The 57,671-nt window shown below is 35.3% G+C and carries 52 protein-coding genes (1 of these 52 running past the window's edge); 9 read left to right on the top strand and 43 right to left on the bottom strand.

Translation table 11 applies throughout. From position 1 onward, the window contains the following. The 8 genes in view from K6343_04950 to buk are tightly spaced (at most 15 nt apart) and all read right to left on the bottom strand, a layout consistent with a single transcriptional unit that may run on beyond the window. Nucleotides 1–169 carry the start of an SDR family oxidoreductase gene (locus K6343_04950; protein ID MEF3245314.1) on the bottom strand. The gene continues 566 nt to the left of window position 1, outside the view, so the window shows 169 of its 735 coding nt (coding positions 1–169); it begins with the start codon at nt 167–169; its stop codon lies beyond the left edge, outside the window. A gap of 1 nt (nt 170) precedes the next feature. Continuing rightward, nucleotides 171–521 (bottom strand): cupin domain-containing protein, encoded by a 351-nt coding sequence (locus K6343_04945; protein MEF3245313.1) that lies wholly within the window; start codon nt 519–521, stop codon nt 171–173. A 1-nt stretch (nt 522) separates the two neighbouring features. Then, nucleotides 523–1,074 carry a 2-oxoacid:acceptor oxidoreductase family protein gene (locus K6343_04940; GenBank protein MEF3245312.1) on the bottom strand — a complete coding sequence of 184 codons (552 nt, stop codon included), beginning with the start codon at nt 1,072–1,074 and terminating at the stop codon, nt 523–525. 1 nt (nt 1,075) lies between these two features. Then, nucleotides 1,076–1,822: a 2-oxoglutarate oxidoreductase gene (locus tag K6343_04935; GenBank protein MEF3245311.1), complete on the bottom strand. Its 747-nt coding sequence runs from the start codon at nt 1,820–1,822 to the stop codon at nt 1,076–1,078. Beyond that, nucleotides 1,822–2,883, bottom strand: coding sequence for a 3-methyl-2-oxobutanoate dehydrogenase subunit VorB (locus K6343_04930; GenBank protein MEF3245310.1), 1,062 nt, complete (start codon nt 2,881–2,883; stop codon nt 1,822–1,824). The genes K6343_04935 and K6343_04930 overlap by 1 nt, the downstream gene beginning before the upstream one ends. 9 nt (nt 2,884–2,892) lie before the next feature. Then, nucleotides 2,893–3,123, bottom strand: coding sequence for a 4Fe-4S binding protein (locus K6343_04925; protein ID MEF3245309.1), 231 nt, complete (start codon nt 3,121–3,123; stop codon nt 2,893–2,895). Between the two features lie 15 nt (nt 3,124–3,138). After that, nucleotides 3,139–3,825, bottom strand: coding sequence for a hypothetical protein (locus tag K6343_04920; protein ID MEF3245308.1), 687 nt, complete (start codon nt 3,823–3,825; stop codon nt 3,139–3,141). Continuing rightward, the gene (buk, locus tag K6343_04915; protein ID MEF3245307.1) at nt 3,812–4,882 is read right to left on the bottom strand and encodes a butyrate kinase; all 1,071 of its coding nucleotides are present in this window, start codon (nt 4,880–4,882) and stop codon (nt 3,812–3,814) included. The genes K6343_04920 and buk overlap by 14 nt, the downstream gene beginning before the upstream one ends. 219 nt (nt 4,883–5,101) lie before the next feature. On the opposite strand from buk, the gene K6343_04910 reads away from it, so the two are divergent. Together K6343_04910 and K6343_04905 are read left to right on the top strand one after the other, a co-directional pair. Continuing rightward, nucleotides 5,102–5,557 (top strand): GatB/YqeY domain-containing protein, encoded by a 456-nt coding sequence (locus tag K6343_04910; GenBank protein ID MEF3245306.1) that lies wholly within the window; start codon nt 5,102–5,104, stop codon nt 5,555–5,557. Between the two features lie 538 nt (nt 5,558–6,095). After that, nucleotides 6,096–6,779 carry a DUF554 domain-containing protein gene (locus K6343_04905; GenBank protein MEF3245305.1) on the top strand — a complete coding sequence of 228 codons (684 nt, stop codon included), beginning with the start codon at nt 6,096–6,098 and terminating at the stop codon, nt 6,777–6,779. A 247-nt stretch (nt 6,780–7,026) separates the two neighbouring features. Here the strand turns inward: K6343_04905 and gpmA are convergent, their stop codons facing one another. The 10 genes from gpmA to K6343_04855 all read right to left on the bottom strand — a co-directional run bounded on the left by gpmA (nt 7,027) and on the right by K6343_04855 (nt 27,291). Then, entirely contained in the window at nt 7,027–7,779 is a 753-nt protein-coding gene (gene gpmA / locus K6343_04900) for a 2,3-diphosphoglycerate-dependent phosphoglycerate mutase (protein ID MEF3245304.1), read from the bottom strand. Beyond that, nucleotides 7,772–9,655 carry a tRNA uridine-5-carboxymethylaminomethyl(34) synthesis enzyme MnmG gene (mnmG, locus tag K6343_04895; protein MEF3245303.1) on the bottom strand — a complete coding sequence of 628 codons (1,884 nt, stop codon included), beginning with the start codon at nt 9,653–9,655 and terminating at the stop codon, nt 7,772–7,774. Before mnmG ends, gpmA begins: the two co-directional genes overlap by 8 nt. Before the next feature lie 29 nt (nt 9,656–9,684). Further along, on the bottom strand, nt 9,685–10,143 hold the full coding sequence (locus K6343_04890) for a SoxR reducing system RseC family protein (GenBank protein MEF3245302.1): 459 nt from the start codon (nt 10,141–10,143) through the stop codon (nt 9,685–9,687). After that, nucleotides 10,121–10,516, bottom strand: a complete 396-nt coding sequence (locus K6343_04885; protein MEF3245301.1) for a molybdenum cofactor biosynthesis protein MoaE — start codon at nt 10,514–10,516, stop codon at nt 10,121–10,123. Before K6343_04885 ends, K6343_04890 begins: the two co-directional genes overlap by 23 nt. Next, entirely contained in the window at nt 10,517–10,750 is a 234-nt protein-coding gene (locus tag K6343_04880) for a MoaD/ThiS family protein (GenBank protein ID MEF3245300.1), read from the bottom strand. It abuts the gene before it with no gap. Nucleotides 10,751–11,474: 724 nt separating this feature from the next. Further along, nucleotides 11,475–24,080, bottom strand: coding sequence for a DUF11 domain-containing protein (locus K6343_04875; protein MEF3245299.1), 12,606 nt, complete (start codon nt 24,078–24,080; stop codon nt 11,475–11,477). Between the two features lie 382 nt (nt 24,081–24,462). Continuing rightward, entirely contained in the window at nt 24,463–25,146 is a 684-nt protein-coding gene (locus tag K6343_04870) for an amino acid ABC transporter permease (protein MEF3245298.1), read from the bottom strand. Next, a complete protein-coding gene (locus K6343_04865; protein ID MEF3245297.1) occupies nt 25,143–25,883 on the bottom strand; it encodes an amino acid ABC transporter ATP-binding protein in 741 nt (246 codons plus the stop codon). The genes K6343_04870 and K6343_04865 overlap by 4 nt, the downstream gene beginning before the upstream one ends. Further along, nucleotides 25,880–26,539 (bottom strand): amino acid ABC transporter permease, encoded by a 660-nt coding sequence (locus tag K6343_04860; GenBank protein MEF3245296.1) that lies wholly within the window; start codon nt 26,537–26,539, stop codon nt 25,880–25,882. Before K6343_04860 ends, K6343_04865 begins: the two co-directional genes overlap by 4 nt. Next, nucleotides 26,539–27,291 carry a basic amino acid ABC transporter substrate-binding protein gene (locus tag K6343_04855; GenBank protein MEF3245295.1) on the bottom strand — a complete coding sequence of 251 codons (753 nt, stop codon included), beginning with the start codon at nt 27,289–27,291 and terminating at the stop codon, nt 26,539–26,541. The genes K6343_04860 and K6343_04855 overlap by 1 nt, the downstream gene beginning before the upstream one ends. Nucleotides 27,292–27,566: 275 nt before the next feature. On the opposite strand from K6343_04855, the gene K6343_04850 reads away from it, so the two are divergent. After that, nucleotides 27,567–28,469: a polysaccharide deacetylase family protein gene (locus K6343_04850; GenBank protein MEF3245294.1), complete on the top strand. Its 903-nt coding sequence runs from the start codon at nt 27,567–27,569 to the stop codon at nt 28,467–28,469. On the opposite strand, the gene K6343_04845 is transcribed toward K6343_04850, so the two are convergent. Both K6343_04845 and K6343_04840 read right to left on the bottom strand, forming a co-directional pair. After that, nucleotides 28,466–28,876, bottom strand: coding sequence for a hypothetical protein (locus K6343_04845; protein MEF3245293.1), 411 nt, complete (start codon nt 28,874–28,876; stop codon nt 28,466–28,468). The genes K6343_04850 and K6343_04845 overlap by 4 nt on opposite strands. A 53-nt stretch (nt 28,877–28,929) precedes the next feature. Then, entirely contained in the window at nt 28,930–29,883 is a 954-nt protein-coding gene (locus K6343_04840) for a diacylglycerol kinase family lipid kinase (protein MEF3245292.1), read from the bottom strand. 44 nt (nt 29,884–29,927) lie between these two features. On the opposite strand from K6343_04840, the gene K6343_04835 reads away from it, so the two are divergent. Both K6343_04835 and K6343_04830 read left to right on the top strand, forming a co-directional pair. Then, a complete protein-coding gene (locus K6343_04835; protein MEF3245291.1) occupies nt 29,928–30,596 on the top strand; it encodes a hypothetical protein in 669 nt (222 codons plus the stop codon). 280 nt (nt 30,597–30,876) lie between these two features. Beyond that, nucleotides 30,877–33,702, top strand: coding sequence for a fibronectin type III domain-containing protein (locus K6343_04830; protein ID MEF3245290.1), 2,826 nt, complete (start codon nt 30,877–30,879; stop codon nt 33,700–33,702). Nucleotides 33,703–33,892: 190 nt separating this feature from the next. On the opposite strand, the gene K6343_04825 is transcribed toward K6343_04830, so the two are convergent. From K6343_04825 to K6343_04730, 20 genes are all read right to left on the bottom strand, one after another. After that, on the bottom strand, nt 33,893–34,846 hold the full coding sequence (locus K6343_04825) for an ABC transporter permease (GenBank protein MEF3245289.1): 954 nt from the start codon (nt 34,844–34,846) through the stop codon (nt 33,893–33,895). Further along, nucleotides 34,843–35,970, bottom strand: a complete 1,128-nt coding sequence (locus K6343_04820; GenBank protein ID MEF3245288.1) for an ABC transporter permease — start codon at nt 35,968–35,970, stop codon at nt 34,843–34,845. The genes K6343_04825 and K6343_04820 overlap by 4 nt, the downstream gene beginning before the upstream one ends. After that, on the bottom strand, nt 35,970–37,487 hold the full coding sequence (locus K6343_04815) for an ABC transporter ATP-binding protein (GenBank protein MEF3245287.1): 1,518 nt from the start codon (nt 37,485–37,487) through the stop codon (nt 35,970–35,972). The genes K6343_04820 and K6343_04815 overlap by 1 nt, the downstream gene beginning before the upstream one ends. Nucleotides 37,488–37,545: 58 nt before the next feature. Further along, nucleotides 37,546–38,700, bottom strand: coding sequence for a BMP family ABC transporter substrate-binding protein (locus K6343_04810; protein ID MEF3245286.1), 1,155 nt, complete (start codon nt 38,698–38,700; stop codon nt 37,546–37,548). 60 nt (nt 38,701–38,760) lie between these two features. Further along, a complete protein-coding gene (locus K6343_04805) occupies nt 38,761–39,291 on the bottom strand; it encodes an ATP/GTP-binding protein (protein ID MEF3245285.1) in 531 nt (176 codons plus the stop codon). Continuing rightward, nucleotides 39,291–39,923, bottom strand: coding sequence for a DUF4388 domain-containing protein (locus K6343_04800; protein ID MEF3245284.1), 633 nt, complete (start codon nt 39,921–39,923; stop codon nt 39,291–39,293). Before K6343_04800 ends, K6343_04805 begins: the two co-directional genes overlap by 1 nt. Before the next feature lie 2 nt (nt 39,924–39,925). Next, complete coding sequence (locus K6343_04795; protein ID MEF3245283.1) at nt 39,926–40,951, bottom strand: 6-phosphofructokinase; 1,026 nt, start codon at nt 40,949–40,951, stop codon at nt 39,926–39,928. Nucleotides 40,952–40,960: 9 nt separating this feature from the next. Beyond that, nucleotides 40,961–42,289, bottom strand: a complete 1,329-nt coding sequence (locus K6343_04790; GenBank protein ID MEF3245282.1) for a TldD/PmbA family protein — start codon at nt 42,287–42,289, stop codon at nt 40,961–40,963. Further along, nucleotides 42,282–43,724, bottom strand: coding sequence for a TldD/PmbA family protein (locus K6343_04785; protein MEF3245281.1), 1,443 nt, complete (start codon nt 43,722–43,724; stop codon nt 42,282–42,284). Before K6343_04785 ends, K6343_04790 begins: the two co-directional genes overlap by 8 nt. Further along, entirely contained in the window at nt 43,717–44,073 is a 357-nt protein-coding gene (locus tag K6343_04780) for an aspartate 1-decarboxylase (protein MEF3245280.1), read from the bottom strand. Before K6343_04780 ends, K6343_04785 begins: the two co-directional genes overlap by 8 nt. Then, on the bottom strand, nt 44,070–44,918 hold the full coding sequence (panC, locus tag K6343_04775) for a pantoate--beta-alanine ligase (protein MEF3245279.1): 849 nt from the start codon (nt 44,916–44,918) through the stop codon (nt 44,070–44,072). The genes K6343_04780 and panC overlap by 4 nt, the downstream gene beginning before the upstream one ends. A 3-nt stretch (nt 44,919–44,921) precedes the next feature. Then, nucleotides 44,922–45,728 (bottom strand): 3-methyl-2-oxobutanoate hydroxymethyltransferase, encoded by an 807-nt coding sequence (gene panB, locus K6343_04770; protein MEF3245278.1) that lies wholly within the window; start codon nt 45,726–45,728, stop codon nt 44,922–44,924. Continuing rightward, nucleotides 45,713–46,543 carry a DUF2520 domain-containing protein gene (locus K6343_04765; protein ID MEF3245277.1) on the bottom strand — a complete coding sequence of 277 codons (831 nt, stop codon included), beginning with the start codon at nt 46,541–46,543 and terminating at the stop codon, nt 45,713–45,715. Before K6343_04765 ends, panB begins: the two co-directional genes overlap by 16 nt. Then, the gene (mnmE, locus tag K6343_04760; protein ID MEF3245276.1) at nt 46,540–47,886 is read right to left on the bottom strand and encodes a tRNA uridine-5-carboxymethylaminomethyl(34) synthesis GTPase MnmE; all 1,347 of its coding nucleotides are present in this window, start codon (nt 47,884–47,886) and stop codon (nt 46,540–46,542) included. The genes K6343_04765 and mnmE overlap by 4 nt, the downstream gene beginning before the upstream one ends. Then, nucleotides 47,883–48,329, bottom strand: coding sequence for a hypothetical protein (locus tag K6343_04755; protein MEF3245275.1), 447 nt, complete (start codon nt 48,327–48,329; stop codon nt 47,883–47,885). Before K6343_04755 ends, mnmE begins: the two co-directional genes overlap by 4 nt. Nucleotides 48,330–48,331: 2 nt before the next feature. Continuing rightward, nucleotides 48,332–49,468: a membrane protein insertase YidC gene (gene yidC, locus K6343_04750; protein MEF3245274.1), complete on the bottom strand. Its 1,137-nt coding sequence runs from the start codon at nt 49,466–49,468 to the stop codon at nt 48,332–48,334. 9 nt (nt 49,469–49,477) lie between these two features. Further along, a complete protein-coding gene (yidD, locus tag K6343_04745) occupies nt 49,478–49,687 on the bottom strand; it encodes a membrane protein insertion efficiency factor YidD (protein ID MEF3245273.1) in 210 nt (69 codons plus the stop codon). Beyond that, a complete protein-coding gene (rnpA, locus tag K6343_04740) occupies nt 49,684–50,031 on the bottom strand; it encodes a ribonuclease P protein component (protein ID MEF3245272.1) in 348 nt (115 codons plus the stop codon). The genes yidD and rnpA overlap by 4 nt, the downstream gene beginning before the upstream one ends. Next, on the bottom strand, nt 50,031–50,168 hold the full coding sequence (gene rpmH, locus K6343_04735; GenBank protein ID MEF3245271.1) for a 50S ribosomal protein L34: 138 nt from the start codon (nt 50,166–50,168) through the stop codon (nt 50,031–50,033). The genes rnpA and rpmH overlap by 1 nt, the downstream gene beginning before the upstream one ends. A gap of 117 nt (nt 50,169–50,285) precedes the next feature. Beyond that, a complete protein-coding gene (locus tag K6343_04730) occupies nt 50,286–50,957 on the bottom strand; it encodes a M48 family metallopeptidase (protein MEF3245270.1) in 672 nt (223 codons plus the stop codon). Nucleotides 50,958–51,501: 544 nt separating this feature from the next. On the opposite strand from K6343_04730, the gene K6343_04725 reads away from it, so the two are divergent. Then, nucleotides 51,502–51,966, top strand: coding sequence for a small multi-drug export protein (locus K6343_04725; GenBank protein MEF3245269.1), 465 nt, complete (start codon nt 51,502–51,504; stop codon nt 51,964–51,966). Here K6343_04725 and K6343_04720 read toward each other — a convergent pair. Beyond that, nucleotides 51,963–53,429 carry an MBL fold metallo-hydrolase gene (locus K6343_04720; GenBank protein ID MEF3245268.1) on the bottom strand — a complete coding sequence of 489 codons (1,467 nt, stop codon included), beginning with the start codon at nt 53,427–53,429 and terminating at the stop codon, nt 51,963–51,965. The genes K6343_04725 and K6343_04720 overlap by 4 nt on opposite strands. A 93-nt stretch (nt 53,430–53,522) precedes the next feature. Here K6343_04720 and K6343_04715 point away from each other — a divergent pair, with 93 nt between their 5' ends. From K6343_04715 to K6343_04705, 3 genes are read left to right on the top strand one after another with little or no spacing between them, the layout of a single operon-like run. Further along, the gene (locus tag K6343_04715; GenBank protein ID MEF3245267.1) at nt 53,523–54,479 is read left to right on the top strand and encodes an extracellular solute-binding protein; all 957 of its coding nucleotides are present in this window, start codon (nt 53,523–53,525) and stop codon (nt 54,477–54,479) included. Nucleotides 54,480–54,482: 3 nt separating this feature from the next. Continuing rightward, nucleotides 54,483–55,256: an ABC transporter permease gene (locus K6343_04710; protein MEF3245266.1), complete on the top strand. Its 774-nt coding sequence runs from the start codon at nt 54,483–54,485 to the stop codon at nt 55,254–55,256. A gap of 2 nt (nt 55,257–55,258) precedes the next feature. Next, nucleotides 55,259–56,320 carry an ABC transporter ATP-binding protein gene (locus tag K6343_04705; protein ID MEF3245265.1) on the top strand — a complete coding sequence of 354 codons (1,062 nt, stop codon included), beginning with the start codon at nt 55,259–55,261 and terminating at the stop codon, nt 56,318–56,320. Between the two features lie 4 nt (nt 56,321–56,324). On the opposite strand, the gene K6343_04700 is transcribed toward K6343_04705, so the two are convergent. Together K6343_04700 and K6343_04695 are read right to left on the bottom strand one after the other, a co-directional pair. Continuing rightward, nucleotides 56,325–56,531, bottom strand: coding sequence for a DUF2905 domain-containing protein (locus K6343_04700; protein MEF3245264.1), 207 nt, complete (start codon nt 56,529–56,531; stop codon nt 56,325–56,327). A gap of 41 nt (nt 56,532–56,572) precedes the next feature. Further along, a complete protein-coding gene (locus K6343_04695) occupies nt 56,573–57,469 on the bottom strand; it encodes a phosphate butyryltransferase (GenBank protein ID MEF3245263.1) in 897 nt (298 codons plus the stop codon). Nucleotides 57,470–57,671: the final 202 nt, after the last annotated feature.

Raw genomic sequence — 57,671 nt, 5'->3', positions numbered from 1 at the left:
CTTGGAAAAATTCGATATTAGGACATAAAGAAAGAGTTTCATCTATATGCGCCTTTGTCTTTCCCGTTATGATAACACTTGCTTTAAGAGTGTTAAGATAAATAGCAGTGGCCCTTCCTATTCCGGAAGAGCCACCAATGATAAGAATAGATTTCCCCAAAAAATCCATCTTATCCTTTTAAGTAAGGAATAAGGCAGAGCATTAATACTTTTTCATCCCCAATGTTTTTATAGGAATGAGGTAAGTTGGGTCTAATAAAAACCGCAGAACCTTTTTCAACTACGCGTTCTTCTGAGCCTTCGGTAATAAGCACCTTCCCTTGGAGAATAAAAATTTCATGCTCCCATTCGTGTTGATGTTCAGGAATTACAGCACCTTTTTCAAGTTCAAAATACCTCATTGCAAAACGCTCTGCACCATCCTCCTTCTTGATAAGCCACCGAATCGTCACGCCAGGGATATAGGCACCATTAAATTCAACTGGTTGAGGGTTTATTTCCTCAGGTTTAATCGTTTTCATACTATACCCCCAAAAACTCTTTTGCTATCTTACTACCTTCTTCAACTGCCTTAATGTTAATCTCAAGGAGTTCTTTTTTTCTTCCGGTAAGATATTTTTCTAATGCCTTTTTAATCGATTCTAATGAGACTGGTTTTTCTACCTCAACATACGCACCTAAAAGAATCATATTAACAACCTTTTCTGAGCCAAGTTTTCTTGCAATATCATGTGCATCGATTTGAAGCACTCTTATATCCGTTCTTGTAACTTCTTTTGGGATGAGTGTCTTATTCAAAATCATTATTCCATCTTCTTTCATAAGAGGTTCATATTTATCTAAGGAAGGAAGATTGAGAACAATTGCTGCTTCTGGCCTATCAATGATAGGAGATGCAATCTCTTCATCGGATACAATAACATGACAATTTGCAGTTCCACCACGCATCTCAGGTCCATAGGAAGGAAGAAAAGTTACAAATTTCCCATCTTCTTTACCTGCCTCTGCAAGGATTTCTCCTGCAAGCATTACGCCTTGACCACCAAAGCCAGATATAACAACACCTTTTTGCATGTTATTCTACCCCCTTTACCACTCTAAATTCACCAATTGGAAATACGGGCAAGACTTCTCTTCTTACCCTCTCCAATGCTTCAACAGGAGTCATTTTCCAGTTTGTTGGGCAAGTTGAAACAAGTTCAACAAGAGAATACCCAAGTCCTAATATTTGCGCCTTAAATGCCTTTCTTATAAAGTTTTTTGCCTGGTTAATATGTTGTGGAGAATCAAGAGAAGCTCTTGCAATATACGCAGGGCCATCAAGAGTGGCAAGCATTTCTGAGACATGAATAGGGAAACCATTAACCTCCGGTTTTCTTCCATAAGGTGATGTTGTTGTAACCTGTCCTACAAGTGTTGTAGGTGCCATCTGCCCACCAGTCATTCCAAAATTGCCGTTGTTTATAAATATGGTCGTGATAAGTTCGCCTCTTGCTGCAGCATGAACGGTTTCTGTCATTCCTATGGAAGCAAGGTCTCCGTCTCCTTGGTAGGTAAGAACAAAACTCTCAGGGTGTGCTCTTTTAATTCCAGTTGCCATAGCACAGGCTCTACCATGTGCTGCAACAGTTGCATCTGTATCAATAAAATCGTATCCAAAAACAGAACATCCAACTGGCCAAACAATTACCGCTTTCTTCACTAAATCAAGTTCTTCAAGTAACTCTGCAACTATTCTATGGGCAACCCCATGCGGACATCCCGGACAGTACGTGGTTTGCTTCTTAGCAAATGAATCGGGTGCTTTATAGATTAATTTCATTAGCAACCTCCCATATGTAATTTAAAAGCCTTATAGATTTCTTCTGCGGTTGGGACAATTCCACCAAATCTCCCATAAAACTGCACTGGCTTTTTACCGTTTACGCCAAGTTTTACATCCTCAAGCATTTGTCCTTCGTTCATTTCAACATCCAAGAAGAATTTAGCCTTATCTGCAAAATCTTCGAACACTTTATAGGGGAAGGGCCAAACAGTTATAGGTCTTATTAAACCTGCTTTTATACCTTTTTCTCTTAACATGTTAACGGTTGTTTTCATAATTCTTGCAACAGTCCCAAAGCCAGTTAAAACATACTCTGCATCATCCATCTTGTAAAGTTCGTATCTTACTTCATTTTCCTGTATCTTTTTGTATTTCTCTTGTAAGTCGAGATTCATTTTTTCAAGTCCTTCAGGAGAAAGATCAAAAGAAGAAACAAGATTTCTTGGTCGATCTCCTTTTCCAACGATTGCCCAATCTGGAGTCTTGAGCTTACTTACGTCGACCCAATCTTTAAACTCTACAGGTTCCATCATCTGCCCTAAGAGTCCATCGGATAACATAACAACCATAATTCTATACTTCTCGGCAAGTTCAAAAGCATCGTACATAAGGTCGCACTCTTCTTGCAATGTATGTGGCGCAAGGACGATAGAGTGGTAATCACCGTGGCCTCCGCCTTTTGTTGCCTGGAAATAGTCTGCCTGCGCTGGTGCAATATTACCCAAGCCAGGACCACCACGCATTACATTTACAATTACACACGGAACATTGGAATTACCAATGTAGCTAAAACCTTCCTGCATAAGGCTGATACCAGGACTTGAAGAAGTTGTAATAACTCTTGTGCCAGTTGAAGCCGCTCCATACACCATATTAATTGCTGCTACTTCACTTTCTGCTTGGACATATGTGCGTCCCACTTCTGGCATTCTTCTTGAAAAATATTCAGGAGATTCATTTTGAGGTGTGATAGGATACCCAAAAAAGATCTGAGCACCTGCCCTAATTGCGGCTTCGGCTAAAGCCTCTGCGCCTTTCATTAACAATCTTTCACCCATATTTACCTCCTATTTTACTTCAACTTTCTCGGGTCTTCTTACCTCTAAAATCGCCTTATCGGGACATATAAGATAACAAAATCCGCAGGAGATACAGTTTTCGTTGTCAAAAAGTTCAACAGGATGATACCCTTTAAGGTTAATTTTGTTAGAGATCCTAAGGACATGTTTGGGACAGACACTAACGCACATTTCACAGCTTTTACATTTTTCTTCATCGATGATTACTTTTGGTTCCATTAAATAACCTCCTTATTATATAGGTATTGGACTTACAAAAAGTTTGAGTGGAAAGACTTCCACTTCTAAAGAGTCCATTAAAGACACTCTTTTCTCATCAACACAGGCAAAAAGGATTGGAATACCAATTTCTTCTGAAACACTTTTGAGGATATTAAAACCATCTTTTATAATTTCTTCTGTTGTTTCCCATCGCAAATTCGTATTGAGAATAAGATGTGTAATATGCAATTTTGATGCACTTTCAATGGTTGCAATTTCTCCTAAAATCTGCTCTTTTGTTTCGCTGAATGGTCTTTTTGTATTCACAGCAAAAAGCATATTGTAAGAGTCTTCAAAAAAATTTCTGAATTGTGCAATACTACCTGCACCATATGCATCCCCGCCAACATCGATAATGTGGTAATAATCCCTATCCATAAGTTGAGAAACAATATTTTGTGGGAAAACAGGCACATCAAGTGCACGGGTAAGTGGGGGAGGCAAAACCAAATCAAGGTCAAACTCTTTAAGTTTATTTTCAACATCTCTAATTCTTACATAAGGTTTTACAACATCAAGGTCAAACAGTTTTGACTTTATATTTGCTTCTTTTAATTTTATTGCAAGGTTAATTGAGATCTCAGTTTTACCAGAGCCTATTCTACCTGTGATAATTTGTGTGTTTTTGTCTAATAGTTTTCTTACATCAAATTCTTTCATAAGTTTTTTCTTTTTCTTCTCCTCTTAAAACTCTCAAGGCACCTTCAAGAAGTGCGGTCATTTCATCTTCGCCAGGGTATATAAGCACTTGTGAAATAAAAGAAACACGCTCTTTAATCCAATTTACAAGCATTTCTGAGTTTGCAAGCCCGCCTGTTAATACGATTGCATCGACTTTACCTTCAAGCACGGTTGCCATTTCTCCTATTGTTTTTGCTACTTGATATGCCATTGCTTCGTAGACAAGTTTTGCATAACTATCACCATCGTTAATCCTCTTTTCAACTTCAAGTGCGCTATTGGTACCAAGATGTGATACAAGACCACCTTTTCCTGCAAGAAGCTTTTTCATTTCTTCATATGTGTATTTACCACTAAGACAAAGATCTACAAGGCTTACGGTAGGTAGTCCTCCAGCTCTTTCTGGAGCAAAAGGACCATCACCATTAAGGGCATTATTTACATCAACAGTTCTACCCTTTTTATGTGCTGCGATAGAAATACCCCCACCTAAATGCACTACTACAAGGTTTACATCTTGGTAAGTCTTACCTAAATCTTTTGCAGCTCTTCTTGCAACAGCCTTTTGATTTAAGGCGTGCCATATAGATTTTCTTTCAATTCCTTTTAAGCCCGAGTATTTTGCTAAAGGTTCCATTTCATCGACAACAACAGGATCAACAATGTAAGCAGGTTTATCTACTTTTTTCGCAAGGTTAAAGGCAATAATTGCACCAAGGTTTGAAGCATGCTCACCGTAACGAGCTTCCAAAAGGTCTTGCAGCATACCTTCGTTTACTCTATACGTGCCAGATGCAATCGGATGCAATAAGCCTCCTCTTCCGACAAATGCATTAAAATCTTCAAGTTTAAAATTTAGTTTATTTAGTTCTTCTTCGATGATCCTTACCCTAAAATCATACTGCGAGATAATTGACTTAAAATTCTTAAGCTCATCTGAGGAATGCCTAATTGTTTTTGACAAGAGTTCCTTCTCGTCTTCAAAAATTGCAATTTTGGTTGAAGTTGATCCCGGATTAATTACAAGGATTTTCATTATGCCCTCCAAAAAATATAAGGCGCTTGATAGCGCCTTTATTAGAATAATTTTTTCCAATTACTATAATAATAAACATTACGGAAATAAATACACTCCATAGACAACTAAAAATGCTATTTTTAGAAAAAATACAATTTACCATTACAATAAATTATACAATATGTATTGATTTTTGCAAACAAAAAATTAAATATAAAATATTTTAAGGAGGCGTAAATGGAACTATTAGAAAAATTAGAAAAAGATTACATTTTAGCATTAAAAGAAAAAGACCGATTAAAGGCAGATGTATTAAATATGTTAAAATCGCAAATAAAATACAAAGAGATTGAACTTAAAGCACTAAGTAAAAATTTAACAGAAGTTGATTTACTTGAAATTATTAGAAAGGAGATTAAAAAAAGAGAGGAAGCTATTGAAATGTATAAACAGGCTTCAAGAGAAGATCTTTTAAAGAAAGAAATAGAAGAACTTGAAATATTGAAAAGTTATTTTCCTAAAGCACCAAGTGAAGAGGAATTAAAAGAAGAAGTAAAAAGAATCATTAAAGACCTTAACGCAAAAGGAAAAAGTGATTTTGGAAAAGTAATGAAGGCTTGCATTGAACATTTTAAAGGTGCTGTTGACAATAAAGTTCTTAAAGAAGTAATAGAAAAAGAATTATCGCAATAACCTACTTGGTAGCTCCCTCAAGGCTCCCCGTTCCTTTTTGTGATCCTGGGTATTTTTTTCTTTGTCATCCTGAGCACGTTCGCTTCGCTCAGTGTAAACTTAAGCGAAGGATCCTATATTTGATGGGGTGAAAATGGTCCCCTTAAGGCTCCCCCCAAGTAATGAAAAACCATAAACGGAGGAGATTCTTCACTTCTTACGCCCTCAGAATGACAACATAGGATGAACGAAGATATTTTTCCTTGGCAAAAGACACCTCGTCAGAATGACCGAAGGGGAGCTTCGCACTTGCTTACGCAAGGAGAATATTGCAGAATGAAACCATAGAGACACCTCGTTACAATGACCACCAACAGTCATCCTGAGAGGTAGCAAATGACCTCACATTTGAGGAGTTAAGCCTCGTAAGAACAACACAAAGAGGACACCCTCAAGTCTTCCAGAAACACAAAAAAAGAGTAAACGGTAACCCCTCGGGTATAAGATTTTGTTTACCCATAGCTTTTCGTATAATTATCAAAAAAAGGGAAGGTGCACCATGATTGGAACCATTGTAAATGTTTTCACTGTATTAGTTGGAAGTGCTCTTGGACTAATAATTGGAAATCGATTACCCTCAAAAGTTAGAGATATTATTATCCAATCTATTGGGCTTTTTACTCTTCTTATAGGAATAACAATGATTATAAAAACAACAAAATTCATTGAAGTTTTCATCTCACTAATTTTTGGAAGTATTACTGGTGAATTATTACGCCTTTATGAGAGACTAAATAAGTCTGTTGAAAAAATAAAACAGAAAATCTCACCTAACTCTCCCCGTTTTGTTGAAGGTTTTATAACTGCTACACTTGTTTTTTGTGTTGGCGCAATGACTGTTGTTGGTTCAATCCAGGAAGGGCTTACTCACGATGCCACTCTTCTAATCACAAAATCCGTAATGGATGGAATAACCTCACTTACACTTGCCTCAGGCCTTGGAATCGGTGTAATGTTTTCAGCTATTTCTGTTTTTTTAATACAGGGAAGTCTTACCTTGTTAGGTTCACAACTACAATTCTTAATGGCTGATATATATATAAACAACCTAACAGGCCTTGGGGGAGTGCTTATTGTAGGTATCGGTTTAGAACTTTTAAATATCCAAAAGATAAAATTGATAAATATGCTTCCATCTCTTTTGTATTTACCTGTAGTTGTATTTATTTCAAATTTAATTTGATATCAACAACTTATCCACAACCTTTCAACAGGTTTTGCACATTTTAACAAGGTTGTGTTTTTCTCTGTGGAAAATAAAAGCATTTATTTAAAATGTCTTTAAAGGAATACTTTCAAGTAATAATTTATGACGTTAATGTTTAACTTATCCACACCACCCTGTGGATACTGTGGATAACTTAATCTACTATAAAAAGAAAAAAGGCCCTCAACCACCGTGAGGGCTGTAAAATCTTTTACCTTTTTCTCTATTTAGGGTCTTCTTTTATTTGATTTTTAACTTTTTCAACTGCTTTCTTTAATGTTGCTTCATCTGCAAGATAGTATCTACTAACTGCCTTTAGGTTGTCGTCAAGTTCATAAACAAGAGGAATCCCCGTTGGTATGTTTAGGCTTGTGATATCTTTGTCTGAAATGTTATCTAAATATTTAACAAGTGCCCTAAGAGAATTTCCGTGCGCTGAAATAATTACCCTTTTCCCTTCTCTTATCATAGGAGCAATTGTTGAGTGGTAATAAGGCAATACTCTTTCCAACGTATCTTTAAGAGATTCAGTAAGAGGAATTTCTTCATCTTTTAGGTCTTTGTATTTTGGGTCAAAACGTGGATATCTTGGGTCATTCTTATCAAGTGGTGGAGGGGGAACATCATAAGACCTTCGCCATAAAAGGACTTGCTCTTCACCAAACTTATTTGTAGTTTCAGCCTTATTTAATCCTTGTAAGGCACCGTAATGTCTTTCGTTGAGTCTATAGTGTTTATACTCAGGAATCCACATTAAATCAAGATCTTCAAGCACTATCCAAAGAGTTTTGATTGCTCTTTTTAATAAAGATGTAAAAGCAACATCAAACACGTAACCTTTCTCTTTTAACAATTTTGCTGCAAAATGTGCCTCTTCAACACCCTGTTCTGTTAAATCAACATCCGTCCAGCCCGTAAATTTATTTTCTTTATTCCATTCGCTTTCTCCGTGTCTTAATAAAACTAACTTATACATTTTCACTTCCCTTCCTTTCTTTAAGATACATAATCAGCATTTGAATATCAGATGGGCGAACCCCTGTAATTCTCATAGCAAGTCCAACAGATTGCGGCCTAATTTCCGAAAACCTTACCCTTGCCTCTTTTGACAGTGATGGAACAATGTTATAATCTATATCCTTTGGAATCTCAAAATTTTCGAATCTCAAAAACTCTTTTGCTTTATTCATCTCTCTTTGTATATAGCCAGCGTATTTTGCTTCAATTTCTACTTCCATTAGTATTTCATCGTCAAAATCTGAGAATCTTGAATCAAATTTCTTTAGAGTTTCTTTTGTAAAATCTTGTCTTTTAAGCATATCAAAAAGAGTAAGTGGTTCGTGAAGTTCTTTCACTGATAATTCTTTAAACTTTTCTACGTTTTCCTTTGTGGGGTATATTGTAATAGTTGTAAGGATTTTTTTAAGTTCATCAATTTTAGCCTCTTTTTCTTCAAGCATTCTATACTTCCATTCTTCAACAACACCAAGTTTATACCCAATTCTTGTAAGCCTCAAATCGGCGTTGTCCTGTCTTAAAAGTTGCCTGTATTCACAGTGGGAAGGTGTAATTCTATAAGGTTCAAATAACTCTTTTGTAAGAAGGTCGTCTGTCATTACCCCAAGATATGCCTGGTTGCGCTTAAGAATAAAAGGTTCCTTTCCTTGGACCTTTAAGGCAGCATTTATTCCTGCTAAAAGCCCTTGACCTGCTGCTTCATCATAACCTGTGGTGCCATTGGGTTGTCCTGCAATAAATAGTCCCTCAATGATTTTTGTTTCATAGGTAAGATTTAGTTGTGTTGGTATTATATAATCGTAATCAATTACATAGGCTGGGCGTATTATTTCGACGTTTTCAAGTCCTGAAATTGTTCTTAATACTTCAAGTTGCATATCATATGGCATAGACATATACATACCTTGCATGTACATTTCGTTTGTGTTAAATCCTTCTGGCTCAAGGAAGAACTGATGCCTTGTTTTATCTGGAAACCATCTAACCTTCTCTTCCATTGAAGGACAAGTCCTTGGCCCTGTTTTTACCATAAGACCTGCAACAGACGGAGAAAGGTGCATGTATTTTCGTGTAACTTCAATTGTCTTTTCATTCGTAAAACCTAAATAAGACGGGATTTGGTTCTCGTATATTTTTGGTTTATTCCAAAAAGAAAAGTGCAACGGCACAAAATCTCCTTTTTCTTCTTCAAATTTAGTTAAATCAATCGATCGTTTATCCACTCTTGGGGTTGTTCCAGTATTAAATCTTGACATCTTAAAACCAAGAGATTGAAGTTGCATAGAGAGTTTATTAGCTGGTGGTTTTGGATAACGCCCTGCTTCCATTGACCAAGATGAAATGTAAATACGTCCTTTTAAATAGGTGCCAGTTGTAAGAATAACTGCATCCGAGAAAAACTTAGAACCATCTGCAACCTCGACTCCTTTAACTTTACCGTTTTCAATAATCAGTTGCTCCACTATACCTTGCCTTAAGTGTAAATTGGGTTGGTTTTCAAGTAATTCTTTCATCCTTCTTGAATAAGCCCATTTATCTACCTGTGCTCTCAAACTCCAAACAGCTGGACCACGTGCTGTATTAAGCATCTTGATTTGAGTAAGAGTTTCGTCGGTAACCATCGCCATAGCACCGCCAAGTGCATCAATTTCTCTTACTACTTGGGCTTTTCCTGGGCCACCTATGGCTGGATTACAAGGCATCCAACCAATACTATCGTTATCAATCGTAATTAAAAGGGTTTTAACGCCCATTCTTGCAGAGGCAAGAGAAGCTTCTACTCCTGCATGTCCTCCGCCAACAACAATAACTCCATAGAATCTTTCTTCCATCATGAAATTAATTATACTACAAAATGTAAGATTTACTTATGAGGTATTTCTTCTAAAAAAGTCCTTGAGATTATTCGCGTAGTATTTGATTTTGGTTTTTCTTTTGCATCAAGAAATTTTACTACCACAATACCAATCGCAAGAAAAATCATTGTTGTAAAGAATGTTGTAAAATCTTTTAAGTTAAGAATTTTTATTTGGTATCGGTTTTCAAGAATGCTTCCGATAATCGTCCCTACGATTATGAAAATAAGAGGTATTCCGTAAACTATGAAAAATCCTCGGTTAATGTCTTCAGTTCTAAATTCGAATTCAACATAATCACCCACTTTAGCTCCAATAGTGTTATTTACAAAAATGGTCTGACCCTCTTTTAAAGAATTATTTGAACAACTTTCTTTTAGCGCACAAGATTTACATTCTGACTCTTTTGGGGCAACAACCTCAATGTAATCACCCTTTATGGCTTTAACTGTTCCTGTCCCTTTCATATTTAATCTCCTTCCAAATTGGCACAACTTCTTTTACCTTTTTAATAATCCATTCACAAGTTTCAAATCCTTCTTTTCTATGTCTTGAAGAAACTCCCACAAAAAGAGAAAACTCTTTAAGGGGAATGTCTAAAAGTCTATGCACTATTGCTACATCAATTATGCCTTCTTTTTTTAAAGCTTCTTTCTCTATCTTCTTAAGTTCGCTTAGAGCCATTTCTTCGTATGCAGTATAAGTGATTGATACAACTTCTCCATCTTCTTTACCTTTTCTAGGCTCTCCAAAAAAGACAACAATACTACCTGCCTCTTCTTTCTTAAGAGATTCAATAATTCTTTCTGAATCAATTCTTCCTTTTGTAAGTTCAACCATTTAGCCTCCTTCAACGGGTGGTATAATTGCTACTTCTTCATTGTTATTTACATGGTAGTTTCTATTCTTATACTCTAAATTTACAGCAAAAGCACAATTTTTTATGGTATTTTTAATCTGCGGAAACATTTTTACAAGGACTTCTTCTAAATCGTTTATGGTACCGTCAAAATCTAATTCAATAGCATCTTTATTTAGTATTATTCTTACTTCACCAAAGAGTAGCACCTTCATACTTATATATTATAACTAAAAAAGTAATAAATGTAATGTTCTATAAATTAAGCTATCATAAAATTTACTATAGCGCACCTTAAAGAATAAAAGATCACTAAAAGGATGAGAAAGCCCAATAAGTTGAAGGTTAAACCCATTTAATGCTTCATATCTCAGTGCCATCCTGTTTTCTTTTTCTTTGTCTTCCTGAGCTCTTTTTTTATCATCCTGCACTCCTTTCCTTGACTAAGTCAAGTGGAGCGATAGCGACGAAGGATCTCAAATCTGAGTTGGTAAATAACACCCCCTCAAGGCTCCTGCATCCTGTGTCATCCTGAGCACGTTCGCTTCGCTCAGTGTAAACTTAAGCGAAGTATCCTATATTTGATGGGGTGAAAAGGGTCCCCTTAAGGCTCCCTCAAGTAATGAAAAACCATAAACGGAGGAGATTCTTCACTTCTTATGCCCTCAGAATGACAACATAGGATGAAGGAAGAGATTTTTCTTTGGCAAAAGACACCTCATCAGAATGACCGAAGGGGAGCTTCGCACTTGCTTATGCAAGGAAAAGAGTGCAGAATTTTCCCATATTTTTTATAGAATAACTAAATCAAAGGGATTGTCATTTCATAATATGCCATTCAAAACTGTAAACATTTTGCACTTCTAGAAGATGCAATTAAAAATAAAAATTTAAGCGGACAGATTTTATCTTCTGCCCGCTTTACGAAATCTTAAATGCCTATGGCGTTTCTTTATTTATGATCTTTACGAAGACATTTCTTTCTTTTGGCTCAAGTTGGTCTTTCATACCATCTGCTGGAACAATTGCAAAAACTTCGCTTCCTAATTTTGGAATTAAAATTTTTGAGTTAAGCGTTGCTATGTAAACTGGTAGTGTTTTTGATTTAACAGATATAAATACATCTGCCTTAGAAGCGTTAACCATGAGATGCGGTTGGAAAGCTTCAAGCATAATGTAGTATGCCCAATGAGTTGGTGATAGATCCTTAAATTTAAGGATATTTTCATTTCCGCTAATTTTATTCTTTAACAAAGGTATATCTTCTCTAAAGAGAGCTCTTTCAAACATTGCTGCAAATTCTGCTCTTGTAACATATCCATTTGGTTTAAACGTTTTATCTGGATAACCTGTAATTAGCCCTGCTTTTACGGCTGCATTTACGTATTTATTAAACCAATCGGAGTGTTTAACATCAGAGAATAACGGCTCTGAATCATCTAAATTCAACTTTCTAAGTCTTGCTAAAATTGTTGCAACCTCTGCCCTTGTTGCAAAATCATCTGGCCTAAACTTGCCAATTGTATCTCCCTCCATTAATCCTTCTTGATAAACTCTTCTTGTGAAGTTATATGCCCAGTGAGTTATAGGAATGTCGTTAAATGGAAGTATGTCGTCACTTAATATCGTTGCATTGATACCAAGTGCCCTCAGAAGCATTGCAGCAATCTCAGCTCGAGTTACGTTTCGTTCGGGCCTTATGGTATTATCTGGATAACCAATCATGAAGTTTTGATGATAAATCGTTATACCCTCTGTACAGTCTTTTACTTCAACAGTTTTTGTAAGTTTAGCAACTTTTTTGTTTGCATCTTTTACTTCTATTGATACTGTGTATGAAGAAACATTATTGTAAGTATGGATCAAAGAGATAAAATTTCCACTTTCTTTACCAGTTTCTTTTGGTGTCCCATCGCCAAAATCGACTGAGTATTCGTAAGGTGCAACTCCATTTGTAAACGTTAACACAAACTTAGAGAAAGAACTTGCACAAATAGTTTCTGGCTCGTTAAATGAAATGTCAATCGAGTAAGATGGAGTTGGTGGGGTAGGTGGAGTAGGTGGATTCACAATACACGGCGGGCAAGGAGCTATAACAGTATTATAGACAGTGTTAGTTGCAACTTGTTCTGGGGTCTGGTCTGACTTTATATATGATGTATTTGTAATAAGCGTCATACCATTTACTGTGCGTCTTACCATAACCTTGAATGATACCGAGCCTGTTTCCTGTGGTTGAACTACAGGAATCACCCAAGTAATTGTTCTATTGCTTGGATTGTATGTGCCACCATTGTAGATAATAAGTGTTGTTTCGTCTAAGTTTGAATCAAGGACGTCAGTAATTACAACATTAGTTGCAGGTGCATTACCATTATTCCCATAGTAGTTTGTATAGGTAAGCCAGACTCCAGGATAAACACTTCCTTTAGGGTTAACTTCTTTTCTATACAGCAATGGATCCCAAAAACCAGGTGCTTTTACTTCAAAGGAAGCTTCGGCAGAAACTGGCTGAGGCGATTCATTACACTTTACATTCACAGTGTTTGTTACCTTGAGGGGTGGTGTTGTAAGAGGAACATTCTTTTTAACTTTTACAACAACAGTAATGCTACCACTTTCTCCTCCGTTGAGTGTTGGAATTATCCATATGTTGTTTCCAGAAGTTGGACTTGGATTTGCATAGTAAAAATCAACTTCGCTTGGATATGCTTCTTCAATTACTACATTGGTTGCAGGTGAATTACCAGTATTACTGTAATTTATAGAATAGATGACGATTTCACCTGGTGCTTGTTCTATTGGGTAGGCAGTCTTTGTAATTTTAAGAATTGGAACTCCGCTAATAGTAGTATCAATGGTAGCTAACACTCGCTGAGTTTCTTTAGAGTCTGTGTAAGCACTATTTGTAATTATAGTTCCTGAAGGGAGTGAATTTGCCGTTTTAACTACTAATTCTACTACAACAGTTGCACCTACAGGTAATACATCTGGATTTGGTGTCCAGGTAACAGTGCCGTTCCCACCAACAGGAGGGGCAGTAATTGAACCTGTTAGTCCACTTACAAATCTTGCAGAAACAAATGTTGTATTAATTGGAATTTCATCACTTATAACAAACTGCGTTGCATTCATATTACCAGTATTTGTGACTGTAATTGTGTAAGTGATACTATCTCCTGCCTGAACTGGGTCAGGGGAATCAGTTTTTGTAATTGTAAGTGCAGGTGCAGAACCTATAGTTGTGTTTTCAGTATCACTTATTGGAGTTGTTATCTCATTTGACTGGATCTTTGCAGTGTTAGATATTACTGTGCCATCAGGAAGAGGTGAATTAGTCTTCACAACAAGTTCAACCACAACAGATGCTAAAGCGTTTAATGTTCCGGATAAATTCCATTGAACTGTTCCCGTATTACCAACACCAGGGTCAGTAATCGAACCAGCGCCACCACTTACAAAACTTGCAGAAACAAATGTTGTGTTCTGAGGAATTTCATCTGTAATTACGACGCTGTGGGCATTCATATTGCCGCTGTTTGTTACAGTGATGTGATAAGTAATATTATCTCCTGCTTGCACTGGATCGTTTAAATCAACCTTATCAATACTCAAGGTTGGGGATGATTGTATGGTTGTATCTTCAGTTTCATCTTTACCTACCGAATCTTCTACACAAGAGACATGTGCTGTATTATGAATTACAGTCCCGTTATCAAGAGGTGAATTAACTTTTACAATAAGCTCTACTGCAAATTCCTCATTTGGTGCAAGTGCTCCTGTAAGCGTCCATGTAATTGTCCCTGTGTTTCCTACACCTGGGTTATTAATCGAACCTGATTTTGTGATGAACCTTGCCGAAACAAATGTCGTATTTGGTGGTGTAGTATCGGTTATTGCGACATTTGTTGCGTTTGCATTACCAGTGTTACCAACAGTTATTGTGTAAATAATATTTTCTCCTGCTTGAACAGGGTCTTGTGTATCTATCTTATAAATTGTTAAAGTAGGAGCAGAGCCTACCGTTGTTTGTGCGGTTGACTGCAAGGGATTCGTCTGGTCTGAATCAATTGTTACTGTATTATTAATAACAGTTCCGTTTGGTGTAGGGGCTTTAACTCTTACCGTTACAGTAATTGCATGGTGGACAGCATCACTCTCTATAGTGCCAATTGTCCACTGGTTATTTGTTCCGTTATCAGGGTTTGGCGTTGAAGAAACAAATTCAACGTTAGGATCATAACTTTCTGTAATTACTACACCCGTTGCGTTCATATTGCCATCGTTCCAATATTCAATCGTGTAGGTAATGGTATCTCCAGCATTAACTGAAGAAGGAGCAGTTTTTGTGATATGAAGATTAGGTGCAGAACCTATAGTTGTGTTTTCAGTATCACTTATTGGAGTTGTTATCTCATTTGACTGGATCTTTGCAGTGTTAGATATTACTGTGCCATCAGGAAGAGGTGAATTGATAACAACTTTAAAAGTTACTTCCTGATTCACAACATTTACAGCTAAAATTCCTATATTCCATCTTATATCTGTAACATTTGGATCTGTTCCATCTCCGCCTGCAGTAGGTGTATAACTCCAAGTTGCGCCGTTATCATTTGAGTATTCAACGGTCACTCCCGCAGGTTGTGTTGCACTACCAACAACAAAGCGCGTATTAGAAGGAATATGGTCTGTAATTACAGTATTGGTTGCAGTAAGATTGCCTGTATTTCCATATTTAATTGAATAAGTCAAGGTGTCTTTTGCCTGTGGAGGGCTATTAACTGATTGTGCAGTTTTATCTATCACAAGGTTAGGTGCACTCTTAACTAAAGTAGTTTCCAAGTCAGAAACTGGGTTGGTCTCGCTACTTTTTATTGTTGCAGTATTTACAAGCAAGAGGCCATTATTAGTATCTAAAGGCACTTTTACAGTTATTGTAATAGTTCCAGATGATCCTGCAGGTAGAGTGCTTATCGTCCATCTCAAAGGTGGACCTTGGTTAAAATTTACTCCGTTAGGATGGGTCTCTGAAATAAATGTAACAACCGAAGGCAGTGTATCTTCAATTACAACATTTGTTGCATCTTGTCCACCTGTATTTTGATATACTATCGTATAACTAAATTCATCACCTGCTTGCACTGGGTCCAAACTATCAGATTTAGAGATCGTAAGATTTGTTGGAGCACCAACTGTTGTATCTTCGGTAGTGCTTGCGCTTACCTGATCAGAATTAGCACTTACTTGGTTTATTAAAACTGCTCCATTTTGAACATCACTATTTACATGAACAACAACTGTAATATTTGCCGATGATCCTGCTGGTAGATTTACGACATTCCATGTTAAAGTATTACCCACAAGACTTCCAGAAGGAGTTGAAGATACATAAGTAACACCGCTTGGAAGCGTATCAACAATTACTAAATTTGTAAGGTTCATCGTTCCTGTATTTGCATAACTTATCGTATAAACCAAGTCCCTATCCTGTTTTATGGGATCTTCAGAATCACTTTTGGCAATTGTAAGATTAGGTAGAGAAGAAACAATTGTATCGTTAGAGGCATTTATTGGGCCTTGCTCAGAAGAATCAATTGTTGCGGTATTATTAATGTGTGTGTTGTCGTTAATCGGAGATTTAACTTGAACAACAAGTTCTAAGATAACTGAATCACCTGCGTTTATTTGTCCTGATACACTATAGGTTATAAGTCCAGATTCTCCTACGTTAGGAGTATTAACCGAACCTGTGCCTGTGATAAATCTTGCAGATACAAAGGTAGTATTGACAGGAGTATTGTCAGTTACAACAACACCATTTGCAGGAGCAGAACCGTTATTTAAAATCGTAATTGTATAAGTTAAATTTTGCCCTGCTTTTACAGGATTAGGATTACTCTCTTTTGAAACTACAAGATTTGGTGATAAAACTTCAGTTTGCGAGGTTGCTACATCAAAATTATACGGATTACCTTGAGTATCACTTCCTGAACCTGTTACAGAATTTTTAAGTAAGGTGTTATCAGGAATATTTTTGTTAACTTTAACAGTAATTGTGCCAACCCAACTACCTCCTCCAGCTTGTATGGAGACACTGCTCCACTTAACAGTCGCAGGTGATCCTGGGGTATAAGTGCCGCCCGAACTGGATACAAAAGTTACACCATCAGGTAGAGTATCAATAATTGTTGCATTTATGAGATCTTCGTTGCCATTATTTGTTGCAGTAATTGTATAGGTAATCTCACCGTTAACATTTTGAGTGTTTACATTACTTACCTTTGTTATTGTGACATCGGGTTTTAGGACATTAACATAGAATTCACTAATAGGTGAACCAATTAAGTTTCCTCCACTATCCTCTCCTTGTGAAACTGCTCTGTTAGTATTTGCTCCATAAGAAGCACTACTTGTAGGATGAGAAGAGAATTTTACAAAAAGCGTGTCAAGAGCTGAACCTGTTGCACCACCATTATCGTCGCTACCTTTTATAAGTAAGTTCAGATCAAAATGTAGTGTATCATCACTAATTACAGGATTTGAAGAAGGTGTCCAGCTAGTTGGTGTTGAACCATTTGTCAAAGCATACGAAGTTGAATTGTTTTCATAAATCCAACCATTTGGCAGATAATCAAAGACATCCACATTAAATGCATCAACTGGGTTCTTATTGATAACTTTTATGGTAAATTCAACACTTTCATTTATTCTTGCCTTTGATTTATTTGCAAATTTTTCAATTGCAAGTTTGGGAGAGCAAACACATACTTCACAACTATCAGATACAGAAGGAATAGATGTACCCTCACCGTCTTTTGCATTAACTAAAACAGTATTTACGTTTGAACATCCCACAGCAGAATTCGTTGGATTTGCTTTTAATCTTATCCATAAGGTATCATTAGAGACTCCCGAAGAAGTTCCTTGGTCATCAGTTGAATTTATCGTTTCATTTAAATCAAAGGTTAAAGTATTACCTGTTATTGTAGGTGTAGTTGGATTCCAACTTGTAGGGGTTGATCCGTTATTCAAAACGTATTCTGAAGTATTTGAAACGTAATTCCAGTTAGAAGGGAGCGTATCTACAACATCAACGCTATATGCCGAAGCATACGAATCTAGATTTTCAACTTTTATTGTAAACGTAACTTCACTTCCGACAGAAACAGTTGAAAGATCTGCTACCTTTGTTACCCTCAAAACAGGCTTGTATACAACTACGGATGCTTTCGCTTGGTTGGTAGAATCTGGTGCTGTTGCGGCGTATAAAGCTCCATCACCATCATTACCCTGTGCAGTTGAAGTGTTAACAGCTTGTCCCAAGTTTGCACTGGAAGTAACTACTGCTTCAAAAGTAATAGTTAAAGACTCACCTGCTTTAATTTCTGCATTAAGATCCCATAGGTAAGGATTTGCTCCTATCGGATCGTTTGTTGATGAATGACTGCCTGACCAACTTACCCAGGTTGCATAAGTTGAACCTGGTTTGTAAGAAAAACCTGTGGGAAGAGTATCTGTAACATCGACATTGTATACACTTGCAAAAGAAGAAGTATTTGTAACAGTAATTTTATACTTTACCGTCTCTCCTATTTCTACTCTGGTAGTATTTGATGTATTAGAGCCTATTTGAGTTACAACTTTTGTTATTACAAGTTGGGGTTTATAAACTAACACCCACTCAGTTGCATCGGATAAATCAAACGAACTTCTTTCAACTGGCTGATTTCCATCAGCATCAAGAGTGCAAGATATATCAGCACTATTTAGGTTGTATTCGCCCGACGGAGAACCAAGTGCAGAAGATGTTATTCTTGCAACAAATTCAAGGTAAAGTGTATCAAGGTTACCACCTGTTGAACCACCGTTATCATCCGTCGCTTGAAGAGGCTGTTGAATATGCCACTGCACTCCATTAAAGTTAGGTGGTGGATCAGGGGGTGTTTGGTATGGTGATGTATTTGGTGCTGGCGCATTTGTCCAACTTGAAGGAAGAGATCCATTTGTTAAAGCATAACGGGAAGTCCCACTTTGAATTTCCCATCCTGTTGGTAGAGCATCGTAAACGTCAACGTTATAAACAGGTAAATTTCCTAAATTTCTTACCTTTATTCTAAATCTCACAAGATCAGCAATCTGTGCTTTATAAGGTCGTGGCGGGTATTGGTATCCACTAATTTCTACAAGATCTTTTTCTACTTTTATAGGAGTTGCCGTAATATGTGTTTGAGCTAAATTTGATAGAAGTGGTGTTGTATAACAACAACTATCAGTAAATTTAGCCTGATTACTTATGTATCCAGAAGAGCCTGAAACTACCACCCTGAATGAGAGTGTTGTATCTGCACCTGCAGGAACTCCATGCTCTGTATGTTTTAACGGATCTGTTGTTACACCACTAGGAAGAGGACTATAAAGTGTTCCAATCGGAACAGCAGGACCTTTAATGATAATATCGTTAGCTGAAACCGTTCCATCATTATCTACATCATCATAAACAGATACAGCGTTAGTTGCTGTGTCTATGTAGTGCCGTAAAGGATCACTTGTCATTCCAGAAGGTGGTGCCACAAATGGTGTGCCTACAGGTTCTTTTGGTCCAGCAAGTAAAATATCTCCAGAAGATACATCTCCCGAATTATCCACATCATCGTATACAGCATTATTTGCCGTATGTCTTAAATAATCTCCATCATTTTTATAGGCAGTCCCAACTGGAGAGCAGTTACTACTAAGACAAATAGCATTGTTATCAACCTTACTACTATATCCTGTTATCCCTGTTATATCATCATACGCAATACCAACAGAACTACTAAACCATGTAATTGTGTTAGTTACTGAGTCATAGGTATGCTCCATCCAAGAATAGGCTATGCCTAATCCTGGCGGAGGACCGTCAGTTATGCTTCCTGAAACAAGGGCGGTGTAAGGTGGTAATTGATCAGTAATACTAAATACATCAGAACTTCCATTTCCTGTATTTCTCAGATGAATTTCATAAAGTAACGTATCGCCAGGTGATGCACTGGATTTATCAACACTCTTTGTAATTTCGATGTTGGGAGATAATTTATTAGAAACTTTAACCCATGCATGTTCTGGTGTATATTGCCAATAGTCAGTGTTCCACCAAGGATCATATGGAAAGAAGAATTGAGTCCCAGAAGAGCCGTTACAATCATATCCTGAAAGTCTCTGCCTGTTTATAATTGGATTCATAACGGCACTGCAGTTCCCAAAATCAAGTTTAAAACGCACCCTTATAGACTGCCCAGGAGAAATATTTATAAGACCAAGAGTAGCATTATTCGTTGAGTTCCACTCAAGTTGCGTAAAATTGCCATTCCAACCGTAATGAGAGCTATTGAATGTTACTGTTGAAATAGTTGGATCACTTCCCGCAGTCCAAGCTCCTGCTCCTGGTAGCATAAATTCTGTTGAACCACTTACATAAGTTGCACCTTGTGGTATTACATCATAAATTGCTAATGGCGCATAAATTGTTGTCCCTCCTTCATATGTTGCACCATTATCAAATTCGATTTCAAATACAACATCCTTAGCACAAGTAGGAATGTAATCAGGAATATTGTTTTTATAAGTCATAGCCCAGGAATCTCTATGAGACATTACCCTTGAATATTTTGCTTGGTAAATAGGGCAAGATGTAGATAAAGCACCATTCCAATCAGGAACACCTGTTGCACTACTTATTAGATTACCTGAATTCATATCAGTTAAATCTGAGCATCCTGTCCAAAGCTCAGAATAGTTATATGCTTCATTAGAAGTGCATAGTGAATCAACCGTGGCAGTTATTCTAATTTTAAGGGCTTTGCCTGGTTCAATACCTTGCCCTAAATCAGATTCAATATTATTCCAGATAAGTGAGCCTGAGGATCCTACAGGAGGTGCAGAATCCCAAGGCACATTCGTCCAAGTCCCTCCATCATAAGAATACTGCGCAGAAACGTAATCTAATGGATGCTGGTTTGTTCCAGTTAATACATCTGCAAAGTTCGTTTTTAAGGTAGATAAATCACCATTGTTAGTAATACCAACTTCAAAAGTAATTGTTGAGTTTAGCTCTCTTGGGAAATAATGTGCTGGGTTTACATCTGTCCCATCAATATTTACAACCATTTTAGTCATTGCAAGATCAGCCTTATGTGTTGTAAAATTAGTTTCAAAAACATTTGAAACTTCTGTAGGATCGGTTGAATTGCACGGCTTTGCAAAATTTGAATATGCCTTTACTTTCTGAAAAGAACTACGGAAGAAATCACAGGAAGTGTAAGTAGGTGAATCAGGTTCAACATTGAAAGTAAGGTTTATGTAGTCTGAAGGGGATAGATCGCTTAGCTCAGGTATATCAGAAACATCCCAAACAAGTTCATAGCCTCCAGCGTAATCTCCACCCAGAATTTGTGTTATCTGAGGATCGTTTGCGCTTTGTTGTGCGCCACCGTTATAAGAATACTTTGAAGAATTCGGCGAATATTTTAGATATTTTGGAATATCTACTGTTATTTTTGCATTGTAAACATGTGTAGTGCCTATGTTAGAAACTTTTATTACAACACTTCCGTTTCCACAGAGATATACGTCTGCAGATTCAATGGTAGTGAGTGCATAGGAACTTGGTATCCTTACCTGCCCATAATCGTGGTTTGATTCTTGGCAACTACACCAACTGGAAAAGACTTCTGCTGTTAAATTTGATTCACTGCAACTACTGATATCAGTTTTAAAATAAATTTCAACGGTTGAAGAGGGACTAATTGAAAGTTCTTTAAAGTCCCATGTAAGTGTTCCCGTTGCTACATCAGTAGGCCATCCAATTGAAAAATCTCCATAACTGTATGTTGTATTTCCAATTTTTACATAAGCACCGTCAGAATTAAATGATAACCCAGACCCTAAAGTTGTTTTAGCTAATACTTCTCTTGCAGTGCCATCGCCACCGTTTGTTATATAAAATTTCCAATCAACTGTTTTTGAATAGCCAAAATTATTTTGAGGTGTAATTTTTGAGTAAAGTAAAGCAGATTTTATTAAATATGCAGATGAAGATGCAGAAACTTGATAACCATTAGAACAGTTATCTTTATAATTCGACAAAACATTAATTGATGTGTTATTTGTGCAGTCTTTTTTCACTTTTATTGTTATTGTGCCAGAAGAGTAGATTTCATTCAACTGAGAGTAATTCCATGTAAGAGTATTTGTATTAGGATCATATTGTGGCTCACCTTTTGTTCCGCTGCACCAATTACCATTATTGCTATACGTGGTAGAGTTTTGAACGTATGTAAAACCGTTAAGAGAAACAGTTAAATCTGCGTGGTCTACATTTGCATTTATAGGATTTAGAGTAATGGGTATATCATAAGTAGCACATTTTTCAACAGTTTGAGGCACAGTTGTTGCAAGTGTAAGTTCTGCTCTATAATCGCTTACGTCAATTCCTTCATAGTATTTAGGGTCTAAAGAACATCCCCTTGGAAATCCTGGAATTTCAAGTGAAGACCAATCAACATAGCTTCCCACTCGGGTTGCTCTTGCAGTAAAAGAGATCCTGAGTTTTAAACCTGTGTTAGGAGGTGGTGCATTTAGTCCACTTAAATTAATTTCTAATGGGACATAAGAATTAACGACCCACCCAGACACTTGTTGGAAACCTAAGCCGCTATCTACCTCAACCAATATGTTTGCAATATCAGCGTTTGTAAATTGATTGTTATTAAGTTCATCTCTAAAAATGATACCACTCCAACTTGACGGTGCATTACTTCCAGTATTAAAATCATATTCAACAGTGTATCTTCTGTTGTTATGGTCATCTGGATTGCCCGACGGGTTAGTGTAAGGGTTTGTATCAGTAGAACAATCAACCTCAATATCTTCATAATCTACACTCTTTGATGAGTCTGTTATTGTAGATGCAGGATCATTAATGTACGTTGCATAGGTTGCGTTTGTTCCACTTATGGGACATCCGCAACAGTCAGTTAAATTTGAAAGAGTAACTTCGTTTGTATAGGTATTATGGGCATAGCAAGGATCGGAAGTTACATCAAAAGTTATGGTAAAAGTCTGTGGGACACCATCCTGAAACGTTACATTACTCCAGGTAACCGTCTGTCCATTGATAGTTCCCCCATTATTTGCACCATTTGGAATAAAGGGATCTGGTAGAGTATCCGAAATATTAGTAACTAAGCTATCGTTATTACAACCTCCCTTATGGTAGGTAATATTTATCGTATAGGTTAGTCCCGTTTGTCCTATATCTACTGCTCTTGGACCAGTTTTTGAAATATCAAAATAGCTTCCACTTCCTGAAACACTAATACTTCCAAGTAAAGACGGATTATAGAATAAGTTCCCGCAAGGATCTTTATATTCTACAATAAACTTGAGGATTGCGTTTCCTTGTGTAACATCACAACTCCCTTGAGGCATTGCAACATCAAAAGAAAGATTTACAATACCGTTAGGTGGAATTGCGCCCTGAGGGTTTCCTCCTATATAGGTAAATTCACCGGTATTAGAGTCATAACTCCAATTTGGATCTACATTTTGTATGCTATAAAAAGATGGAATTTTATCAATTTTTAATTTAAATTCTTTTGCAAAACCGTCGCCGTTGTTGGTAATGGGAATTAAAACAGAGGTTGATGAGCAATAAGGAACGGCAATATTTGCAGGAGTAAAACTTATGTTAGGCGTGGTTGGTATAATTTTCACTGAAGCAAGAGCAGTTTGTGTTTGGCAGTTGTTTCCCCAACTCACAGAAACTGTATTATCGGCATTACTACAACCTGTAATTGTAGAGGTAAAGGTAATAACATAATCAGAACCTGGAGGGATTTCACTATAACTCCATGAAGGGAAATCTCCAGAATTTTGAGATGGAGAGGATGAAAAATTACCTGTATAGGCACATCCTGCACCTAATGTATCACTTACAGAGACGTTAGCAATCGGGTCGTCTCCTGTATTCTTTATGTGAATCGTCCATGTAACTGTATCTCCTACCTTTGCATCAGTTGGGTTTGCGCTTTTTGTAACAACAAGATTCCCAGTGTGAATTGCAGTTGTTGTGAGGACAACTTGTGCACTTCCACCGCAATTTCCATTTGTTGAAGTTGCAGTAAGAGTTAACTGATATTGGGAATTGTTGCAGACACTGTAGTTGGGTGTAACTTTTACATAAATATTTGCACTCTCGTTAGGTTGTAGATTGCCTGTGTCTGGAATACTATCGCCGTTAAGGTCTGTAAGTGGTGTTGAATTATCAGAAGATAATAATTGGACACTCCAATTAGGATCAGTTGGCGAATAAGTAATATTAAATAAATCAACTTCAGAACATGTATTTGTTATGGTGATGAGGTATGAGGAACCTATCCCGACTTTTGCTGACTGAGTATTTGTTGGCGAAACAGACATACTTGGAGCAGCAAGCACTTTACCGAATGGTATCAAATCCATTAATAAAATTATTATTATAAGCAAATTAAATACTTTTGCTTTCATGTATTCCCCCTTAAGTTTTATTTATAAATATTATAGTAGTTTAAAACAAAATTAAAAAATATTAACAACAACTATAAGTTGTGTAACTGCAAAATTCTTCTAAAGTTCATGTATAAAAGATTGAAAATCTTTATAAAAGTTCAAGAATGATAAAATTTTATTAAAAAAATCAAGGTTTTTCTTAAGGAAAAAGTAAGATTCTTCTTTAAATTGAGAGGGTTTTCAACTCTTCAAGTTTAAAGGATAAGATTCTTCTTTGCTCACTATGTTCACTCCTCAGAATGACTCTCAATTTGTCATCCTGAGCGATAGCGAAGGATCCTATCTTTTTGGGTAAGTATCAAAGGGAACTTTACCTTATCAGAATAATTTCCGTTATAACTTAAATTCTCAATTTTGCAGTAGATCCCCCAGGTATTGAAAGTTTCTTTTCAAAGTAAGTCATTAAACGTGTTAAAATGACAGATATTGCTAAATAGATTATTCCTGCAACCGAAAAGGCTTGAATGTAGAGAAATGTTTTACTTCCGACATACTTTGCAACAGACGTTAATTCCATAACTGTTAACACCATCGCAAGGCTTGAATATTGTGTAAGGGCAATAAGTTCATTCGTCCACGATGGTAGAACAATCCTTATTACCTGTGGTAAGAGGATGTTAAAAATCAACCCTGTTTTAGTCATCCCTAGAGAGAGTGCTGCTTCTGTTTGACCTGTTGGGATAGCAAGAAACGCTGTCCTAAAATATTCTGCTTGGTATGCGGCACTATTTAGTCCCATTCCAATAATTGCCGCTTGCATTGGTGTAAATTTCGCTATCTGTGTTGAACCAAGCCCATAATAGAGTATGAATAGTTGCACAATCATGGGAGTTCCTCTAATAATGTCGATATACCCCACCGCTAAAGCTTTTAAAAATCTGTTTCCGTAGATACGCATAATTGCCAAAAGTAAACCTAAAAATAAACCAATGAAAATTGAATAAATTGTAATTTGCACTGTAAGTTTTATTCCTGTAAGCCAAAAATCCTTAAAGTTTAAAATAACCTTAGAAAAAACATTCATTCTTCACCTTTTGAAATCTTACTTAAGAACTTTTTCAATCTCTCGCTTTTTGGATTTCCAATAATTTCTTTTGGATTTCCTTTCTCTACAACAATGCCTCCGTCAAGAAACATAATCTCTTGTGCAATGTTTTTGGCAAATTCAAGTTCATGGGTTACTATAAGCATCGTCATCCCGTGTTCTGCTAATACTCTCATTGCATTTAAAACTTCAGAAATAAGTTCTACATCAAGAGCAGATGTGGGTTCATCAAAAAGAATTATACGTGGATTCATTGCGATGGCTCTTGCAATTGCAACTCTTTGCTGTTGCCCTCCAGAAAGTTGTGCAGGATAGTGTTTCCAGAGATTCTCTGTGATACCTACAAGATTTAAAGAATCTTTTGCAACTTTTAAAGATTCATCTTTTGGAAGTTTTTTTACTTTTAATAAGCCAATAAGCACATTATCAAGAGCGGTAAGATGCATGAATAGGTTAAAATATTGAAAAACAAAGCCAATTTTTTTACGCATCTCGTAAATATTTTTAGGGGTAATAAGTTCAGAATCAATGTAGATTTCTCCGCCATCAGGTTTTTGAAGGTAGTTAATACAATAAAGAAGAGTGCTTTTTCCACCACCACTTGGCCCAATGATGACTTTTGTCTCTCCCTCGTTTATTGAAAAACTTACACCTTTTAGCACTTCATTTTTGTGATAGGATTTTCTCAAGTTTTCCACTCTTAAGACTTCTTTCATCTTTTCTCCCCCAATCCAGGTATTCTTATTTTCTCGTATAGATTATTTAGAGTAATCATTGAGATTTTAACAAGAATAAAATACACAAGTGCAACAAAAATGTAAATTTCAAGGTATCTACCAACAGAACGGGCAATAAATTCTGCTCTCGTCATTAAATCCAAAACACCTAAAACAAAAGCAATTGAGGTGTCTTTTAAAACGGTAATAAATTCATTAGTCCAGCCAGGAATCATTATCCTTATAGATTGTGGCACTAAAATTTCTTTAAAAACCTCAAATTTTTTAAAGCCAAGAGAAAGCCCTGCATGTAGCTGACCTACTGAAATTGCCTCAAGTGAACTCCTGAAAATCTGCCCCTGATAGGAAGCACTTCTTAAGCCCAATCCTAAAATTGCAGATAGCGTCATGCTAAGATTGAAACCAAAGTAAAGAATTAAAAACAATAGTAACAGAGGAATACCTCTTAATACCTCTCCGATAATTCTAAAAACATATGAAAATGGGGGAGGTAGATACACCTCCCCGAATGCAAGAATACTACCAACTATCAACCCTAAAGATATACTAACAAATGTAAGAAATAACGTCCAAGATAAACCTTTCAAAACGTAAAATAGGTTTGAAATGTTTAATATGGAGAAATCAAAACCCATTATCCACCAAAGTATTTATTGATTAGATCAACCCAGTCTTGTGTTCCTTTAACTTCTGATAGTGCCTTTTCCAAGCTATTTTTTAATTCGGTATTACCCTTTTTGACAAATAAACCTGCTTCTTCTGTTGTAAGGTCTCCTGTGACTTTAAAATCTTGCTTCGTTGAATAGTAAGTTGCAACAGGTGAATCGATAATTACAACATCAATATTGCCATTTTGAAGGTCGGTAATTGCAAGAACAACAGAAGTGTACCTTTGGACAGTTGCATTTTTAATTTGTCCACCATTTACTGCATTATCTATTGCCTCCTCACCAGTTGTGCCTTTTTGCACACCAATTTTATGGTTGCTTAAATCATCAAATGTTTTTGGATTAAAAGTTGAGTCCTTTTTAACAAGCATTACTTGCCCAGTTGAAAGATAAGGAACCGCATCTGCCTGTTGAAGCCTCTCTTCTGTAATGGTTATGCAGGCTGCACCTACGTCAATTTTATCTGTAGAAAGCGAGGGAATGACCGTATCAAAATCCATGTTCACAATTTCAACTTTATCATAACCCATCTTTTTCCCAAGAAGTCTCATTAAATCAAGATCAAAACCTACAAATTCTTTTGTGTTTTCATCAACGTATTCAAACGGTGGATAATCTGCAGAAGTACCAACTCTTAATACCTTCTCCTTTTTTGTGCATCCAGTAAATACACTTACTACCAAACTAAAGACAATTAAAAGTAAAATTACTTTTTTCATATTTGCCTCCTTTTAATTTATATTTAATTTTAAAAGAATTTTATTGAAATACAAAATAAAGTCAATAAGTTTTAGTAGTTTTCATATAAAAATGTTACACTCTTTAAAAAACGAATATTCAGAATAATACTAAGTTTATCATCCTGAACGACGTTAGTGAAGGATATCATGTTTGAGGAAAAACAAATCACTCCCGAAAAAGAAATAATAGTCTAAAATAGACAAAGAAAATGCTATCCTATAAGATAAAAAGAAAAAACATACTATAATATGATGTGAGAATTCTAATTAGCGTTTTTATAATACTTCTTTTACTGTTTTTAATCACTCCCTCTACTACAAAAGCAAACTTACAAAAAAATATTCCTATTGCATACTTTGAGAATGCAGTCTACTCACTTGGAAGACTCTATGGTATTACAAAAAGTGAAGAGATTTTATCAGAATATAACGGGCTATTTTCAAACAAATCTACATTTTGTGTAGTTTTAATGTACCATAACATTTACAAGAGCAAAAGTAAAAGAATAAATTCTTACGATGTAAGTTTTGATGACTTTAAAAAACAGCTTGCGATACTTAAAAACTATGACTTCACAAGCATCTCTCTTGAGGATTTGTATGCGTTTCTTTTGTTTAACAAGAAGATTCCTGAAAGAAGTGTTATCCTTACATTTGATGATGGTTTTAAAAGTGAAGTTGAAGTATCTAACCTACTTAAAGAAAATGGCTTTAAAGGAGTTTCCTCTCTTATAACAGGTTTTATTGGTTCAGTTTGGGAAGTTTCCAAAAAGGAAATTGAAATTCTCAAAAATAACGGCTTTGAGTTTTCTTCGCACTCACATCTGCTTCATAATTTTTACTTAAAACTTACAAAGACACATCGGTATAAAGATATAGAAAACGATATAAAGAAATCAAAAGAATACTTTAATAATACCCTTAAAATCAATGTTATAGCGTTTACCTATCCACAAGGTGCCTACGATGAAGCAACCAGAAATACCCTCATTAAACTTGGTTTTAAATTAGGGTTTGGGCTTTATAAAAAACCTTTTAACAAGTTTGGCGATGATCCTTACTATATAAGCAGATATGAAATATCAGAAAGGCTAAAGAACTCAAATCCTACAAAGTTTAGAGAGCTTATTAAAAGCATTATTGAAACAAACAACTAATCTTTCTTTTCGGCTTCTTGGGAAGCAGTGTCTTCTTTAGCTTCTTCTTTAGTTTCTCCTTGAGATACAGGTGGTTCTTCATTTGCTTTTTTAACTTCCTCTTCTGTTGCGCCAACTTTTTTGAGTTCTTCATTCAGTTTTGCAATTTCTTCGTTCAGTTTTGCGACTTCAGTTTCAAGTGAAGTAATGTTTTCAATAACTTCTTTTACATCCTGAGGGAATTCGATCTGGATTTCTCCATTTTTAACATGTGTAAAAAGTGCTTTTCCTAATTCCTTAAAGGCACCTTCTTTTTTAAAGTTAATGTTTGTAATTTGAGTTTTTATCCCTCCAATTTTGCCGAGGATGACTGCCTTTTCACCTGCCTCTTTTGCACCCTTCTTAAGTCTTTCAAAGAAATCTGCCATATAAACCTCCTTTTATAATATTTAAACTCTAACACATTATAGTATGTGTTTTATTAAATTGCAACTTTTATTGCCTTTTCTATGACGCTTGCCTTTACTGGAGTATAACCCACAACTTCTCCATCTACCTCAACAATTGATTTTGGATCTGTTTTTACAAAAATTTCTTTTGCAAAATCATGGTAGAGTTTTTTCTCCGTTAAAATACTCCCATTAAAAAGTTTAGGAGTTTTAAAAAGAATTTCAAATCCAGAATAATCTTTAAACAAAGTGATATTCAGTAAACCATCTTCAACATCTGCCTTAGGAGAAATAAGCATACCGCCACCGAAGAATTTACCATTTGCAATGACGAATTCAAAAAACTTTCCATTTATTACCCTATTTTTTATTGTAAGGATGCCTTCAGGAATCGTTATAAATAGAAGCGTTGAAAGAAGGGCATAAAAGTATACAAAACCTCTTAAAATAGATTTTTTATTTTTATTTGCTCTATCAGTTACAACTCCTGAAAAACCACCACTTAAGATATTTAAGAAAAACCTATTTGAAGGTTTTTGAGAAAAATCTTCATACTCAAAATAACCAACATCGATACTCTTGTAATGGTCTTGAAGGGCAATTTTTAAAGCTTCTAAAGTATCTTTTGGGATTTTGAGAGTTTTTCTAAAATCATTTCCAGAACCAACTGAGACAAAACCCAAAGTTGGAAGCAATTCTTTTTCTTTGGGGCTAAATTCAAAAACACTCTTTTTAAAAATTTCCTCTGCTCCTTTGAGTAAACCGTTTAACACTTCGTTATGCGTGCCGTCTCCACCAAAACTTATAATTTTTGTTGCACCACTTTTCAATGCCTTTTTTGTTAGTTCTACCGCATGAAGTGGGTATTCTGTATAAAGAATTGTTAACTCTTTAACAGCTTTTTCAATAAAGTCTTTTACTTTTTCAAACTCGCTTTTACCTTTTCCTTGTGCTGAAGCAGGGTTTACAATAAAAAATAAACTCATATTGCTATTTTAACAAAAATTCGAAAATTTGTATAATATGTTTGATGAAGAAAAAAATGATTTTGAAAAAGATTTTAGTTTGTTTTCTTTCTTTGGTGATTTTTCTAAGTTTTGCTAAACCCGTATCTTTTGGAGAAACTTCAGGAGAAACTCTTAAAAAGATGGGACTTGTTATAGGCTTTGCAGACGGATCACTACACGAAAATAGAGTAATGAAACAAGGAGAACTCGTTGCCCTTATTTCAAGATATATCATTAAAAACTATATTAAAACTACTTACACTGCAATAGAAGAAAAGAATGTAATTGATGTTTTTGTAAATAAGGTTTTTAATTTCGTCATTAATGCTTACTATTCAGTAAAGAGATTCTTAATAAAGTCTTACTATGTGGTATTTAATAAAGAAATTTATCCAGGGGTTTCAAGAAATCACTATCTTTTTAATTACCTTGTAATTTTAAAAACTTATGGTTACGGCATAAAAGGTAATTTTGATGTAAATAGCCTGCTAACAGCTGATGACTTTTTTAGAATCCTTTTTGATATGCTTGATTTTGGGGAAAGTGAGTTTAAGGAAAATACACTTGATTATGTAAACAAAACAGAACTTATAGATTTACTACATGGTAAGAAAAACTCTTCCTTATTTAAAAATAAGGGTTTTCTTAAAAGAGGTGAAGTATTTGCAGAGTTTTTAAGATTATTAAAGTAAAACTTTTTTAGTTTTAATGATTCTATCTTAGATTGCAAGAAATAGAGCATCCTTAATCACTACCTCTCTTTAGTCAACCCAAGTGCATTTGCTTTGCTCAGTGTAAACTAATTAAAAATTTCTCAAGGCAATGTAATAGTTTCACCCCGTATACTCAAACAAAAAGTTGTAGAGATTGACAAATTATTTTTGTTTACTATAATGCAAAAACAAGAATAAAAAGACTATTTTTATTTATACAATTTTATTAGCACATAGGTAATAAGTAAGGAGGTTTTGAATGAAAAAAAGTTTAAAAATTTTACTTCTTCTTATTGTTCTTTTACTTAATAATATACTACTTTATTTAGTCAAAGAAGAGCAATTTATGGCATCACACACAAAAGAAAGTCTCCCTACAACCAGGATAGAAAGAAATGATAACGAACTCCATGAATATGTTATGGAAATAAATCCACTAAACATAAAAAGTGTTAAAGGTAAGACAGAACTACAACCCTCTTCGGTGAAAGCGCCCGGAGTGTTAATTCCAATGTATGCTTATCCAAATTTTAATGAGGACTCAAACAATGACGGGGTTCCAAATTACAACGAAAAAGGTTGGTGGTTTAGGCAGTTGATTGATGCTTTAAAAGAGTATCCTGATATTGCAAAGATAGTTATAGTAAATCCCGATAGTGGGCCAGGAACAACACAAGATGAAAATTATACACGAGCAATTGAATGGCTTCATAGGGAAGGTGCTGTCGTTGTAGGATACGTTAGCACAAAATATTCTGTTTATAATCCCGATAATCCTACTGTTCCTGGAAGAACAATATCCGAAGTTGAAAATGATATAGATACTTGGCTAAAATTTTACCCAGAAATTGATGGAGTTTTCCTTGATGAATTACCATGGAAAGTAACAGGGGAAAATGGAATAAAAGCCTTACAATACTATATAACTCTAACAAACCATGCTCATAAAAAAGGGCTGTATCCTGTTATAGGAAACCCTGGAGTAAAACAAGAAAATAACTCATATTTTACAAACAACGCCTATGATATAGGTATCATTTATGAGAGTGCAGGTTATCCTACTTTATCTCGCGTTATGGATGAAATTGATCCACATAGAAAGGCAATACTAATACACTCTGTTAAAGAAAATAGCTTAGAGATTAAAAAACACATATCAGAATTACAAAAGGCTGCTTATCATTTTTGGGTATGGAGAGATAATACATGGGGAAGTGACACTACCACTTGGGATGATTCAGGATTTGCAAATTTTACAAGATACATTGCTAATGCACTTGATGTAAAAAGTAATGGAGGTGGAGTAAACCCAAATTCATCAAAAGAAATTATATCAATTTCATACCCAGAGGAGGAATGGCCAATAGCTAAAATAGACAGAAACAATAACGGAATTGCTGATTATTATATGGAAATAAATGCATGGAACATAAAGAGCGCTTATGGTAAGGCTTCAATGGTTTACGATAATAATACAGGGAAGTTTAGTTATTCACAAAACTTAAGCAACATAGTGATAAAAGATCCTAAAGGATGGGTTTTAGGTTATCCAGAAGTATATTACGGAAATAAGCCGTGGAATGGAAATAGAGCAACTGATGGTGAAGTATTATTGCCAGAAAAAGTAGGCAACCTCAACAATTTCTCAATTACACTGAATTATGATATACAACATGCTAAGGGTCTTCCTGTTAATCTTTCGTTAGACTCATGGTTAACAAAAGATAAATGGCGATCAACTGGAATTTACTCTGATGAAGTAGAAATAATGGTATGGTTATACTACGATTACTTACAACCTGCTGGATCTAAAATTAGTGAGATATCCGTTCCAATAATAGTTAATGGAAAATATGTGGACGCTACTTTTGAAATTTGGCAGGGATACATAGGTTGGAAGTATATAGCCTTTAAAATAAAAGATCCTATAAAAGCAGGAGAAATTAGGATTCCTTTTCTTCCATTTATAAATGAAGTAAAGAATATTGTCATACCCAATGATTATAATTCCCTTTACTTAGAAGATGTAGAAGTGGGGACTGAATTCGGTAGCCCAAATACATCTTCAGCTAATTTAAGTTGGGTCTTATCTAAATTCTTTTTGAATACTAACCCATCTTCTCCACAAAACCTCAAAGCAAAGGTCTATAATTCTTCTGTTATTTTAAGTTGGGATCCTTCCACAAAGGGAAGTTTTCCAATATCAGGTTATGCAATATATAGAACAACAGAGCAAGGTAAAGAAGACCTTTCTCAACCAATAGTAACTGTTAACGCCAATACCACCACCTACATTGACAAGAACTTGGAGTTTAATAAAACATACTATTATGTAGTTAAAGCCTATGATAACCAATCACCACCTAATTACTCTATTTCTTCAAATGAGTTGAAAGTAGAGATAAAAGATACTGTGCCTCCAACAATTACGGTTGAAACCCCCAATGACTCTAAAATAGTAAATGAGGATACGGTAATAGTTTTAGGTAAAGTTTTGGATAATCAATCTTCTGTAAGTAAGTTGACTATAAATGGGGATAACGTATCAATAAGTTCTGACGGCACATTCAATAAAACAATCAAACTCCACAAAGGAGAAAATACGATAATAATTATCGCAGAAGATAAAGCAGGAAACAAATCAACTTTTAGAATTGCTGTAAATTATCAGCCAAAGGTTATTATAACTCTTAAACCAAATAACCCAATAATGACTGTAAACGGCACTTCAGAAGAAATTGATCCAGGTAGGGGGACTACACCTGTGATTATAAAAGAATGGGGTAGAACTGTTGTGCCAATTAGAGCGATAGTAGAAGCATTGGGTGGGATAACAGAGTGGGATGCAGAGGAAAGGGAAGTTACAATAAAGTTTAAAGATAGTGTAATTAAAGTTTGGGTAGATAAACCACAGGCAATAGTAAACGGCGTAATGAAATGGATTGATTTAGACAACCACAGCGTAAAACCTATCATTGTCAACGGAAGAACAATGTTGCCTCTACGCTTTATTGCAGAATCGCTTGGATGTATAGTTAATTGGGATGAGGATACAATGACTATAACGATTTCATATGGTGGATAGTTAAAAGAAAATATGTTTAATGACTAAAAGTAAATAAATTAAACAAACTTTAATTAATCAAGACTTTAATCACTAAAAGATGTTTTTTTGTAGTCAATTTTCTGTAACTGTCAAGTTATTTGAGGGGGATAAATCCCCCTCAAATATTAGGCTATTTACCCTCTATTAATACAAGAAAAATAAAATTACACTAACTTTCTTCCTTCTTATAAGGAACTCCGTCTGCTGCAGGGGCAACTGCCTTTCCAACAACACCCACCAAAGCGCCGATTGTAAGAATATAAGGTAAGGCAAGATAAAATCCTACTGGGATTTTAGCGGCAATTCCTTTTGCAATTGCCTGGAGTAAAAATTGCAAAACTTGTGCAGAAGCAAATAGAAATGATGCTAGCATTGCTCCAATAGGTGTCCATTTACCGAATATCATTGCAGCAAGGCCAATGAAACCTTTACCAGATGGCATCGAATTTGTAAACGAAGACATTGTGCCAAGAGAAAGTGAAACACCTCCAAGAGCTGCAATAACACTTCCGAGTATAACGGCAATCCATTTTATTTTTAATACATCAACACCAAGTGTTTCCGCAGCAAGAGGATATTCTCCAACGGACCTAATTCTTAAACCTAAGACCGTATGATACAAAAAGAAGTGTAATACAAAGACAAGAATTAAAGAAATCCAAATAAGAATGTGTAAATGTGAAAATGCCCCCAATACGGGGATATTCTCAATAAAGTTAATATTAACAAGATATTTAGAACTGCCGAAATATGCAACAGTAGGTGAATAACCAGTTGTTTTGAAAATCCACTCAAGGAAGTATGTAATCATTGCTGTTGCAATGACGTTTATTGCAACACCAGAAACAATTTGGTCTCCTGCCCATTTCACAGTTATATATGCATGGAATGCACCAAGCAGTGCGCCTATAAGAACGCCCCACATTAAGCCTACCCAAGGATTACCTGAGTTAAAGGCACCCCAAACACCAAAAAATGCTGCAAAACGCATAATTCCTTCGAGAGCAATATTTACAACTCCAGAATTCTCAGATATAACACCCCCAAGAGCAGCAAAGAGGATTGGGGCAGCAAAATCAAGCATCTGCTTTAAAGATTCGTTTATTAGATAAGTCCAGTTCATACCGAAACACCTTCTTTCTTCTTGGTTATTGCTTTAACCAAAAGGTATCTTATTAGTTCATGAAGGGCAATAAATACTACAATAAGACCCTCTATGATTGCAGGAAAAGTTTTAGGAATTTTCACAAGTTGCACCGATGTTGCACCAGTCCTCAAAGCACCAATAAGAATACCCGATAAAAGTATTCCAACTGGCTCATTGCCTCCAATGAGTGCAACAGCAATACCATCAAATCCGTATCCTCCTTCAAATACAGGTGGATATTGGAATAAGACACCAAGTGTAATAAAAGACCCTCCCAAAGCAGCAATTGCACCAGAAATAAACATAATTTGCATGATCCTTTTTTCGGTATTTACCCCACCGATTTTGGGTGCTTCCATATTAGTTATTGCAGTATAACCCATTGCTCTTAATTCATAACCAAAAACTGTTCTGTAGAGCAAAAACCAAACAGCATAAACCAAAAACAACATGATTAATATACTAATATTCAATCTTGTGCCACTTAATATTATTGGGAGTTTTGCCGTTGGACTTACGTAGGGTGTTCCAGACACTCCTGTTGCAACATCTGCTTTCATTGGACCAGTTACAAGCCACCCTTCGATAAGATGGAAAGCAATCCAGTTAAGCATAATCGTTACAATTGTTTCGTTAATACCCTTTTTAGCTTTTAAATATCCTGCAATAAGTCCCCATAAACCACCTACGATAATAACCATTAGAAGAACAATCGGAAGGTGAATGATTGTTGGCAAATTTGCTAATGGCTTATAATAACCAAAAAATGCTGCTGTAATTGCACCTACAATAAACTGTCCTTCAGCACCAATTGAAAACAAGCCAGCTCTTGCAGGTATTGCAAAGGCAAGGCCAGTTGCAATAAACATGGAAGAGGCAATAAGCATTTCTGAAAAATGACTCTTAAAATACGGACCTGGTATAAGACCAGATGAACCAAAAAGGTATTTGTAAGCTAAAAATGGATTTCTTCCGGTTGAAGCAATAAATATTGCCCCGACGATAAGAGCAATAAAGATCGATACAACAGGAACAAGAATATTCATCCACCAGTATTTTTCTTGTCTTTTTACAAATATTCTATAAAAAACCTCTTTCATTATGCCACCTTCCTCTTAAGGCCAAGCATCATAAGACCAAGTTCTTCTTCGTTTGTTTCTTCGGGAGTAGTAACACCAACTATTTCTCCTTTATAAAGCACAAGAATTCTATCGGCAAGCCCCATAACCTCGGAAAGCTCAAGAGAAATTAAGAGTATTCCAATACCTTTTTTCTTTTCTTCGATTAGCCACTTATAGACGAATTCTGTTGCACCAACATCAAGCCCTCTTGTAGGTTGGGATGCAAGGAGGAATTTATGCTCTGATGAAAGTTCTCTTGCAAGTATAATTTTTTGTTGGTTACCTCCAGAAAAGTTCTGAGCTTTCATATAGGCTTCTCTTGGTCTAATATCAAACTCCTCTAACTTTCTTGTTGTGTATTCATCAATTGCATTATCATTAAGAATACCTTTATTTGAAAAAGGATATAGAGTGTGATTTCCTAAAATTATATTCTCTCTTGCTCTGTATTGTAAAATTAAACCTCTCCTCTTCCTATCTTCAGTAATGTAGGCAAAGCCCTTTTTTCTTATATCATAAGGAGTTACAAACTTCATTTCGTTTCCATTAATAGTAATTGATCCTTTTGCTGGCCTTAAGAAACCAAGCATTGCATTTACAAGTTCTGCTTGCCCGTTCCCTTCAACGCCTGCGATTGCAACGATTTCTCCTGCTCTTACATCAAAACTACAATCCTTTAAAGCAACAATTCCTCTTTGATTTTTTACTGTGAGATCTTCTACTTTGAAAACAACATCCCCTAACTCAGCTTTCACTTTTTGGATTTCAAGAACAACATCACGTCCTACCATCATTTTGGCAAGTTCTTTTTCGTTAGTTTCTGTCTTCTTAACTATTCCTTGAAGCCTGCCTCTTCTCATCACTGCAATTCTATCTGCTATCTCCATAACTTCACTTAATTTGTGCGAAATAAAAATAATCGTTTTATTAGCTTCTTTTAGTTTTCTTAAAGTCTTAAAAAGTTCTTCAGTTTCCTCTGGTGTAAGAACTGCTGTTGGCTCGTCAAATATGAGAATTTCAGCGCCTCTTCTTAAAATTTTGAGGATTTCAACTCTTTGCTGAATCCCAACTGGTAAATTTTCCACTTTTTCAGTTGAGTCAACAACAAGTGCAAATCTATTAGAAAGTTCTTCTACCTCTTTAACTGCTTGTTTATAGTCAAAAACAAAACCAAACTTTCTTGGTTCATCACCAAGGACGATATTCTCAGTAACTGTAAATCTTGGAATGAGCATAAACTCTTGATGCACCATTCCAATTTTAAGGTTTATGGCATCTCTTGAATGCTTTATGTTAGCTTTTTCTCCGTTAACGTATATTTCACCACTATCAGGTAGATAAAGGCCATAGATAATTTTCATCAACGTTGATTTACCTGCACCGTTTTCACCAACAATTGCAAAAATTTCTCCTTTTTCTACTGATAAACTAACGTTGTCATTTGCAAGGACGTTCGGAAATCTTTTTACTATGTTTTTAACTGATAGTGCTTCCACTTCTTCCTCCACATATAAAAAATGTGGGCGGGCAACCCCGCCCTTTTAATCAATTAAGTTAGAAGTTTGCTGGTGGAGTCCAGGTTTCTACTTCCTTAGGATCTGTTGGGACAGTAAATGTGCCGTTAATAATCATAGACTTTAGATTTTCAATCTTTGAAATCTGGTCGGCTGTTAAAACATCTTTTACGTGGTCAGGCGCATAACCTACACCACCGTCTTTAAGTGTTAAAGTAATAACTCCACCCTTGAATGTTCCATCAACAACTGACTTAATTGCTTCGTATGTTGCATAGTCAACATGCTTTAATGCGGAAGTAAGGGTTCTATCTGGGCAAAGGTTTGGATCAAGACCCATATCTACGTCAACACCAATACCCCAGTAAGGTGCACCCTTCTCACAAATTGCTTGGAACATACCATTGCCTGTTGCACCAGCTGCATGGAAGAGCACATCTGCACCAAGTGCCATTTGAGAAACTGCAGTGCTCTTTCCTAAAGATGCATCTACAAAGGAGTTAGTATACTGACCAATAACGCTTGCATTTGGATTTGTTGTTTTTACACCAGCCCTAAAGCCTGCTTCATACCTCAATACAGGCGGAATTGCCATGCCACCAATATAACCCACTTTATTAGCCGTTGTTGCATAACCTGCAATTGCTCCAACTAAGAAGCCGCATTCTTGTTCTGCAAAGAGGTAAGATACAACATTTGGAAGATCAACTGTATTACCATTTTCATCTACAGGTGTTGAATCGATAAGCATAAATTTGGTATCTGGATATTTCTTTGCAGATTCACCAATGGCACCTGCCAACATAAAGCCAACACCAATAACTAAATCACAATGTTCTTGTTCAACAAGTGCTTGGATGTTAGGGATATAATCCTCTTTTGCCTTTGATTCAAGGACAATTGGTTCAACGTTAAGAGGTGAAATCCCCTTGTCTTTAAGGTCATCTGGAATGCTTGCGTTGAACGCTTCATCAGAAAGCGGTTTATATCCGCCACCTTGCACATACTCCACTTTTGCAGCCCAAGTTTCAAGACCACGGAGAGCTGAATCGTTGAATGATCTATCTCCTCTACCACCCACGTCTGTAACAAGACCAATTTTGATCTTCGCTGGTTGTTGGGCTGCTGGTTTACAACCCGCAAAAAGAGAGACAACAAAACCAACCACTAAAAGTACTACCAAAAGTTTTTTCATACTTTTTTTTACCTCCTTCCCTTAGTAGGGTAAATATATTATATTAAAAAAAATTAAAAACTATGCTTCGTTCTCCAAAATTAATTCTAACAACTTTAGGAGCACATTTTTTACGCTTTCTTTATTTGTTGCATCACAATTAATTATGGGGATACTATCAGGAACCATCATAATTTTACGCAGTTCTTCCCCTGTTGTATGCTCTTTTTCGTTAAAGTGGTTTAATGCAATAACAATTGGTGCATCAGTTTTAACTCTGAAGAAGTTTAGCATGTCCTTTGCTTCTTCAAAAACAGACTTATCGCCTGAATCTACAAGCAATACCACTCCAAGTGCATCTTTTGATAGTATGCTCCACATATAATTAAATCTGAATTGGCCTGGTGTTCCAAAGATGTGTAGGACAAACTCGTCATCTACAGTAATTCTTCCAAAATCCATTGCAACTGTTGTTAAATTTTTAACTGAAGACTCTTCTTCTCTTGTTGTAGGAGCCTCAGTAACAACAGGTGCAATTTCAGTTATTGTCTTTATGAAAGTTGTTTTACCTGCAGCAAACGGTCCTGTCACCACGATTTTATAGTGCTTCATCAAAGTCTCCTTATCCTATCGATTAACCTCAATATGAAGCTCTTTGGAGGTGTTTTTACTTTTACTTCATTTGTATCGGGATTCTTTTGTCCAACTTCCCTTATAATCTTGAGAGCGGCTAACCCGTATGCAATTTTTGCAACGTCAAAAACCGTCATGTTCAGTCTTAAGGCTGCCTCCCTTATTGTCATGCCTTTTTGGAGTAGCATGAGGACCTTCCAATCCGTTTGGGATAAGTGAATTTCGTTTGGAATATCATCTGTCATCATTTTAAAAACAGAATCAACCGATTCAACCCTTGATTTAACTCTGTTCCACTCATCTAATTTTGAGGTAGCAAGAAGAACAAGGTCAGGAATGGATTTTGATATTGCTTTCTTAACATGCAAAGTATCATTTGGAACAAATCTAAAAGTCCCTTCTTTTATGTTTAGAAGATCTAAAATTGCAATTTCACCTCTTGTTTCCTCTGTTTCGGCATCTTTTACTTCTCCATTCTCAAAGTAGATAATGCCTTTTCTTTTTCCAAAAGGAGTTAAACCCTCCAAATGAAGTTCACCGGTCTTACCACCAAGTGAAATCATTTGTAGTAGGTCATCAAGTGAAAAGTCTCTTAAAGAACCTTCAAGCATCGTTAGAAGAATACTCTTGCAAGTTCGTAGTATGTGGTATCCGCCATACGGATTTTATCAAAAGCATCTTCATAGGGAGTAGTTACAAGATCACTTTTATTAACACCGACTACAACATTTGAGATTCCTTTAGCAACCAAATCTACTGCAAATACTCCAAGTTGTGTTGCAAGTAGTCTGTCTGCAATTGTTGGCACACCACCACGCTGTAAATAACCAAGCACCATTACCCTTGATTTAAGATGTGTAATATTCTCAAGTTTACTTGCAAGCCTATAGCCAACCATTCTTTTTGCGTTTACCTTATGTCCAAATTCGTCATATTCAAAAGTGCTTCTATCCTCATCGGGAAGCACTACACCTTCTGCAACAACAACAATACTGAAGTTTTTGCCCTCTTTCTTTCTCTTCTCGATGTGTGCTGCAATCTCTTCAATTGTAAAAGGCACCTCAGGTATAACAATGTAATCTGCTCCACCAGTTATACCACCGAACAAAGCAAGCCAGCCAGTTTCTCTTCCCATTGTTTCAACAACCATAAGTCTATGATGAGCTGATGCAGTTGCATGAAGACTGTCCAATGCACTCGATATTACTGAAACCGCCGTATCAAAACCAATTGAATAATCTGTTCCATAGATATCGTTGTCAATTGTTTTTGGAATTACAATAGAGGGTATTCCTTCTTCAGAAAGTTTCTTTGCAATTGTGATTGTGTCCCTATCTCCTATTATTACAAGAAGGGTAAGAGCGTTTCTCTTAAAATTTTCTTTTATTGCTTCTACATATTTTGGATCTTTGTAGGGATTGAATCTTGATATACCAAGTATACTTCCTCCAACAGTTAAAATGCCTGAAACCGACATTTTTGTAATGATTTTCACGTCGTTCTCAATAAGACCTTTAAAACCATCGATAAAACCAAGCACTTCGTATTCCCTTTCAAAGCTTGCCCTTGCAACTGCTCTAATGGCAGTGTTTATACCAGGTGCATCTCCACCATCACACAACAAACCTATTCTTTTCATACATACCTCCTAAAATTCGGTTGCGCTTGAAAAGTTAAAATCTTTAATTCTCATATACGGTGCAGTAGTAACTGTTCCACCTTCGTATATTATCTTAGAATTATCTGAAATTTCCAAACAATTTTTAAGTGCTGTTATAATACTTTCTGTAAACCTCATATGTTTAACGCCCTTTGTAATCTTTCCGTTTTCGATAAGGAAAAGGCCATCTCTTGTCATTCCCGTGATAACTAAATTTACAGGGTCCATTGGGTTTGTATACCAAAAACGTTGCACAAATAAACCCTTTTCCACGTTAGATATCATATCGTCAAGTTTAGATGTGCCTTTTTCAAAAATAAAATTCATGGGATACGCACCCAAATCATTTGGTTGCGGGAGAGAGTGTCCAGTTGGTTCTTTCCCCAATTTATAGGCATAGAAAGAATCGTTTACAACATTTTCTATAACCCCATTTTTAACAAAGTAAACTCTTTTCTTCTTCATTCCTTCAAAGTCAAAAGCCATCTTTATCGTATTAGCATCATTCCCATCATCGTAAATGGTAATCATATCGTTAAACATTTTTTCTCCGAAATGCCCTTTCATAAAACTTGTTCCCTCTTCTATATTCTTCTCTGTTAAAGAAAGATACTTCATTGAAGATAGAAACTCTTCAACCGCATAAGGTGAAAGAATTACCTCATATTTACCAGGGTCTATTGAAATTGGTGATCTACCTTTTAGGGCAGTGTCAAGACTTTCCTCAATGATCTTATCTACATTGATATCCTTAAAAGACATTGCACTTTCTTGAGAGAATCCGGAGGAAGTATCTCCCATGGCTATGTTTTTTAATGTTGCTACAGTTCTCTCTCCGTATTTCTCAATTCCGAAGGAATTTTTAATTGCAATTTGGGATTTTTCAACTTCAAACTTACCAGAAGAAATTAAGTCATGCTTTTTTGATGCATCGACTACCTTTTTAACAATTTCTGCTCGCGTTTCTGCATCGGGTAATTCATAAACTTCTTCGAAGTATTTTTCCTCGCCATTGTCCTTTGGGAGGCTAACAAATTCTTCATTATCCTTTTGAAATTTGCACAATGTTTCTGCTGTCTCTACACACGATTTTATTGATTCATAAGAAAGATCTGTTGTCGAAGCCGAAGCAACCTTCTTCCCAATAACTACCCTAACACTCAGTTCATATGTTTCCTCTCCTACGTTTCTGTGGATATAGTTATTTGCAAAACCTGTAAGGTAAGATTCTCCACCCACCAACAAAGCCTCAACTTGATCTGCTTTTGAAAGAGACACTGCCTTATTAACTACTTCTAACAAATCTTCTTTATTCATGTTTTACCCCCACATTTACATTTCTAAATCTTGCATAACTTGAACCATGGCTTACTTCCATTACCTGCATTGGTTCCCCTTTACCACAGTTAGGCAGTCCAAGTGTATGGTAGTAGCTTTCATTACCAACTCCATCTAAACTTCTCCAAAATTCATAAGTTATTCCAGAATAGGTAGGATTCTTTACCATATCTTGAATCTTACCATTTTTAATTTCGTATCCTATTTCCGTTCCAAATTGGAAGTTCAACCTCTTTTGGTCTATACTCCAAGATTTGTTTACATCAATAAGAAGTCCGTTATCAACACCACTAACAAGCTCTTCAAGAGTATAATTACCTGGTTCAAGATTGATACTCGTCATCCTTATGATTGGGATTCTACTAAAAGAGTCTGCTCTCATTGCGCCCATTGACTCAAGCCCCAGTTTATAAGAAGTTTCTCTTGAGTTAAGATAACCTACAAAAATACCTTCTTTCACTAAATAGATCTTTTTTGCTTTTACCCCTTCATCGTCGTATGGAAAACCGCCAAGTGCATAGGGATCTGTTGCATCTGCTACGATATTTACATATTTAGAGCCAAACTGAAAATTGTTGAGTTTTTCAGGTGTTAAAAATGATGTGCCTGCAAAAGAAGCCTCTTCTCCTAGGACTCTGTCAAGTTCGGTTGGATGTCCAACAGATTCGTGGAGTTGTAGAGCCATTTGGTATGGTCCAATGACAAGATCCATCTTTCCTGTTGGGCAAAGTTTTGCTTTTAAAAGTTGTAAAGCTTCATCTCTTATCCTTTCTGCATTTTCAGAAAGTTTCATTTCTTCAATAAACTCATAGCCTTTCCTTGCAAAATCTCCACCAAAAGAAGATGGATAACTCCTTACTTGTATTTCCCTTCCATCTGTTGCAATTACCTGAATACCTGCTCCACTTACGATACGCTCCATCTCAATATAGGCACCTTCAAGGGATGCAAAAGTTTTCCACTCTTTTGAAAAATACATAGATGAGTTTCTTACGATGATACCTTCTTTTTCCATTAACTTGTCAAGATCAAGCATAAAGGCAATTTTTTTATTCATAGGAATTGAAAATGGATCAATTTTCACTGGCTGAGGGACTTTATCCTGGTAAATTTCAATATCTTTAAGTTTTGCATCTTCAATTTTAGTTTTAGAAGATGCCTTTGCAATTTCAACTGCAATTTTAGCTACCCTTTCGCCTTCTTCTCCTGCCGTATTAACCGAGGAAAAGAACCCCCATGCACCATCTACAATAACTCTTACACCAAAACCTCTTGAATGACGTGTTGTTGCTACCTTTACCTCTCTGTTTGTTAAGGACAGATTTTCTTTCGTCCGGTCGATAATTCTTACATCTGCATAAGTTGCACCAAGCTTCTTTGCTGTAATTAAGGCTCTTTCAATTACATCATCCATTTATTTCCTCCTTTATCTTATTCGATTCTCCCAGGATAACAATTTTCGGCTTGTAGTACTTAGCCTCATTCATATCAAAAATAGCATAACTAACTATGATAATTTTATCACCAATTTCTCCAAGTCGTGCTGCTGCACCGTTTAACTCGATTGCACCGTCTTTACCAAAAATTACATAAGTTGAAAAGCGCTTCCCATTGTTGACATTGTATACGTCCACTTTTTCAAATTCTAAGATGTTAGCAATTTCACAGATTGCTCTATCGATAGTAATACTTCCCTCATAGTTAATATTTTTGTTGGTGATAGTCGCTCTGTGTATTTTTGATTTTAACAAATTAATCATCATAAGTTTACCTCTACATTATCAATTAATCTTGCATTACCAAAATAACCTGCGAATAATATTACAACAGAACCTTCAATTTTGTCAACATCTTGAAGGGTAATTGGATCAACAATTTGGATATAATCGATCTTTTTTAGTGATTTTGCACTTTGGATAATTTCTTTTATTTTATCAATCACTACTTTAGGATCCCTAATGTTTTCTTTTTCGATAAGTTCTTTACCATAAGAAAGTGCCTTGTATATGATGGAGGCTTCCTCAAACTCATCTTTTGTGAGGTATACGTTTCTTGAGCTCATTGCAAGTCCGTTCTTTTCTCTAAAAATTTCACACGGAACAACTTTAACTTCAAGATTCAAGTCTAATGCCATCCTTTCAATTACTCTAAACTGCTGGTAGTCTTTCTTTCCAAAGTATGCTCTCGTAGGCTTCACTATGTTAAAGAGTTTGAGAACAACTGTTGTAACACCCTTGAAGTGACCTGGTCTAAACCGGCCGCAGAGGTTTGTTGTAAGTTTTTCAACCTCCACATAAGTAGAATAACCCTCAGGGTACATCTCTTTTGCCTCGGGAATGAAAACAAAATCTGCTAAATCCTTAAGTAGGTTTAAATCTCTTTCCTCATCTCTTGGATAACTTTTGAAATCTTCTCTTGGTCCAAACTGAAGTGGATTAACAAAAATACTTACAACAACGGTGTCATTCTCTTCTTTTGCCATTCTTACCAAGGAAAGATGTCCTTCGTGGAGAAATCCCATCGTTGGAACAAAACCTATAGACTTACCAACTTTTATAAGACCATTTGAAATCTCTTGCATTTCCTTAATGTTTCTTACAACTTTCATAATTTACTCCTTCCGTTTAAAAGAGTGTCCCTCTTCTGGAAATTTTTCGTTAAGGACATCTTCTTTAAATTCGGTAAGTGCAGTTAAAACTTCTTTATGAAGATCTCTATATTTTTTAACGAATTTAGGTGTAAAAGTAGGATCTAATCCAAGTAAGTCAGTTATCACAAGGATCTGACCATCACAGTGGACCCCTGCACCAATGCCAATTGTAGGAATAGGAACACTTTCTGTTATTTCTTTTGCAACATCTTCGTATATACCTTCAAGGACTATTGCAAAAACTCCTGCTTCAACAAGCGCTTCTACATCTTCTTTCAATCTTTTTATTGAGGCTTCGCTCTTTCCTTGAATTTTATAGCCACCCATAAGGTTTAATGATTGAGGAGTAAGACCCACATGCCCCATTACAGGGATACCAAAGGAAATCATTTTTTTGACAGTATCTTTAACCTGAATGCCTCCCTCTAACTTCACAGCATCAGCCCCATTTTTTAAGAATAAACCTGCATTTCTTATGGCATCTTCAACGGAGGTTTGATACGATAAGAATGGCATATCTCCTACAACAAGTGAGTATTGAACTCCTCTTCGGACAATACGGGTATGGTATAACATCTCTTCCATTGTGACAGGAATTGTTGAGTTAAGCCCTTGGTAAGTTGTGCCAACAGAATCTCCTACAAGTATAAAGTCAAAACCTGCTTCATCTACAATATGCGCAAATAGATAGTCGTATGCAGTAATGGAAACTATTTTTCTTTTTCCTTTTAAAGAAACTATTTTTGGAACCGTCATTTTTTCTTCCATAGCAACTCCTTAAGGAAATTTGTTAAATCACTATAATTATTACACGGATTCTTCTTTTTTGCAACTTCAACAGTTTTTAGCGAAAGTAGAATATAAATTTCTCTTGTCAATTCATCTTGGATGCTTTCTATATGCTTTTTGACTGTCTCAATGTCGTTTCTCTCAATAGGGCCTGTTAATGCAAAAACTTCGGAGTTTTCTTTAATATTTTTAAGGGTTATTTCCATAAGATTGTAAATAACTTCAAAACTTTCCTCAATTTGTGCTTGTTCAAGGAGTTCTTTTGAGATGTTAAATAACGTTACAAGAAAGTTTGAAGCAAAAGTAAGCGAAGCATGGTAAAGTGGGGTAAACTCCTTCATATAGGATGCCTTGCAACCTAAAAAAGAAACAATATCTAATACTTCTTTTGAATCACCTTCAACAACAAAAAGCGTGCCCTCGATGTCACTAAAATCGTTGTCAACAAAAGCTCTTACAGGATGCATTCTTATAACAATTATATTTTTTCCATTTTTAATCTCTTTTAAATCAAATGCTCCTGAAAGGATGATAACCGTTTTAGTGCTATCTAAACAGGGAAGGATATCGTAAAAAGTCGTTTTTATCTCAGAGTCTTTTACAGAAAGAAATATAAAATGGGAGTTTTTTACAACATCGCAAGCAGTTTTAAGCTGAATGGACTTTATCTTTTCAAGGGTAGATTGAGAAATCTCTCTATTTGAATGTGCATAAACAGTAGCACCCCTTTTTAAGAAATTAAAGGCAAGGTTTGTTCCTACCTTTCCAAGTCCAATAATTCCAATCCCATTCATTTTCCTATACAGAATTTAGAAAATATACCGTCAAGAACATCTTTTGATAGGTTTTCTAAAGATACAGATGAAATCTCTTCGATCGCATCTTTAAGCTCTTCTGAAACAATATCAAGAGTATTATTTTCAAGAACCGAATTAGCTACCTTGATATGCTTGAGAACTCTATTTAACAAATCAAATTCAATTTGGTTTGTTATGAGCATTGATTCAAAATCAAAACTAAACACCATCTCTTTAAGAGCATTTTCAACATCATCAATTCCTTCTTTTAAAAGCGCAGAAATTTCGATAATTCTATCACTTGGAAAGAGTTTTGATAGCATTTCTCTGCCTGTTAACTTGGGGAGGTCTGTTTTATTTAGCACAATAATGCGCCTCTTCTGTGCAGTCATTTCAATGAGTTTTAGATCATCTTCATCGATTTGGGTTGATCCATCGAAAACAAAAATCACAATATCTCCCTCATCTATTGCTTGCTTACTTCTTTCAACACCAGCTTTTTCCAGCTTATCTTTTGTTTCTCTTATACCTGCCGTATCTATGATTTCAAGTGGCACACCATAAAAATCTATTACTTCTTTAATTGTATCTCTCGTTGTGCCTGGAATCTCAGAAACAATCGCTCGCTCGTATTTTAAAAGATCATTTAGAAGTGTAGACTTACCAACATTGGGCTTACCAACAATTACAACTTTTATTCCGTTTAAAACAACCCTTGCATCTTTATAAGAAGCTAAAAGGTGCTTAATATCATCCTCAATTTTTTCTAATTCGTTTTTTATGTATTGGGGATCTACCTCTTCTACATCGTAAGGAAAGTCTATTGAAGCCTCAATCACTGAAATAATACTAAAGATTCTGCTTTTGATTTCTTGGATTTTACTTCCCACTGCACCAAAGAGTCTTTTTGCTGCAAGCAAAACTGCTTTCTCTGTTTTTGCCTCAATGAGTTCTAAAACTGCGCTTGCTTCAAAGATATCCATTTTCTTATTTTCTACTGCCCTTTTTGTGAATTCTCCGCGCTCTGCAAGTCTTACACCTAAAGAAATAAGCATATTTAAAACCATTTCAAGATTTTTAATTCCACCATGGAGAAATATTTCTACAACATCCTCTCCTGTGTAAGAATGTGGTGCTTTATAGTAAATAACAATACCTGTATCAATTGGGGTCTTACTTTTTGGATCAAAAATAGCCCCGTAGTATGCATAGCGGGGCTTTGTTATGTTCTTCGAAAAAATTGCTTTAACTAAATTCAGCGCTTCACTTCCAGAGAGTCTTATTGCTCCAATACCGCCAAATCCTCTGGGTGTTGCAATTGCAACAATTGTATCTTTCACTTTTTAATATCAACTATAACTCTTCTTCTTGGCTCTTTACCTACACTATGTGTCCAAATATCGGGGTAGTTTTTTAAGGTAATATGGATGATTCTCCTTGCCTGTGCAGACATAGGTTTTAATTCAACTGGGCCCTTTAACATCTTTGCCTTAAGTGCTGCATCAATTGCCATAGTCTTCAAGTGCTCAAACTGTTTATCCTTATAACCATCTATATCAAGTATTATCGTTCCCAAATTTCTATCAATTTTGTGCGCATACACATTTACTACGTATTGAAGTGATCTTAGGACTGAGCCTTCTTTTCCAATGTAAAGTGCTTTATTACTTAAATTACTAAGATTAAGATACAGGCCACCAAATTTTTTCTTAACTTCAACAGTAGGGGTTTCTCCAATAGTCTCAAAGATATCTTTTATAAAATCAACTATTTCCTTCTCCATAATTATTTCCCTTTGTCATCCTTTTTAATTACATTTTTAGGTTGTTCAATTGCCATCTTTTCAAATTTTTTAATTGACCTTAAAATGATGAATTGCTCAACTGTTGCAACAAGAGAGAAGGTAATCCAGTAGAGAAGCACAGATGGAGGCCAACTAATAGCCCATACTGCAAATATTACGGGAAGGAAGTACATAAACATTCTTGAATTTGGATCTAATTCACTTCCAGGTAGTTGAGAAGTCTTAGACTGTAAAAACATCGATAAAAATACAAGAATTGGAAGTATATAGTATTTATCAGGTGTGTTGAGGTTGGAAAGCCATAAGAACCTTGCGTTATTAAATGGCGAATAGCTCATCAAAGCTCCATATAGGACAATGAGGAGAGGCCATTGAATTAACACAGGCAAACAACCTCCGTACATATTCACACCTTTTTCTTTGTAGAGTTTTACAATTTCCTGCTGTTGCTTTTGGGGATTATCTTTGTATTTTTCTTGAATCTTCTTTAACTCTGGTTGAACCTCTTGGAGTTTTGCAGTTGACTTAAACTGATATCTTGTAAGAGGATGGGTAATGAGTTTGATAACAATTGTAAGTAGAATGATTGCAAGTCCATAGTTTCTTGTTAATTGATTAATTAAATCAATGAGTTGACGTGTGATCTTGTATAAAAATGAAACAGGAACAACGTTAATTACTGCATCTTTTTCGATTGTGTTGATTTTACCATCTGCATCTTTATAGGTTACCTCAAATTTTATTGGGTATGGTTTTGATTCAATTTCAGTATAACTTGTGATAAAAAACGAAAAAGTTGCATCTTTACCAGCATCGATAACACTCGTTTTTGAAATATCTTTTATACTAATTTCTCTTGGGGAATTCCACATTTCAAAGGGTTTAAGGTCGGTATCATTGTCAATGGAAATAAGTTTTACAGAAACATCGAGTATTGGATTGCTAGTATTATTTACAACTCTTACACCCACTGGAATATTTTCAAGGGGTTTTCCGGTTGAAACAACTTGAACAATCACTCCTAGTTCAGTTGTTTTCGGAAAAGGACTTGTTGCACAACCCGTTAAAAATATCCCTAAAAATGCCAACGCAACTGCAATAAACAACGATTTTTTCATTCTGTCCTCCTAAGGAACTGGGTCATTTCCACCAGGGAAAAAGGGATTACATCTTAAAACTCTTTTAAGCGCAAGCCATCCGCCCTTTTTTGCACCATATTTTTCAATTGCAATAATTGCATACTCTGAACATGTTGGAGTAAAGCGACAAGTAGGCGGTTTTAAAGGCGAAATGTATTTTCTATAAAACTTCAAAATAGCAATAAGAACCTTTTTCATTGATTACCACTTCCGTTTGTCAATTCTTTCTTAAATCTTTTAAGAATACTTTCTAAATCTAATAATACGTCTTGCATTTTTAAGCCATTTATGGAATTTTTTGCAATGAGCACATAACTAAAGTCTTGAGGCACTATCCCTTCAACTTTTAAAAATGCTTCTCTCATAAGCCTCTTTGCACGGTTTCTCTCATGAGCCTTGCCAACTTTTTTTGAGGCAACAAAACCCACCTTTTTTTTGACTTCGCCTGAGATGTATACAACGATGTTCCTTCCAAAGAATTTCCGTGCATTTTTAAATACACTTCTAAACTCTTTTTCACGGAGTCTTTTCCAAAGTTTCACTATACTCTGACGAGTTTATGCCTACCATGCGCTCTTCTTCTTGAAAGCACGTTTCTTCCAGTACTTGTCTTCATTTTAGCTCTAAAGCCTTGTTTTCTTTTAATGTGTTTGTTATGTGGATTAAAAGTAGTTCTCATATAAAACCTCCTAATATTAAATTTCTAAGGTAAAACTTTCTTAACTATTTAAATATAGCAAAACTTTAAATAAAGTCAATATTGTTATAAAATGTTTAAGTAAAGGCGGTTTTTCTTTTAGATACTAAGAGTTTGCCCTTTTTCTTTTAACCAATTTTTTGCGTCTCTATAATTTGGCAATACTGCTTTTACATTTTCCCAAAATTCTTTTGAATGATTAAATTTAACTACATGGCAGAGTTCGTGAACAACAATATAGTCAACAACAAAAATTGGTGCCATAATTAGTCTGTAGGTAAAATTTAAGTTTCTATTTTTTGAACAAGATCCCCACCTTTTAGTTGCAGAATTGATTTTTACTTTGTTGTAATTAATACCTGTAAGTCTTGCGTAGTAATCTAAACGCTCTAAAATAAAACGTTTTGCCTCTTTTTTATACCAATTTATAAATACTTCTTTTGCAAAATCTATCTTATCTTTTTTTAGATAGAATGCGTTTTCAAATTTTAAATCCTCGCTTTGAGTATCACTAAAAAACAACTTGTAAGGTTTGCCAAGGTAGAGAAAATTTTCTCCTTCGATAAACGCTCTTTTTGGTGGTCTTTCTTTTGTTAATGTAAGAGCAATTTTTTTATTTATCCAGTTTTTGTGCTTCTCTATTAATTTGTAAATTTCTAAATCTAACATAGAAAATGGTGCTTTTACGATAAGAGTTCCTCTGTCCGTTATCTCAAAACAAACGGTTTTACGCCTTGAGCGAAAAATACTCTCAATGTTAATTTCTTGCATAAGTTTTTTATTTACAAGTATACACCAAGTTTACAATAAGTAAAACGAAATTACGCATTTTTCAATAATGGGAGACCTTTGGGGAGATGTCCGTCATGCCTTTTTCTTATATTTGGGAGAAGTTTTAAGGAGGTAAAGCCCCTTGGTCATTCTGCGTAGCGAGTGAGGAAGAATCTCATCTGTTTGTGTTTTTCATTACTTGGGGGAGTATTGAGGGGGTGTCCCCCTCAAAAAGTAGATCCAACGCTTACGCTCAGGATGACACAGGATGCAGGAACCTTGGGGTAGTGTCCTCCTCAACTTTAAGATCCTTCGTCGCTATCACTCCACTTGACTTAGTCAAGGAAAGGAGCTCAGGATGACGGGAAAAAGGAAAACAGGATAACGAGAAAGAGTTCGTTCTGAAGTAAAGCCGAGGAATCTTACATTAGATAGTTTATTGGATGATTACAAAAATTTTTTTAAAAAGTGTAAATCTTACTAAAAGTCTCTAAAATTTAATGAAACCTTTAAAAAGCATAAAAATCAGTTATAATTAATACGTATGAATAATATAAAAACATGGTTGTATATTTTCTTAGTTACTTTTCTTCCCTCTGTTGAATTAAGAGGAGCAATTCCTCTTGCTATTTTGAAATATAAAATTGGTGTAGTTCAAGCCTTTTTAATTGTAACTTTTGCAAATATTTTAATTACACCTTTAGTTTTCCTTCTGTTTGACTTGATGATTTTTGCCGCTTCAAAAATAAGCTTTCTAAATAAATTTGTGGTCCTTTACCTTGAAAATCTAAGAAAAAGAGCAAAACCCTATGTGGATAAATACGGATTTTGGGGACTTATGATTTTTGTTGCAATACCACTACCAGGGACTGGCGCTTACTCTGGTGCACTTGCTGCAAAAATTCTTGGAATGGAAAAATTAAAGGCTTTTATATCAATATCCTTAGGCGTAATTATTGCAGGAGTCATCGTTACCTTAATTACAACAGGGGCTTTAAAAATATTCTAAAGTTCAAAAACACTTTCAAAAACGAATTTTGTTTTTTCACCTAAAAATTCTTTAAAAGTTTTAGTATGCTCCGAATGCACTGGAATCAAGTAGTCTGGTTTTGCTAATTCAATATATTCCATTAAGTCCTTGGAATTTGCATGCCCAGAAACATGGTATTCTCTAGTAAAACTCATTTTACCATCAACAAAAGTAATACCGTAAGGTTTCAGATTAAAGTATCTAAGCCAATTCAAAAGTCTTTCAATGTCTAATATCTGCTCTTCATTAAATGCTTCACTTGTAGAATATATGTATGCACCAGAATCTATTTTCATATCAAGAAGATTTGGCATATCCCAAAAACTATAACAAACAATGTAATCTCCTTGGTTATCGTTTATTTCTTTTATTGTAATTACTTTATTTTTATATCTTTCAAGTAGTTCCTTTTTCCAATTTCTTTCTTGTTCTCTTTTGCTCTCAATTACAACCAAATTTTCGTTATCTATAATATTAATGCCATCTTCCTTTAAAAGATCGAGTAAATACAAATCCTTTGTAGTTATAGCAATTTTACGATTGGTTTCTTTTGAAACCTCAACAAAAATTTGTAATCTTTCAATGTTTCTTGCACCAAAATCTGCTATTACTAACTTTCCACAATTTTCCTTTATAGCATTTAAACATGCCTCTTTAACATCACTCTCCGTGTATTGCTTACCAATAAAATCATTTCCAATTCTTGTCCCCTCAGTTATAAGGACATTGACGCCAATTTCTTTTAAGAAATAAAAGAAATCTTTTGTTTTTTGCGCATTTTTTCCATGAAATCGTAAGTCCCCTGTGTAAGCAACCTTTACACCATCAACCTCAAGATAAATAGAAGATGCACCTGGAACGGAATGGTCAACCTCAAAAACTCTGTATTTAAAGCCTTCAAATTCACTTATAGAGTTGTTAGGAAAATCTGTTATAAAAGAGCGCTTAAAAGTTTCAGTATCTTTTCCTTTATGCAGTTTGTTTTCCTTTAAGCCACTCTTAACGGATCTTTTAGACCCTGCATAAAACTCCGAAAAAAGTCCTGTTTGTGTTGTATCTTGGTAAGATTTAATAATATCATAAGTGATCTTTGTTGAAATAATAGGTATATCTTCTCTTAAAAAAGGCACGTATCCGAAGTGATCAACATGGGCGTGGGATATAAAAAGAAAAACTGGGTCGTAAGAAGGTAAATTGTTGATTTCTTCAACATAAGCTAAAACATCTTCTCTATAAAGGGATCGAGCATGTGGAACGAGGTTTAATTTCCAAAAGTCATAAATCCCTGCACCTGCTCTTGGCGTAAGAAACTCCTCAAAGTATTTACCGTAGAGAGAAAAATTTTTACCAAAATCAAGGATAACGGCTTTACCGTTCTTGTCTAAAATAAAAATCTTATTACCACCAATATTATTTTGTCCATCTTTTATTTCAATTTTCATATTCACCTATAAAATTATAGTCTAAAAAGCAATTTACAAAGGTTGGAAAAAATTAAAAAAAAGATAAAATATAATTTAGAAGAAGGTAACTAAATGAAAAGGGTCGTTTTGATTGCTGTTGTTAGTATTGTATTAGTTTTATTAGTAATTTTTTTCACAAATACATTAAGTCATCCAAAAGAAGTTATTATCAATGTAATCCACGCAGGAAGTCTCACACAACCAATTAGAGCTATAGAAGAAGATTTTGTTTCTCTTTACAAAGAAAAGGGTATAAACATTACATTTCAAGACTTATCAGCAGGAAGTGTTGACATAATAAGAGAGATTGCCGAACTTAATGAAGAATTTGATGTGGTTCTAACGGCAGACTCTTACCTTATCCAAAAGTATCTTTTTCCACATTACGTAGATTGGTATATTGAATTTGCATCAAATTCAATTGTGTTATGTTATACGGATAAAAGCAAATACGCAAATGAAATTAATGCTGAAAACTGGTTTGATATCCTTTTAAAAGACGGGGTAGAATACGGATATGCAAATCCAAATGCAGATCCTGCTGGCTATAGAACCATTTTACTCTTCAAACTCTCTAACATCTACTACAATAAACCCCATTTAAGCGATGAACTTATAAGATTAACAAACAAAAATAACATAAGGCCAAAGTCTGTAGAACTCTTGTCTCTTCTTCAATCACATGAATTAGACTATGCATTTGAATACGAATCAGTTGCCGTGCAAAATAACCTAAAATACATAAAATTGCCCGACGAAATAAACCTTGCTAATCCAAATTTAAAAAATCTTTATGAAAAAGTAAGCATCACTTTAGACGACGGCACAGTGATAAAGGGAGCACCGATTGAATATGGCTTAACAATTCCAAAAAATGCGCAAAACAAAGAATACGGAGAAAAATTTGTTGCATATTTGCTTAAAAACGGAGGTAAAGTCTTCGATCACTACGGACAAGGGTTTGTCGACTTCAAATTTTACCCAAGTTTTGAATCTATTCCAAGCACTATAAGGGACGGAATAAAATAGACTATGGAAAAAGGAAGATTTAAGTTATTTTTGATGTTATTAAGTTTAATTACTTTAACTTTTATACTTTTACCTATTATTAAACTCATCACCACTCCAAGTGTAAAAGATATAATAAATGTGCTTAAAGATCCTAAATCGCTTAATGCAATCTTTAATAGTATAGTTTTTTCCTTAATATCTTCCACTATAGGTATCTTAATTGGCACACCTCTATCGTATCTTATGGCAAAAGGACATTTTGGTAAATTTGAGAAATTCATTGAGGCAATTACCGATATTCCACTTGCAACTCCTCATACGGTTGCAGGTATAGCGCTACTGCTTGTATTTGGAAGAGATGGCCTCATCGGAGGACTTCTTTATAAAAGCTTCAGTATAAGGCTTTTAGGGACAGGTTTTGCTGTTGTTGTAGCCATGCTTTTTGTTTCTATTCCCTTTATCATAAACAACATAAGAGAGGGTTTTAAAAGCATAAATCCCTCGTTAGAGAAAGCATCTTATAACCTTGGAGCAACATTTATTCATACCTTTTTCTTTATAGATATCCCCCTTGTAAAATCACATATACTCTCAGGTTTTTTCTCTTCATGGGCAAGAGCAATTTCTGAATTTGGAGCTGTTATTATCATTGCATACTATCCGATGACTGCCCCAATAAAAATTTACGATGCTTACACCCAATATAACCTTCAAACTTCTATTGCAATTGCAGCAAGTTTACTTATCATTTCCCTTATTCTTTTTGCCATTCTAAAAATTGTAAGTGGTAGGTAAAGATGCTTTTAATTAGAGATCTTTCGGTAAACCTTGTAAACTTTAAAATTGAAAACGTTTCTTTTGAAGTTTTTGATAAAGAGATTATTGCACTCCTTGGAGATAACGGATCTGGAAAAACAACACTTCTAAATGCAATTGCAGGGTTTGTAGAATTAACATCTGGAAGTATTATCTTTGATGGTGTTCCCATATCAAAAGAAACCCCAAATAAAAGAAATATTGGCTACATTTTCCAAGATTTTGCCCTTTTTCCACATATGACAGTTGAAGAGAATATAAAATACGGGCTTAGATTTAAAAAAATTGAAAATAAGGAATTGCATTTTAAAAATCTCGTAGAATTTTTAAAGATTGGACACCTACTAAAACGTTTCCCAACAAATTTAAGTGGGGGAGAGAAACAAAAAGTAGCCATTGCAAGATCTCTTATATTAGACCCAAAACTCATCCTCTTTGATGAACCTACATCTCAACTATCTCCAACGGAAAAAGAAAGGATTGCTCTTGAAATAAAAGACATAGTAAAAAAATTTAAAAAGAGCGCCATTTATGTAACCCACAATATTGAAGAAGCAAACATTGTTGGAGATAGAATCGCAATTATTGAAAATGGAAAGCTTCTTGAAATAGGCAAACCGATAGATATTTTCTATAAGCCAACAAACGGTAGTATTGCAAGAATAAGTGAAACAAACGTAATTGATGCAATAGTAAAAGAGAGTGCAAATGATTTTTACATTGCTTATGCTTCATCTGTTCCTTTTGCAATTTTAGGAGATTATAAAATTTTTGACAAAGTAAAAATCTTTATTCGTCCAGAGGAGATTGCCCTCTCTAAAGAAAAAATCAAAACCAGTGCACAGAATTCATTTGAAGGTAAAATTAAAAAAATTATTCAAAAAGGTGTGCTTGTTAAAGTTAGAGTAAGTATAAAAGATGAAGTAGAGTTAGACGCATTGATTACAAGAAAGTCATTTGAAGAAATGGAATTAAAAGAGGGAGAAGCAGTTTTCCTCTACTGTAAAATAACCTCGATACATTCCTTTAAGGAAGAGTTATAAAGATTTATTTTCTAAAAATCAAATTCAAAATGATTGTAAGTAAAATACTAATAAGTATTGAAGTTGCGATGGGAAAATAAAACTCAAAATTACCCCTTCTAATGTAAATATCTCCTGGTAGCCTAAATTTCAACTTTTCAAAGAGTAAGAGAAGCAAACCAAAAACAACTAACAAAATACCAGATAAAATTAATAATTTCCATGCTTTCATATGTAAATTTTACAACAAAATCTCTTTTTACAGTAAAAGGATTACATAGAAGCAATCATAGTCAAGGCAATCGAACGGAGTTTAGATTCTGCTCTATCTGCTCTTGATGGGATCATAATAGGTTTTGCTGCACCCACTACTGTTACGGCAAGAGGTTTTCCTCCAATATATTCAACGGATTTTCCAAGGATATTACCAGAGACTATATCGGGTGTAATGAGGATGTCTGCATCTCCTGCAACATCAGAAACAATACCTTTCTTTTCTTTTGCATACATGGAAAGAGCATTATCAAGAGCAAGAGGACCATCAACAATACAACCTTTTATCTGCCCCCGATCAAACATCTTTTTTATAATTGATGCGTTGAGTGTCTCGGGCATATCAGGATTAACAACTTCAACAGCACAAAGAAGTGCAACTTTTGGAAGTGGATTACCAAGTTTGTTTGCAACAAAAACTGCATTCTCTATTTCCTTAATAAGTGTATCTATATCAGGTTTTATCACAACTCCACCATCTGAAAGAAGTATGATCTTTTCTCTTCCCTCGTAATTTGATTCAAAAGCAGCAACACTTGTAATAATCTTATCGGTCCTTAATCCCCACTCCTTATTCAAAACGGCTTTAAGAAGTGTTGCCGTTTTTACAGAGCCTTTTAAAAGGATCCCTCCCGATTTCACCTCTTCAACTGCAAATTTGCTTTTTTCTTCATCGGTTTCCGCATGGATGATTTCTTTAACAAAATCTCTCGTGTCAAAATCTTTTAATAGTTTTTCAATCTTTGTTTTGTCGGAAACAAAAACTCCCTCGCCAATACCTATCTTGTATGCATCATAGACAGCCTCAATTGAATCTTTATCTTCTCCTACAACAATAATAGGTGTCTTACCAATGCCTTTTAGGTAATCAAAAATTTCGTTAAAATTTTTAAACATTTTGCCTCCTCTTAGCGTTTTACATATCTTTCATATCGACAAAAAATTATAACAAAAAAATGTCTAACAAAAAATTATTTTGGAAAATTGTGGGCTTTTGTTTAGTTTAGCTTTTCTTAAATTTGATGATTGAAAAATTCTTTATTTCATACTTGAGGGGGTAAAAGGCACACCCTCGAACCTTCCTCGTTCACAGTGTCAT

This window comes from Caldisericaceae bacterium (genome assembly GCA_036574215.1).
In the GTDB taxonomy this organism is placed as follows: domain Bacteria; phylum Caldisericota; class Caldisericia; order Caldisericales; family Caldisericaceae; genus Caldisericum.
Note: the sequence above shows the minus strand (reverse complement) of the source record. Positions and strands in the feature narration are given on the sequence as shown.

What these genes read in the sequence shown, in the direction of transcription:
- K6343_04945 (MEF3245313.1), bottom strand. Translation starts at nt 521, where the DNA reads ATGAAAACGATTAAACCTGAGGAAATAAACCCTCAACCAGTTGAATTT.
- panB (MEF3245278.1), bottom strand. Translation starts at nt 45,728, where the DNA reads ATGGAAGAAAAAATGACGGTTCCAAAAATAGTTTCTTTAAAAGGAAAA.
- K6343_04700 (MEF3245264.1), bottom strand. Translation starts at nt 56,531, where the DNA reads ATGAAAGCATGGAAATTATTAATTTTATCTGGTATTTTGTTAGTTGTT.
- K6343_04855 (MEF3245295.1), bottom strand. Translation starts at nt 27,291, where the DNA reads ATGAAAAAAGTAATTTTACTTTTAATTGTCTTTAGTTTGGTAGTAAGT.
- buk (MEF3245307.1), bottom strand. Translation starts at nt 4,882, where the DNA reads ATGAAAATCCTTGTAATTAATCCGGGATCAACTTCAACCAAAATTGCA.
- K6343_04795 (MEF3245283.1), bottom strand. Translation starts at nt 40,951, where the DNA reads ATGAAAAGAATAGGTTTGTTGTGTGATGGTGGAGATGCACCTGGTATA.
- K6343_04780 (MEF3245280.1), bottom strand. Translation starts at nt 44,073, where the DNA reads ATGATGATTAATTTGTTAAAATCAAAAATACACAGAGCGACTATCACC.
- K6343_04885 (MEF3245301.1), bottom strand. Translation starts at nt 10,516, where the DNA reads ATGGTTGAACTTACAAAAGGAAGAATTGATTCAGAAAGAATTATTGAA.
- K6343_04810 (MEF3245286.1), bottom strand. Translation starts at nt 38,700, where the DNA reads ATGAAAAAACTTTTGGTAGTACTTTTAGTGGTTGGTTTTGTTGTCTCT.
- K6343_04840 (MEF3245292.1), bottom strand. Translation starts at nt 29,883, where the DNA reads ATGAGTTTATTTTTTATTGTAAACCCTGCTTCAGCACAAGGAAAAGGT.
- K6343_04845 (MEF3245293.1), bottom strand. Translation starts at nt 28,876, where the DNA reads ATGGCAGATTTCTTTGAAAGACTTAAGAAGGGTGCAAAAGAGGCAGGT.
- K6343_04875 (MEF3245299.1), bottom strand. Translation starts at nt 24,080, where the DNA reads ATGAAAGCAAAAGTATTTAATTTGCTTATAATAATAATTTTATTAATG.
- rpmH (MEF3245271.1), bottom strand. Translation starts at nt 50,168, where the DNA reads ATGAGAACTACTTTTAATCCACATAACAAACACATTAAAAGAAAACAA.
- K6343_04930 (MEF3245310.1), bottom strand. Translation starts at nt 2,883, where the DNA reads ATGGGTGAAAGATTGTTAATGAAAGGCGCAGAGGCTTTAGCCGAAGCC.
- K6343_04920 (MEF3245308.1), bottom strand. Translation starts at nt 3,825, where the DNA reads ATGAAAGAATTTGATGTAAGAAAACTATTAGACAAAAACACACAAATT.
- gpmA (MEF3245304.1), bottom strand. Translation starts at nt 7,779, where the DNA reads ATGTATAAGTTAGTTTTATTAAGACACGGAGAAAGCGAATGGAATAAA.
- K6343_04865 (MEF3245297.1), bottom strand. Translation starts at nt 25,883, where the DNA reads ATGAAAGAAGTCTTAAGAGTGGAAAACTTGAGAAAATCCTATCACAAA.
- panC (MEF3245279.1), bottom strand. Translation starts at nt 44,918, where the DNA reads ATGAAAGTTGTAAGAAACATTAAGGAAATGCAAGAGATTTCAAATGGT.
- K6343_04935 (MEF3245311.1), bottom strand. Translation starts at nt 1,822, where the DNA reads ATGAAATTAATCTATAAAGCACCCGATTCATTTGCTAAGAAGCAAACC.
- K6343_04860 (MEF3245296.1), bottom strand. Translation starts at nt 26,539, where the DNA reads ATGGGTTTTGATTTCTCCATATTAAACATTTCAAACCTATTTTACGTT.
- K6343_04890 (MEF3245302.1), bottom strand. Translation starts at nt 10,143, where the DNA reads ATGAAAGGGACAGGAACAGTTAAAGCCATAAAGGGTGATTACATTGAG.
- K6343_04710 (MEF3245266.1), top strand. Translation starts at nt 54,483, where the DNA reads ATGGAAAAAGGAAGATTTAAGTTATTTTTGATGTTATTAAGTTTAATT.
- K6343_04825 (MEF3245289.1), bottom strand. Translation starts at nt 34,846, where the DNA reads ATGAACTGGACTTATCTAATAAACGAATCTTTAAAGCAGATGCTTGAT.
- K6343_04910 (MEF3245306.1), top strand. Translation starts at nt 5,102, where the DNA reads ATGGAACTATTAGAAAAATTAGAAAAAGATTACATTTTAGCATTAAAA.
- K6343_04715 (MEF3245267.1), top strand. Translation starts at nt 53,523, where the DNA reads ATGAAAAGGGTCGTTTTGATTGCTGTTGTTAGTATTGTATTAGTTTTA.
- yidD (MEF3245273.1), bottom strand. Translation starts at nt 49,687, where the DNA reads ATGAAAAAGGTTCTTATTGCTATTTTGAAGTTTTATAGAAAATACATT.
- K6343_04725 (MEF3245269.1), top strand. Translation starts at nt 51,502, where the DNA reads ATGAATAATATAAAAACATGGTTGTATATTTTCTTAGTTACTTTTCTT.
- K6343_04870 (MEF3245298.1), bottom strand. Translation starts at nt 25,146, where the DNA reads ATGAATGTTTTTTCTAAGGTTATTTTAAACTTTAAGGATTTTTGGCTT.
- K6343_04820 (MEF3245288.1), bottom strand. Translation starts at nt 35,970, where the DNA reads ATGAAAGAGGTTTTTTATAGAATATTTGTAAAAAGACAAGAAAAATAC.
- K6343_04835 (MEF3245291.1), top strand. Translation starts at nt 29,928, where the DNA reads ATGAAGAAAAAAATGATTTTGAAAAAGATTTTAGTTTGTTTTCTTTCT.
- K6343_04730 (MEF3245270.1), bottom strand. Translation starts at nt 50,957, where the DNA reads ATGCAAGAAATTAACATTGAGAGTATTTTTCGCTCAAGGCGTAAAACC.
- K6343_04905 (MEF3245305.1), top strand. Translation starts at nt 6,096, where the DNA reads ATGATTGGAACCATTGTAAATGTTTTCACTGTATTAGTTGGAAGTGCT.
- K6343_04765 (MEF3245277.1), bottom strand. Translation starts at nt 46,543, where the DNA reads ATGAATGGGATTGGAATTATTGGACTTGGAAAGGTAGGAACAAACCTT.
- K6343_04830 (MEF3245290.1), top strand. Translation starts at nt 30,877, where the DNA reads ATGAAAAAAAGTTTAAAAATTTTACTTCTTCTTATTGTTCTTTTACTT.
- K6343_04925 (MEF3245309.1), bottom strand. Translation starts at nt 3,123, where the DNA reads ATGGAACCAAAAGTAATCATCGATGAAGAAAAATGTAAAAGCTGTGAA.
- K6343_04705 (MEF3245265.1), top strand. Translation starts at nt 55,259, where the DNA reads ATGCTTTTAATTAGAGATCTTTCGGTAAACCTTGTAAACTTTAAAATT.
- K6343_04755 (MEF3245275.1), bottom strand. Translation starts at nt 48,329, where the DNA reads ATGGAGAAGGAAATAGTTGATTTTATAAAAGATATCTTTGAGACTATT.
- K6343_04940 (MEF3245312.1), bottom strand. Translation starts at nt 1,074, where the DNA reads ATGCAAAAAGGTGTTGTTATATCTGGCTTTGGTGGTCAAGGCGTAATG.
- K6343_04720 (MEF3245268.1), bottom strand. Translation starts at nt 53,429, where the DNA reads ATGAAAATTGAAATAAAAGATGGACAAAATAATATTGGTGGTAATAAG.
- K6343_04805 (MEF3245285.1), bottom strand. Translation starts at nt 39,291, where the DNA reads ATGAAGCACTATAAAATCGTGGTGACAGGACCGTTTGCTGCAGGTAAA.
- K6343_04880 (MEF3245300.1), bottom strand. Translation starts at nt 10,750, where the DNA reads ATGAAGGTGCTACTCTTTGGTGAAGTAAGAATAATACTAAATAAAGAT.
- K6343_04790 (MEF3245282.1), bottom strand. Translation starts at nt 42,289, where the DNA reads ATGAATAAAGAAGATTTGTTAGAAGTAGTTAATAAGGCAGTGTCTCTT.
- mnmG (MEF3245303.1), bottom strand. Translation starts at nt 9,655, where the DNA reads ATGATGGAAGAAAGATTCTATGGAGTTATTGTTGTTGGCGGAGGACAT.
- K6343_04785 (MEF3245281.1), bottom strand. Translation starts at nt 43,724, where the DNA reads ATGGATGATGTAATTGAAAGAGCCTTAATTACAGCAAAGAAGCTTGGT.
- K6343_04695 (MEF3245263.1), bottom strand. Translation starts at nt 57,469, where the DNA reads ATGTTTAAAAATTTTAACGAAATTTTTGATTACCTAAAAGGCATTGGT.
- K6343_04800 (MEF3245284.1), bottom strand. Translation starts at nt 39,923, where the DNA reads ATGCTTGAAGGTTCTTTAAGAGACTTTTCACTTGATGACCTACTACAA.
- yidC (MEF3245274.1), bottom strand. Translation starts at nt 49,468, where the DNA reads ATGAAAAAATCGTTGTTTATTGCAGTTGCGTTGGCATTTTTAGGGATA.